The sequence below is a fragment of the Paraburkholderia sp. BR10954 genome, assembly GCF_040965775.1.
GTDB classification, from domain to species: Bacteria; Pseudomonadota; Gammaproteobacteria; order Burkholderiales; family Burkholderiaceae; genus Paraburkholderia; species Paraburkholderia youngii.
Map to the genome: position 1 here is coordinate 57313 of NZ_JBFRCK010000024.1, position 56570 is coordinate 113882.

Genomic DNA, 56570 nt, shown 5'->3' on the forward strand with positions numbered 1-56570 from the left:
CTGGTGCCGATCGTCGTGGAAACGAGCGGCCGGGGCGAGCGTTCGTATGATATTTATTCGCGGCTGCTGAAGGAACGCATTGTGTTCCTCGTGGGCGAAGTGAACGACCAGACAGCCAACCTGGTGGTTGCGCAGATGCTGTTTCTCGAAAGCGAGAATCCGGACAAGGACATCTACTTCTACATCAACAGCCCGGGCGGCTCCGTGTCTGCCGGTATGGCGATCTACGATACGATGCAGTTCATCAAGCCGGACGTTTCGACCCTTTGCATGGGGCTCGCGGCAAGCATGGGCGCTTTTCTGCTCGCGGCCGGCGCGAAGGGCAAGCGTTTCGCGCTGCCGAATTCGCGCGTGATGATTCACCAGCCGCTCGGCGGCGCGCGCGGTCAGGCATCGGACATCGAAATCCAGGCGCGCGAAATCCTGTACCTGAAGGATCGACTGAATCATCTGCTCGCGCATCACACCGGTCAGCCCGTCGAGCGCATCGCGCGTGACACCGACCGCGACAATTTCATGTCCGGCGATGACGCGCAGGCGTACGGCCTCGTTGACCAAGTGGCGCACAAGCGTCCTTGATCTGGTACGGTTTTGCCACGCTGTTTTGCCCACTGTTGCGGCAAAACCGTCATCGGGCCGGTGGTGAATGTTCAACTTCCGTCCGGGCGTCTGCGGCAAGCGCCGTTATCCTGCTCACTAGCTCTGCCGCGCCCAAACTGCGTGGCGGGGGCAAACGGCGTATTATGTAATCCGGTGTCCGGAGGCTCACACATCTATGGCGGACAAGAAAGGTTCTAACAGCGAAAAGCTGTTGTATTGCTCGTTCTGCGGCAAGAGCCAGCATGAGGTCAAGAAACTGATCGCTGGCCCGTCGGTATTCATCTGCGATGAATGTATCGATCTATGCAACGAAATCATTCGTGACGAGGCTGCAGGCGCGGGCATCGAGGCGGGCTTGTCAAAGTCCGACCTGCCGACTCCGCAGGAAATCCGCGAAATTCTCGACCAGTACGTGATCGGTCAGGAACGCGCGAAGAAAATCCTCGCGGTCGCGGTCTACAACCACTACAAGCGTCTCAAGCATCTCGACAAGAAGGACGAAATCGAGTTGTCGAAGAGCAACATCCTGCTGATCGGTCCGACCGGCTCCGGCAAGACGCTGCTCGCGCAGACGCTCGCGCGCCTTCTGAACGTGCCTTTCGTGATCGCCGACGCGACCACGCTGACGGAAGCCGGCTATGTCGGTGAAGACGTCGAGAACATCATCCAGAAGCTGCTGCAGAATTGTAATTACGAGGTGGACAAGGCCCAGCGCGGGATTGTCTACATCGACGAGATCGACAAGATCAGCCGCAAGTCCGACAACCCGTCCATCACACGGGACGTGTCGGGCGAGGGCGTGCAGCAGGCTCTGCTGAAGCTGGTCGAAGGCACGATGGCGTCGGTGCCGCCGCAAGGTGGCCGTAAGCATCCGAACCAGGACTTCATTCAGGTCGATACGACCAACATCCTGTTCATCTGCGGTGGCGCGTTCGACGGCCTGGAAAAGGTCATCGTCGACCGTACCGAGAAGACTGGCATCGGTTTTGGCGCCAGCGTGAAGAGCAAACAGGACCGCGATGCCGGTGAAGTGCTGCGCGAAGTGGAACCGGAAGATCTGATCAAGTTCGGCCTGATTCCAGAACTGATCGGCCGTCTGCCGGTGGTTGCCACGCTCGGCAAGCTCGACGAAGCGGCGCTGATGAAGATTCTCGTCGAACCGAAGAATGCGCTGGTCAAGCAGTATCACAAGCTCTTCAGCATGGAGCGCGTCGAACTGGAAATTCGTCCGGCTGCGCTGCAGGCCGTGGCGCGCAAGGCGATCCGCCGCAAGACCGGGGCGCGGGGCCTGCGTTCGATTCTGGAACAGGCGTTGCTCGACGTGATGTACGACCTTCCGCAAATGAAAGGTGTCAGCAAGGTCATCATCGACGACAATGTTATCGACGGCGACGGCAAACCGCTGCTGATCTACGAAGACGCGCCGAAGGTCGCGGGTTCGAACTGATCGGCTTTCGAGTTTTGCAAAAAAGCCGTTCATGGCGACGTGAACGGCTTTTTCGTTTATCGTGTGGTCAGGCTGGTTGTTCTCAACTATGGAGTCACTGAACCTTCGGAGTCACTGAACTTTTCCCACACGCGGAGGCTTGCAAAATTTTCTGCTGGCCTCACCTATCGAACGAACTGATTCCACTCATGGGGAAATGAAATGTCAGGAACCCAACTCCTCCCGCCGGAACGCATTACGCTGCCGCTGCTCCCGCTGCGCGACGTAGTCGTTTTCCCGCACATGGTGATTCCGCTCTTCGTAGGCCGCCCGAAGTCGATCAAGGCTCTCGAAGCAGCGATGGAAGGCGGCAAGCACATCATGCTCGTCGCCCAGAAAACGGCTGCGAAAGATGAGCCGACCGAAAAGGACATGTACGAAGTAGGGTGTATCGCCAACATCCTGCAGATGCTGAAACTGCCCGACGGTACCGTGAAGGTGCTCGTCGAAGGCTTGCAGCGCGCGAAAACGCTTTCCATCGAAGAACAGGAAACGCAGTTTTCGTGCGAAGTCATGCCGCTCGAACCCGACCACGCCGACAGCGCCGAAACCGAAGCGCTCCGTCGCGCAATCGTGTCGCAGTTCGACCAGTATGTGAAGCTGAACAAGAAGATCCCGCCGGAGATCCTGACCTCCTTGTCGGGTATCGACGAAGCCGGGCGTCTCGCGGACACGATTGCCGCGCATCTGCCGCTCAAGCTCGACCAGAAGCAGCACATCCTCGAGATGTTCCCGGTGATCGAGCGGCTCGAGCATCTGCTCGCGCAACTCGAAGCCGAGATCGACATCCTGCAGGTCGAAAAGCGTATCCGTGGGCGCGTGAAGCGTCAGATGGAGAAGAGCCAGCGCGAGTACTACCTGAACGAACAGGTCAAGGCGATCCAGAAGGAACTCGGCGAAGGCGAAGAAGGTGCGGATCTCGAGGAGCTCGAGAAGCGCATCACGGCTGCCCGCATGCCGAAGGAAGCGAAGAAGAAGGCCGACGCCGAGCTGAAGAAGCTCAAGCTGATGTCGCCGATGTCGGCGGAAGCGACGGTCGTGCGCAACTACATCGACACGCTGATCGGCTTGCCGTGGCGTAAGAAGAGCAAGGTCAACAACGACCTGTCGAATGCGGAACGCGTGCTCGACGAAGACCACTTCGGTCTCGAGAAGGTGAAGGAACGCATCCTCGAGTACCTCGCGGTCCAGCAACGTGTCGACAAAGTCAAGGCGCCGATCCTGTGCCTCGTTGGGCCTCCGGGTGTCGGTAAGACTTCGCTCGGCCAGTCGATCGCGCGCGCGACGAACCGCAAATTCGTGCGCATGGCATTGGGCGGCGTGCGTGACGAAGCCGAGATTCGCGGCCACCGTCGTACGTACATCGGTTCGATGCCGGGCAAGATCCTGCAGAGCCTGACCAAGGTCGGCGTACGCAATCCGCTCTTCCTGCTCGACGAAGTCGACAAGATGGGCCAGGATTTCCGCGGCGATCCGTCGTCGGCGCTGCTCGAAGTGCTCGATCCGGAACAGAACCATACGTTTGCCGATCACTACGTCGAGGTCGATTTCGATCTGTCGGACGTGATGTTCGTCGCGACGTCGAACTCGCTGAACATTCCGCCGCCGCTGCTCGACCGGATGGAAGTGATTCGTCTGTCCGGCTATACGGAAGACGAGAAGGTCAGCATCGCGCAGCGTTATCTGTTGCCGAAGCAGAAGAAGAACAACGGCCTCAAGGATGGTGAGGTCGATGTGACCGAATCCGCGATCCGCGACATCATTCGCTACTACACGCGTGAAGCGGGCGTGCGTTCGCTCGAGCGTGAAGTGTCGAAGATTTGCCGCAAGGTCGTGAAGATGCTTCTGCTGAAGAAGGCGGAAGGCGCGGTGAAGGTCGACGGTAGCAATCTCGACACGTTCCTCGGCGTGCGCAAGTATGACTTCGGTCTGGCCGCAAAGGAAAATCAGGTGGGCCAGGTCACGGGTCTCGCGTGGACGGAAGTGGGCGGCGATCTGCTGACTATCGAAGCCGCAGTGATGCCGGGCAAGGGCAATGTGATCCGCACGGGTTCGCTCGGCGACGTGATGAAGGAATCCGTCGAAGCGGCGCGCTCGGTCGTGCGTTCGCGTTCACGTCGTCTTGGCATCAAGGACGAAGCGTTCGACAAGCAGGATATTCACATCCACGTGCCGGAAGGCGCGACGCCGAAAGATGGTCCTTCGGCTGGTATCGCGATGACGACCGCGCTGGTGTCGGTGTTGACCGGTATTCCGGTGCGCGCCGATGTCGCGATGACGGGCGAAATCACGTTGCGTGGCGAAGTCCTGCCGATCGGCGGCCTGAAGGAGAAACTGCTCGCGGCGCATCGCGGTGGTATCAAGCTGGTGCTGATTCCGGAAGAAAACGTCAAGGACTTGACGGAGATTCCGGACAACGTGAAGAACGCGATCGAAATCGTGCCGGTCCGCTGGATCGACAAGGTGCTCGAACTTGCGCTCGAACGCGTGCCGCAGGCGTTGCCGGAAGAAGAACCGAAGCCTTCGGCGCCGGTTGGTGCCGAGCCGGGCAAGGATGCCGCGACGGACGTCGTCAAGCACTAAGGTCCGAAGCGCATCTGAATGCGCTGACGTCAAAGCATCCAGCAGCGCTGTTGCTCGCTGAAGCAGAAAACCCGCGGTCAAGGCCGCGGGTTTTTTATTGCCCGCACGACCTTGGCGCGGTGTCGCATCACCAGACTGTCCGCTGCAACATACTGTGATGAAAGCGCCCCTCTAAAATCACCCCGATCAGGCTCAACCCCGCTTGACACAAGGGTTTCGGCCGCTTCTAATGGGGCGGCCTGGCGTTAGCGCCGGCCGCGTGGCGGGAGGTGCTGGAAAGCACTGTCACGATTGCCAATAAACATTCACGGGGGTTTTGAATGAACAAGACGGAATTGATCGATCACATCGCACAGCAAGCCGACATTTCGAAGGCTGCGGCCGGCCGTGCGCTCGATGCAGTCATCGCGGGCGTCAAAAGCACGTTGAAGAAGGGCGGATCGGTCACGCTGGTCGGCTTTGGCACGTTCGCGGTCGGCAAGCGCACCGCGCGCACCGGGCGCAATCCGCGCACGGGCGCCGCGATCAAAATCAAGGCAGCAAAAGTTCCTAAATTTAGGCCTGGCAAAGCGTTGAAGGATGCGCTAAACTAACGGGCTTGCTGCTTGAGGAATTGCTTGGCCCGGTTGCATCGTCGATTCATCGGGTGAGCGGCTGCAAGGCAGAAAACACATCAAGCACTGAATCACGAAACGGGTGCTTAGCTCAGTTGGTAGAGCGGCGCCCTTACAAGGCGTAGGTCGGGAGTTCGAGCCTCTCAGCACCCACCAGTTTCAGATTCGGCGGCAGTGTTTTCAGTTGCAAGAGCGCAGTAAAAGGAGTGGTAGTTCAGTCGGTTAGAATACCGGCCTGTCACGCCGGGGGTCGCGGGTTCGAGTCCCGTCCACTCCGCCAGTATCCACGAAAGGCGAACTCCGGTTCGCCTTTTTTGTTGCCCGCTGAGGTAAGATCGGGCGTTCTGTTTTTGGCATCCCTCACGCATGCTCGATTTTTTCCGCAATCACCAACGCCTGATGATGTTCATGCTCATCCTCGTCATTTTGCCGGGGTTGGGTTTTGTGGGTATTCAGGGCTTCCGCGGCTTCTTTGACGAAAGCGCAAACGTCGCGAGTGTCAACGGTCACAAGATCACCCGCGTCGAATACGACGACGCGATGCGCCAGCAGATCGACCGGGGCCGTCAGATGCTCGGTGCACAGTTCGACATGAAGTCGTTCGACACACCGGAGCGCCACCGCCAGATGCTCGACGGCATGATCGAGCAGCGTGTGCTCGCCGACGAAACGCAGCGTCTGCATCTGACCGCATCGGACGACGCGGTGCGCCGTGCGCTGCTGTCAGATCCGGTGATTTCGTCGCTGAAAAATCCCGACGGTTCGATCGACCTCGAGCGTTACAAGCAGTTGCTCGCGATGCAGGGCATGACGCCCGATCAGTACGACGAGCGCATGCGCTACAACCTCGCGATGCAACAGCTGCCCGCGAGCATCGCGGCGAGCGCGTTCACGTCGAAGACGCTTGCGCAGCACCTGACCGAGCTGGCCCAGCAGCAGCGTGAAGTGCAGGGCATCGCGTTCCATCCGCACGATTACGAAGCGAAGATCCAGCCGACCGATGCGCAACTGCAAACGTATTACGACGCGCATCGCAACGACTTCGCGACGCCCGCTACCGCGACGATCCAGTATCTGGTGATGTCGCCGGCCACGCTGGGCGCATCGGTGCAGCCGAGCGACGCGGACCTGAAGAAATACTACGACGACAACATCGCCCACTTCCGCACCGAAGGTGAAGTGCGCGCGAGCCACATCCTGATCGCGGCACCGAAGGACGCGAGCGCGGCCGACAAGGCCAAGGCGAAGCAGAAAGCCGAGGAGTTGCTCGCGCAGCTCAAGGCGCATCCAGACCAGTTCGCGCAGATCGCGCAGCAGAGCTCGCAGGACCCGGGTTCGGCATCGAAGGGCGGCGATCTCGGTTACTTCGGCCGCGGCATGATCGCGGGCGGCCAGGCGTTCGACGACGCGGTGTTCGCGCTGAAGAAGGACGAAATCAGTGGCATCGTGCAGACGGACTTCGGCTTCCACATCATCAAGGTCACTGATGTAAAGCCGGCGGTAACGAAGTCGTTCGACGAAGTGAAAGACCAGATCACCAGGGAGCTGAAGACGCAACTGGCGAGCAAGGCGTTCACCGACGGCTCGGAAGGCTTTACGTCGCTGGTCTATGAAAAGGCCAAGAGCCTGCAGCCGGCCGCGGACAAGTTCAAGCTGCAGATCCAGACCGCGACGGTCACGCCACAGCCGGATGCGAAGCTGCCGCCCGACAGCCCGCTGAACAATCCGAAGTTCCTCGCAGCCGTATTCGCGAACGACTCGGTATCGGCGCACAACAACACGCAGGCCATCGACGTCGGCAACAACACGCTGATCGCCGCGCGCGTGACGGATTACAAGCCCGCCGCCGTGCCCGCCTTCGACGCGGTGAAGGACGCGGTGCGTCAGAAGGTCATCGCCGAGCAGGCGAACGAAGCGGCGCACAAGGACGGCGTTGCGAAGCTGGCCGAGTTCGAGAAATCGAAGGCGACCGCCGGTTTCTCGTCGCCGCTGAAGGTATCGCGCAATGACGCGCAGGGCGTGCCGCCTGCCGCACTGAGCGCGATCTACAAGGTCGATGCGCAAAAGTTGCCGGCCTACGTCGGTGTCGATCTCGGCGATGACGGCTATGCGATCTATCGCGTGAACCAGATCGTGCCGCCCGCGGCCACCGACGCGCAGCATCTCGCCGTCGCTCAGCAGCAGATTGCGCAGGTGGACGCGCAGTCGCAGGCCGAGGCCTATCTGAAGGCGCTGCGCGAGCGCTCGAAGGTGCAGTTCTACGGCACGCTCGACAACGCCGCGCAGACGGCCGACCAGTAAGCCGCAGTAGGCACTACCTGCCGGTCAAAGGAAAAGCCCCGCAAATGCGGGGCTTTTTCTATCTACGCCCAGGACGACCGTTTCACAGACAGCCGCTGATCGCGCCAGTAGCATCGCTTGCGCCGGCGCCGCCTGCGCGGAAGCCGACCCACGTACCCTTGCCGCTATACGACGGACGGACCACCGCTGCCGCGCCGTTGGGCGGTTGCTGGCCCGGGACGTAGACGTCCATGGCCTGATCGTTGGCCAGGATACTTTGCGAAACGACCTGCTGTTGTGAGCTATCCGCCCATTTCTGCGCGATGCAGGTTGCGACGGCGCGAGGCGGCTGCTGGCTTTGACCCACGGACTGAACCCCGGCCGGCGGTTGAGCCGCGCAGGCCGAGATGGCAACAGTCAAAGCGATTAACGGTAAGTATTTCAACGTTATCTCCTCAGGAGTCGCTCAAGATTGAGCCGGGTGGTACGGAACGCCCCATGCGTCAAACGGCTCGGCGATCCGTGCTCCCCCAAGGTTCCGGAAACAAGTCGTTAGCAGGTGTTTCAGTGCGGCGAACTTGTGCGAAGGAGTGGCTTGACAGCGGGCCACACGTTGTTGAGTAGCAGTGGCTGTGCCTGCTGCGTCGGGTGGATCTGATCGGCCTGGAACATATCCGGTTTATCCGCGATGCCGGCGAGCAAAAAAGGCACGAGCGGCAGATGGAATTCCTTCGACAGCTGGCCGTAGAGACCGTGGAACTTTTGCGTATAGTCGGGGCCGTAATTGGGCGGCACGTACATGCCGACGAGCACGACCTTCGCGTGGCCTTGCTGCGCCTGTTCGATGATCGTGCGCAGGTTGGCCTCGGTCGTCGAGAGGGGCACGCCGCGCAACGCGTCGTTGGCGCCCAGCTCGACGATCACGATGCTCGGCTTGAGCCGTTCCATCAGCGCGGGCAGACGCGCGCGCCCGCCGCTCGTCGTGTCGCCGCTGATGCTCGCATTGGCGACGCTATAATCGATGCGCTCTTCGGCCAGACGCTGACGCATCAACGCGACCCAGCCCGTATCGCGGGGCAGCCCGTACTCGGCGGAGATGCTGTCGCCGAGTACGACGATCACCGGCTTCGCGGGTTCGGGCGCATTCGCCGCATGAGCCTGCAACGGTAACCAAACCAGCGCGGCGGCCATCATGGTCGCGCCGAATGCCGCAGTCAGCGCCGCGGCGCGAGCGGCGATGGCGCGCACTTTCAACCTACGCTTCACCATGCCAAACAGAACTGATCCAGTCATTGAAGTGCGGGGTTTGTGCAAGAGGGTTAAGGATGCGACGGGCGAACTCACGATTCTCGATGACATCGATCTTGCCATCGATGCCGGCAGCAGCGTCGCGATCGTCGGTGCATCCGGATCGGGCAAGTCTACGCTGCTCGGGCTGCTCGCGGGATTGGACAGCGCGAGCGCGGGCTCGGTTCGGCTGCTCGGCCGCGAACTCGGCGAGCTCGACGAAGACGGGCGCGCCGCATTGCGCAGCGGCGCGGTCGGCTTCGTGTTCCAGTCGTTTCAATTGATGCCGCATCTGACCGCGCTCGAAAACGTCACGTTGCCGCTCGAACTGCAAGGCGGCATCGGCACACGCGAGGCCTCCGCGCGCGCGCGTGAACTGCTCGAACAGGTAGGGCTCGGGCAGCGCACCGGTCATTATCCGAAGCTGCTGTCGGGCGGCGAGCAGCAGCGCGTTGCGCTCGCTCGCGCGTTCGTCACCCGCCCGAAGATCCTGTTTGCCGACGAACCCACCGGCAGTCTCGACGCGGCCACCGGCCACGCGGTCATCGATCTGATGTTCGAGATGAATCGCGCGCACGGCGCGACGCTCGTGCTCGTGACGCATGACATCGAACTCGCGCGGCGTTGCGACACCACGGTGACGATCGAAGCGGGGCGGCTCGCGTAATGGTCTGCCGGATCGCGGGCATGGGCTCGCGTACCGCCGCGACCATGTGGCCTTCGAAGCAAAAACAAAGCGGGCCGTAGCCCGCTTTGTTTTGTCCAGGGCGCACTATCGCGCACTTCAAGCTTCTACTCAGCGCTTCAACGCAGCCCGCGCCCGCGCGATCAACGCCGACGTCGACGAGTCATGCTTCTTCACGTCGGCACTCGCGGCGCCCAGATCGGCTTCGACCACCTTGCCGAGGATCTTGCCGAGCTCGACGCCCCACTGATCGAACGGGTTGATGTTCCACACCGACGCCTGCACCAGCACCTTGTGTTCATAAAGCGCGATCAGCGCGCCGAGCGTGCGCGCGGTCAACGCGTCGAGCAACAGCGTCGCGGTCGGGCGGTTGCCGGGGAACGTCAGGTGTGGCGCGAGTTCCGGCTTGTCGGGGCCGGCGACCTTCTTTGCTTCCTCGAGCGTGCGACCCAGCATCAACGCTTCGCTTTGCGCGAAGCAGTTCGCGAGCAACTTCGGATGATGGCTCGCGAGCGGATGCTCGGGCGTCAGCACCGCGATGAAATCGATCGGCACGATCGTCGGGCCCTGGTGCAGCATCTGGAAAAACGCGTGCTGACCGTTCGTGCCCGGCTCGCCCCACGTGACCGCGGAAGTCGCATAGTCGACGAATGCGCCGTCGAGACGCGCGGACTTGCCGTTGCTCTCCATCTCAAGCTGCTGCAGATACGAGGGCAGGAAATGCAGCGCCTGCGAATACGGCGCGACCAGATAGCTCTGCGAGCCGAAGAAGTTGCGATACCAGATGCCGATCATGCCGAGCAGCACCGGCAGGTTCTTTTCGAGCGGCGCGGTGCGGAAGTGCTGGTCCATCTCGTTGGCGCCGGCGAGCAACTCGTCGAATTGCTGCGGGCCGATGGCGATCATGATCGATAGACCGACGGCCGACCACAGCGAGTACCGTCCGCCGACCCAGTCCCACATCGAGAACACGTTCTCTTTCGCGATGCCGAACTTGACGACTTCGGCCGTATTCGCCGACACGCCGACGAAGTGCTTCGCGAGCGCGCTTTCCGGGCAGCCTTTCTGGATGAAAAGGTCGCGCAGCGAGCGCGCATTCGTCATCGTTTCCAGCGTCGTGAAGGTCTTCGACACGATGATCGCGAGCGTCTCCTCAGGATCGATCTGCTGCATCACGTTGTACAGATCGGCGCCGTCGACGTTCGACACGAAGTGCGTCGAGATCTCGGGCGTCGCCAGATGATGCAGCGCGTGCACGACCATCTTCGGCCCGAGATCCGAGCCGCCGATGCCGATGTTCACGACATGACGGATGCGCTTGCCGGTGTAGCCGGTCCACGCGCCGCTGCGAACCTGTTCGGCGAACGCGGCCATTTTCTTGCGCTCGGCCTGCACGTCGGCGAAGAACGGCGTCTTCGGGTCGGTTGCGCGCAATGCCGTGTGAAGCGCGGCGCGGCCTTCGGTCGGGTTGACGACTTCGCCCGCGAACATCGCGTCGCGGCGCTTTTCGACGCCGGCTTCGCGCGCGAGTTGGACGAGCAGTTGCAGGGTTTCGTCGGTGATGCGGTGCTTCGAGAAATCGGCTGCGAGACCGCCGCCCGCGAACGTGAAGCGTTCGGCGCGGGTGGGAGCGGGATCGTTCTCGGGGGCGAACCAGTCGCGCAGATGCGCATCGCGAATCGTGTCGTAATGCGTCTGCAGCGAGGACCAGGAGGGGAGCGAGTTCTGGGTCATAGCGTCCGTCTAACCAAGGGGCACGAAGGAAGGCGCGCGCACGAAGCGCGGCCGAGAATGATGCGGCGATTCAGTCAGAGCGATGCCACGCGGGCCGGTTCGCGAGCGGGTGCCGACGATACTTCGCGAAGCGGGTGAACTTCGCGAAAACGCGAGGCGGCGCACGCGCCCGCTGCAGTATCGCCGCGACCCGCAGTCGATCCGACGCGCGGCGCAGGCAACCAGTATAGCGGGGATGCGCGAGGGGCAGCAGTGCGTTGCGCGCGCTCGCAATGATTGGGATGGCGATGTTTCACCGGTGTGACCGCGCGCCGCGAACAACCTGCGCACGACACGTCCGTCAAGCAGGCGTCGCCGAATAGAACAACCTGTTCAACAAGGTACGCACCATCGGTGCCAGCTCGCCGGCCGTCAATCCCGCGGGACCTTGGCCCTGCGCGGTCAGCGTATCGGCGGCGAGACCGTGCAGATAGACGCCCGCGAGCGCCGCCTCGAAGCGCGGCAGGTGCTGCGCGAGCAGCGCGCCGATGATGCCGCCGAGCACGTCGCCGGTGCCGCCCGTAGCGAGCGCGGCGTTGCCGGTTGGGTTCAGCGCGAGGCGGCCGTCGGGCGCGGCAATGATCGTGCCGACGCCCTTCAGCACGACGACGCTCGCGAAACGCGCCGCGAGCGCACGGGCGGCCGCGAGACGGTCGCGCTGCACGCTCGCCGCGTCGCTGTCGAGCAGGCGCGCCGCTTCGAGCGGATGCGGCGTCAGGATGCACGGATCGCCTTGCACGCCGCGCGCGGTGAGTTCGGCGGCGAGCGCAGGGTCTTTGGCGATCAGATTCAGCGCGTCGGCATCGAACAGCTTCGGCACGTCGAGTTTCAGCACGTCGTGCAGGACGCGCGTCGCGCGTTCGCCATGCCCCATGCCGCAGCCGACCGCGAGTGCGTCCATCGAATCGAGCGGCAGCGTGTCGATCGGATGCAGCATCAGTTCGGGGTGCGGCGGATCGTAGGGCGGGGCGCCTTCGCCGAGGAGCGCGACGTGGACCTTGCCCGCGCCGCTGTAGAGCGCCGCGCGCGCCGCGAGGATCGGCGCGCCGCACATGCCGGTGTCGCCGCCGACCACCGCGAGGCTGCCGAAGGTGCCCTTGTTGGTCGCGAAGTTGCGCGGGGGCATGAACGGGCCGAAGAGGTCGGAGGCGCTGAGCTGGATCGCGGCGCGGGGGGCGCCTGTGGCGGCGTCCTGGCCACCGCCGCCGCCGTTGATCCCTGCGGCGAGCCCGATCGGTGCGACCGTCAGCCGCCCGGTGAGGTCGCGGCCCTGCGCGGTGAAAAGCCCAGGTTTCGCGCCGATGAACGTGATCGTGTGGGTGGCATGGACCGCCGCCGCGCCATTGCCGCCGATCACCGCGCCGGTGTCGCTGTCGAGCCCGCTGGGCACATCGAGCGCGAGCACGGCGCCTTGGGTCGGGCGCGTCTTCGTGCGCTGCGACAGCTGCCGCGCGAGCGTTGCGAATACGCCGTCGAGCGGCCGCGCGAGACCGATGCCGAACATGCCGTCGACGAGCCAGCCATAGCCGTCGAGCGAGGCGGGCGGCGCCGCGTCGATCGGCACGCCGGCGGCGCGTGCGGCGTCGAGTGCCCAGCGCGCGTCGGCGGGCTTTACTTCGACCGGCATGCAGACTTCGACGGCGATGCCGGCCTTGTGCAGTTCCGTCGCGACGACCAGCGCGTCGCCGCCGTTGTTGCCGGGACCGGCGACCAGCCATGCGCGCTGCTGCGATTTCGTCACCGAGGTGTCCGCGGCGATCCGTTCGAGCAGCCAGCGCGCGGCCGCGTGACCCGCGCGCGCCATCAGCGTGTGCTCGGGCAGGGCCGCGGCGGCCTGGGATTCGGCGATCCGCAAGTCGGTCAGCGTCAGCAGCGGCAGCGCACGCGGCTGCGGGTCGCTGAGTGGGGCGGTTAGCGGATCGAAAAGGGTGAGCAGCGAGTTTTCGGCGTCTGTCATGGCGAACCTGGCGGTGCGCCCGCGGCGCGGCGGGCAGACTGGGGAATCGCTATGGTAGTGCCGATAGGCGCGCGGCGTGCGGCTGATTCGGTGCTGGCGGTGGGAGTGGCGCGATGAACGCGGGGTGTCGACAGCGGGCTGTCAGCCCGCCATACCCGCCGGCAAGAGCGCGAAACCTTACTGGAACCGCTCCGGCCGCAACGCCGCGAGCGTGTCTTGCGGCAACGTCGGCGTCTGTCCCGACATCAGTTCAGCAACGAGCTTGCCCGCGCCGCAGGCGAGGCCCCAGCCCGCGGGCCCATGCCCGACGTTGACGAAAAGCCGCGGATGCAGCGCGTTGCCGATCACCGGCAAGCCGTCCGGCGACAGCAGTTTCACGCCTTCCCACGGCAGCGCCGCCGAAATGCGCGCGGCGCCCGGAATCCAGTCGTGCGTCGCCTGGCCGAGCATCGCGAGCGCCTCCTTGGTCAGCGCTTCGCCGAGCGGCTTGTCGATCTGGCTGGCGCTTTGCAGCACCGCGCCGCCCGCGATCCGCAACCGATGGTTCATGCGGCTGATGCCGATGCGCTTGACCGCATCGACGATCGCGATATGCGGCGCGCATTCCTCGTGCGCGATAGGCGCGACCAGCGAATGCAGCCGCAGCGGATGCAGCGGCAGCTTGAGTCCCGCGCGGTCGAGCAGCGCGAGGCTGCCATAACCGGCCGCGACCACGACCGCGTCGGCTTGGACCACGTCGATTTCGCGCGAGCGGGGCGCGCCGTCGCGCGGCGCCAGTTCGACCGCCGCGCGCTGATTTTCGAGCCGGATGCCGGTCACCTCGCAGTTCGGCATGAACTGCACGCCGCCCCGGGCATCGAGCACCTGTTTGACGAGCTTGGTGAAAAGCGGACAGTTCGCGGTGCGCTCGTGCTCGAACAACACGCCACCGGCGAATTCAGGATCTGTGGGCACCGCATGCTCGAACGCCGCGCATTCGGCCGGGCTCATCACATGATGCGGCACCTCGAACTGGCCCAGCAGATCGAGCGCAGCGGCGCTCAGCTCCCATTCGTGCGCGCTGCGCACGAGGTACAGGAGACCGCTCGCCTGTTCGAATTCGAGGCCGAAGCGGGCTTCGACGTCGGCCATCGCCTCGCGCGACGATTCGATCAGCGGCCGCAACAGCGCGTACTGGCGCGCGAACGCCGCGGGTTCCTGCCATGCTCCGAGCTGTTTGCTGAACTGCCGCGCGGCGCCGTTGAAGCCGGTCTTACTGATCACGCCATTTTTCGCGTTGTAGCGGCTCGCCATGAAGGTCGGGCCGAACCAGACGTCGAGCGGCGTCGGCAGCACGGTGCCGCCTTGTCCGTAAGTGGCGCCTTGCGCGACGGTCGCGTGACGCTCGACGACGCATACCCGGTGGCCGGCCGCGCGCAGCTGATAAGCGGTGGCGACGCCCGCTACCCCGCCGCCAATGACGATGACATCCATGCTCTGATTCGATGTGCCGACGGGCGGCTCGCGCGCGTTCCCGTTGGCTGTGACATGCGGCGCGCAGCCGGGTGAAGCCCGGGCCGCGTGCGCCGATCTGGTGAAACGCGAATGATAGCAGTCAAAGCACCCGCGCGGCGACGCGACGGGCACTCCGGCGGCGCCTCGCGCAGGCAAACGCGGCCCGCCGGCGCAACACCCGGGAGCCCGCTGGAAGCCCGTTCCCGGGGTATAATCTCGGACTTCCTTTCCGCCTCACGTCGCCTGCATGCGCGGCTCTCCGGCATCAATGAGCGACGCAACGTCAAGTCCCATGGCCCACTTCTCGTGTTTCCCCGGCGCTTCGGCCCTTTCCGATTTCCGTCAAACCCGCCTGCTCGAAACGCTTACGCGCATCGACCCGAATATCACCGGCGTGCGCGGGCAGTATCTGCACTTCGTCAATGCCCAGACCGAACTGTCCGCTGAAGACAGCGCGAAGATCGAGGCGCTGATGCACTACGGCGATCCATTCGAAGAAGGCAAGGAACGTGGCACGGTCGAGACCTTCCTCGTGGTGCCGCGCTTCGGCACCGTGTCGCCGTGGGCCAGCAAGGCGACCGACATCGCGCATCATTGCGGGCTCACGCACGTGCGCCGCATCGAGCGCGGCGTCGAATATTCGGTGACGCTGAAAAGCGGCCTGCTCGGCGGCAAGAAGACGCTGTCCGACGAAGCGCGCGCGGCCGTCGCCGCCGCGCTGCACGACCGCATGACCGAGAGCGTCGCACCGTCGCGCGACCATGCGCTGCATCTGTTCGACGAACTGCCGGCCAAGCCGCTGCAAACGGTCGACGTGCTCGCGAGCGGCCGCGCCGCGCTGGAAACCGCCAATGTGGAACTGGGCCTCGCGCTCGCCGACGACGAAATCGACTACCTGGTCGACGCATTCACGAAACTCGAGCGCAATCCGACCGACGTCGAACTGATGATGTTCGCGCAGGCCAACAGCGAGCACTGCCGCCACAAGATCTTCAACGCGGACTGGACGATCGACGGCGAGAAGCAGGACATGTCGCTGTTCAACATGATCCGCAACACCGAGAAGCTGAACCCGCAGGGCACCATCGTCGCGTATTCGGATAACTCGGCGATCATGGTCGGCGGCATGGCCGAGCGCTGGTTCCCGCGCACGCCAGCCGAACTCGGCGCGAGCGAATTGCCCGAGCACTACGGTCGCAGCGTCGAGCTTACGCACACGCTGATGAAGGTCGAAACGCACAACCACCCGACCGCGATCTCGCCGTTCCCGGGCGCCGCGACCGGCGCGGGCGGCGAAATCCGCGACGAAGGCGCGACCGGCCGCGGCGCGCGTCCGAAGGCGGGCCTCACGGGCTTCACCGTATCGAACCTCGAACTGCCGGACGGCGTCGAGGCGTGGGAAAACGCGCGCGACTCCGCACAGCCGCTCGCGCAGCGCAATCCCGCCGACCAGCAGGAAGCGTACGGCCGCCCGGACCGCATCGCGTCGCCGTTGCAGATCATGATCGACGGCCCGGTCGGCGGCGCCGCGTTCAACAACGAATTCGGCCGGCCGAACCTCGGCGGCTACTTCCGCACCTACGAGCAGAATGTCGCGGGCCTCGTGCGCGGCTATCACAAGCCGATCATGATCGCGGGCGGCATCGGCAATATCTCCGACCAGCACACGCACAAGCACGATCTGCCGGAAGGCTCGCTACTGATCCAGATCGGTGGTCCGGGCATGCGCATTGGCATGGGCGGCGGCGCCGCGAGCTCGATGGCGACCGGCACCAACACCGCTGAACTCGACTTCGACTCGGTGCAGCGCGGCAACCCGGAAATCGAGCGGCGCGCGCAGGAAGTGATCAACGCGTGCTGGCAGCTCGGCGAGAAGAACCCGATCCTCAGCATTCACGACGTCGGCGCGGGCGGTCTGTCGAACGCCTTCCCCGAAGTGGTGGACGGTGCGGGCAAGGGCGCACGGTTCGAACTACGCAAGATCCAGCTCGAAGAAAGCGGCCTGTCGCCGCGCGAAATCTGGTCGAACGAAGCGCAGGAGCGCTACGTGCTCGCGATCGCGCCGGCCGATCTGCCGGTGTTCGAGGCGATGTGCAAGCGCGAGCGCTGCCCGTTCGCGGTGATCGGCACGGCCACCGCCGAGCGTCAGCTGAAACTGATCGATTCAGAGCAGAACGAAGCCGCGCACCAGCCGGTCGATATGCCGATGGAAGTGCTGCTCGGCAAGCCGCCGCGTATGCACCGCGACGTGACGCGCGTCGAGCGCGCGCTCGGACCGGTCGACGTGACCGGCCTCGCGCTGCAAGAGGTCGCGCAGAGCGTGCTGCGTCATCCGACGGTCGCGAGCAAGTCGTTCCTGATCACGATCGGCGACCGCTCGGTCGGCGGCACGACCGCGCGCGACCAGATGGTCGGCCCGTGGCAGGTGCCGGTGGCCGATGTCGCGATCACGACGATGGATTACGCGGGCTTCAGCGGCGAAGCGATGACGATGTCCGAGCGCACGCCGCTCGCCGTCATCAATGCGCCTGCCTCGGGCCGCATGGCGGTCGGCGAGGCGATTACCAACATCGCGGCCGCGCCGATCGCGTCGCTCGACAAGCTGAAGCTGTCGGCCAACTGGATGGCCGCGTGCGGTGCGCCGGGCGAAGACGCGGCGCTCTACGACACGGTCAAGGCGATCGGCATGGAGCTGTGCCCGGCGCTCGGTATCGGCATTCCGGTCGGCAAGGATTCGCTGTCGATGCGCACGCGCTGGGAAGACCGCGGCGTCGCGAAGGAAGTGGTCGCGCCGGTGTCGCTGATCATCTCCGCATTCGCGCCGGTCGAAGACGTGCGCCGCCATCTGACGCCGCAACTGCGGCGCGTGAGCGAAGTCGGCGAGTCGGTGCTGATCGCGATCGACCTCGGCCGCGGCAAGCAGCGTCTGGGCGGCAGCATCCTTGCGCAGGTCACGCAGCAGGTCGGCGACACGGTGCCGGACGTCGACGATCCGGAAGATCTGAAGCGCTTCTTCAGCGCGATCCAGTCGCTCAATAGCGACGGCAAGCTGCTCGCATACCACGACCGCTCGGACGGCGGCCTGTGGGCGACGGTCTGCGAAATGGCGTTCGCGGGTCACGCGGGTGTGTCGCTGAACGTCGACATGCTGGTACTCGACGCCAACCACGAATCGGATTACGGCGACGCGAAGGACTGGGCGAAGCAGACCAGCGGCCGCCGCGAAGACCGCACGCTGCGCGCGCTGTTCAACGAAGAGCTCGGCGCCGTCGTGCAGGTACGCGCGGCCGATCGCGACGCGGTGCTCGCCGCGCTGCGCGAACATGGCCTGTCGGCGTGCTCGCACGTGATCGGCAAGACCAACGAGCGCGACGTGATCGAGATCTATCGCGACGCGAAGAAGGTCTACGAAGCGCCGCGTGCCGAACTGCATCGCACGTGGAGTGAAGTGAGCTGGCGCATCGCGCGTTTGCGCGACAACCCCGCCTGTGCCGACGCCGAATACGATTCGCTGCTCGACGCGGCCGACCCGGGCATCACGCCGGTGCTGAGTTTCGATCCGGCGGAAGACGTCGCCGCGCCGTTCGTTGGCAAGAGCGCGCGTCCGCGCGTCGCGATCCTGCGCGAGCAGGGCGTGAACTCGCATCTGGAGACGGCCTATGCATTCGATCGCGCCGGCTTCGACGCGCACGACGTGCACATGAGCGACCTGCTCGCGGGCCGCGCGAACCTCGCCGATTTCGCGGGCGCGGTCGCCTGCGGCGGGTTCTCGTACGGCGACACGCTGGGTGCCGGCGAAGGCTGGGCGAAGACGATCCGCTTCAACGCGCAACTGGCCGACATGTTCGCCGCGTTCTTCGGTCGTGAAGACACGTTCGCGCTCGGCATCTGCAACGGCTGCCAGATGATGAGCAGCCTCGCGTCGATGATCCCCGGCGCCGAAGCATGGCCGAAGTTCACGCGCAACAAGTCGGAGAAGTTCGAGGCGCGTTTCTCTCTCGTCGAGGTGCAGGCATCGCCGTCGCTGTTCTTTGCGGGCATGGAAGGCTCGCGCATTCCGGTGGCCGTCGCGCACGGCGAAGGCTTCGCGGACTTCTCGCAGCAAGGCGACAAGTCGAAGGTCGCGGTCGCGATGCGCTACGTCGATCATCGTGGTCAGGCGACCGAGCAGTATCCGTTCAACCCGAACGGTTCGCCCGAGGGCATCACGTCGGTCACGACGGCCGACGGCCGCTTCACGGTGCTGATGCCGCACATGGAGCGCGTGCATCGCGCGGTGCAGATGAGCTGGCATCCGCAGGGCTGGGGCGAGATCGGCACGGACGCGAGCCCGTGGCTGCGTGTGTTCCAGAACGCGCGTCGCTGGCTCGGTTGATGGGTCACGGGGCTGCCGTCGCGCGCGGCGGCCTCTGTTTGCGGTGGCAGTGCGCCGCCGCTGCGCGAAGCTCGCAGCAACAAAAAAAGCCGCCTGTATGGGCGGCTTTTTTGCTTTCAGGCTTTTTCAGAGCCAGGCGGCAGACTGTCCAAAGACGATCCGCCCGCCGCTGACACTCACTGAATCTTCGCGTTCTTGCGCAGATTCTCTTCGAACGCCTGCAGCTTTTCCTGCTGGATCTGCTGCACGATCTGCGCACGCACCTGCTCGAGCGGCGGCGGCGTGACGGCGCGGATGTCGTCGACACGGATGATGTGCCAGCCGAATTGCGTACGCACCGGCGTGTCGGTCATCTGGCCTTTCTGCAGATGGGTGGCCGCGTCCGCGAATTCAGGCACGTAGGCCTTCGGGTCCGACCAGTCGAGGTCGCCGCCGTTCTTGCCCGATCCCGGGTCTTTCGAGTACTGCTTGGCGAGATCTTCGAAGCTTGCGCCGGCCTTGATCTTCGCGATCAGGTCCTTCGCCTGCTGCTCGTTGTCGACGAGGATATGGTGCAGGTGATATTCCTTGCCGCCTGCTTCCTTGACGAGCGCGTTGTAGCGCGCGGTGACTTCGGCGTCGGTCGGCTGGTTGTTCTTCACGAAATCTTCGATCAGCCCGCGCAACACGACGGTTTGCTGTGCGACCGCGATTTGCGCCTTGATGTCCGGACGGTTCGGCAGCCCGCGACGCAGGGCTTCCTGCATCAGGATTTCGCGATTCACGAGCTCTTCGCGCACGGCCTGCTGCAGCTGCGGCGTGTCCTGCTGGCCTTGGTGAACCAGTTGCTGGATCAACGCATCGGCGCGCGACTTCGGAATTGGCGTACCGTTCACCACGGCGATGTTCTGTGCGAATGCAGGTGCGGCCGCGAACGCGGCCAGCAATACCCAGAGGCGGGTTTTCTTCAAGGTCATCGAAAGGTTCCTAGCGGGGCAACAAAGCAAATTCTTCGGGCGTGTAGGCCGTGATGGCAAGGGCATGAATGCCGCGCTGCATGGCATCGGCCAGCGCATCATACACCATGCGATGCCTTGCCACGCGGGGCTTGCCGGCAAACGCGACGGCCACGATCGTGACACTGAAATGCCCGCCGGCGGCGGCACCTGCGTGGCCCGCGTGCTGCGCGCTGTCGTCGGTGATGCGGATCGACTCGACGGGTGCGAGCGCGGCCGCGAGGCGCGCCTCGATGAGCGCGGCGCGCTCGGCGGTGGTGGCGTGCATGAACAGGTCGCTCATGTCATTCCTCCTTCATGTACTTCGACAGCCACAGGCTCTGTCCGACGATGAACACGAGCAGGCACCCGGTCGCGCCGAACAGTTTGAAATTGACCCACTGATCGGTCGTGTAGTGATACGCGACGAACAGGTTCAGAAGACCGAGCAGCACGAAAAACACCGCCCAGATCAGGTTCAGCTTGCCCCAGATCGCGTGCGGCAGGGTGATCTGCTTACCCATCATCGCTTCGATCAGGTTCTTGTTGAAGCCGAGCTGCGACACGATCAGCGCGACCGAAAACGCCCAGTACAGCACAGTCGGCTTCCATTTGATGAAGGTGTCGTTGTGCAGTACGAGCGTCGCACCGCCGAATACCACGACGACGCCGAGGCTCACCCACAGCATCGGGTCGACCTTGCGGTGGCGGAACGCCACCCACGCGATCTGCACCAGCGTGGCGACGATCGCCACTGCCGTCGCCGTGAAAATGCCCCAGATCTTGAAGGCGACGAAGAACAGGATGATCGGGAACAGATCGAACAGGAATTTCATTATCTGGTCGGGAAGTCGGAGAGTGAGTCGAACGGTGAGTCGAACATTGATGCGCGCCAGCCTGGCGTGCAAGGTGCGCGGTGCCCGCCAACGAGCGGGGGTACCGCATTGAAAGGGCGCCGCGCGCGGTTTCGCGCCCCGGCGCCCGAAGCGGGCAAGGCTGCTGCCGCGCCGCGTTACTTGGGCTCGAATTGTAACGCAGCCGAATTGATGCAGTAGCGCAGACCGGTCGGCGCCGGACCGTCCTCGAACACGTGGCCCAGATGCGCACCGCAGTTCTTGCACTGCACCTCGATGCGCAGCATGCCGTGCGAGCGGTCGGTCTTCTCGGCGATCACCTCGCCGTTGATCGGCCGGAAATAGCTCGGCCAGCCGCAGCCGGCGTCGAACTTGGTGTCCGATTCGAACAGCGGCGTGCCGCAGCACACGCAGTCGTAGACGCCGCGTTCCCAGTGATCGTTGTAGCGGCCCGTGAACGGCCGCTCGGTGGCCGCGTGCCGGGTCACCTGGTATTCGATGTCGGACAGATCCTTGCGCCACTCGGCGTCGCTTTTCTGGACGGCTGGGGCGTCATGCTTGAGATCGTCGGGGTTGCTCATGGTCGGGTTCCTGTCTCGGGTTTGTACCGGTGTTTTCTGGCGGGACGGCCGTGGCGATTCAACTGCAAAGGCGCGTCATGACGAACAGCTCACTTCCAGTGAGCTTGCCCAGTCGGGCGGCAGGCCCGCATACGACGCGTATTCGGGCTGCTCGTCGAACGGACGACGCAGCACGGCCGCGAGCCGTTCCACCTCGGAAAAATCCTTCTCCCTCGCACGCTGGATCGCCGTTTCCGCCAGATGGTTGCGAAGTACGAATTTGGGGTTCACACGATTCATTGCAATGGCGCGCGCAGCGTCGTCGCGTGACTCAACGGCCAGCCGCGCGCGATAGTCGTTCGCCCATGCGTCGAAGGCGGCGCGATCGAGGAACAGGTCGCGTACCGGCGCATCGCCGCTCGCATCGTGTTTCGACAGGCGCGCGAGGTTGCGGAACGTCAGCGTGAAATCGGCGCGGTTCGTGTGCATCGCTTCGAACAGCCGGTTCACGAGCGCGTCGTCGCCGTCGCGCGGCTGTTCGAGGCCGAGCTTCGCGCGCATGCGGTTTTCGAGCGCCGGCGCGAAGCGCTCCTTGAAGCCCGCGAGCACGTGCTGCGCTTCTTCGACCGCCTTGTCGGCGCGCACGCTTTCGTCGTGCTTCTCGCCGAACAACGGCAGCAGTCCCTGCGCGAGGCAAAAGAGGTTCCAGTACGCGATTTGCGGCTGCAGCCGGTAGGCATAACGCCCCTGCGTATCGGAGTGGTTGCAGATGTGGCCGGCATCGAAGCCATCCATGAAACCGAACGGGCCGTAGTCGATCGTCAGGCCCAGAATCGACATGTTGTCGGTATTCATCACGCCGTGACAGAAACCGACCGCCTGCCAGTCGACCATCAGATCGGCGGTAGACCGTACCGCTTCGGCGAGCAGCGCCAGATACGGATCGTCGGCCTCCTTGCAATGCGGATAGAAGCGCTCGATGACGTGATCGGCGAGCGCGCGCAACGCGTCGACGCGATCGTTCGCATAGAAATGCTCGAAGTGGCCGAAGCGCACGAAGCTAGGCGCGACGCGCGTGACCACCGCGGCGGTTTCGATCGTCTCGCGCCGCACCGGCTGGTCGGAGCCGATCACGCACAACGCGCGCGTGGTCGGAATGCCGAGATGATGCATCGCCTCGGAGCACAGATATTCGCGGATCGACGAGCGCAGCACCGCGCGGCCGTCGCCCATGCGCGAATAAGGCGTGCGGCCCGCGCCTTTGAGCTGCAGTTCATTGCGCTCGCCGTCGTGTTCGAGCTCGCCCAGCGTGAGCGCGCGGCCGTCGCCGAGCTGGCCGGCCCACACGCCGAACTGATGCCCCGAGTACACCGACGCATAAGGCAGTGCGTCGGCCGGCCAGTCGCGCGTCGCATTGCCGCAGAACAGCTCGAGGAATCCCTGCTCGCGCTCGATGCCCTCGGGCATCCCGAGCCGCGCGGCGGTGTCGGCCGAGAAGCCGACGAGGTAGGGTGCGTCGAGCGGCGCGGCGGGCAGCCGCGTGAAGAAGGTGCCGCCGAGCCGCGCGAACGCGTTGGCTGGGGGTGTGGCGAGTGTGTTGGAAAGATCCGTCAATGCTGCGGATAAGCCTGCAAAGCTTGGGGAAAACGACATGTTGAGCGCCTCTGGATTAGCCGATATTGTAAGTCCGCGCCCGCGGCGCTGCTGGGCGGCCGCCTTCATCGTCCGGACCATGCTGCGTACGACGCCGCCACGATCTTGCACTTCGCGCTGTTCGGCGCGCTATCCGTTTCACGACCACTTATTCAACAAACCCGACTGCAACCCCATCGACACACTAACGAGCCGAGGAGACCCCGCCTTATGACGACGCCGCTGCTGGGCCAGATGATGGACGTGCCGCTCACCGTATCATCGTTGCTCGCGCATGCCGCACGCCATTTCGGCAGCACCGAAATCGTGTCGCGGCGCATCGAAGGCGACCTGCATCGCTACACGTACCGCGATTGCGAGAAGCGCGCGAAGCAACTCGCGCAGGCGCTCATCGCGCTTGGCGTCGAATCGGGCGACCGGGTCGCGACGCTCGCGTGGAACGGCTACCGGCATCTCGAAGCGTATTACGGCACCACCGGCTTCGGCGCCGTGTGTCACACGATCAACCCGCGCCTTTTCCCCGATCAGATCGCCTACATCATCAATCACGCCGACGATGCGTACGTGCTGTTCGACACCACGTTCGCGGCGCTGGTCGACACGCTCGCGCCGCAGTGCCCGCGCGTGCGCGGCTGGATCGCACTGTGCGATGAAGCGCATCGGCCGCCGATGCAAACGTCGGTGCTGTGCTACGAAACGCTGATGGACGGGCAGGACGGCGGCTTCGACTGGCCCGCGCTCGACGAGCAGCAGGCGTCGTACCTCTGCTATACGTCGGGCACGACCGGCAATCCGAAAGGCGCGCTGTACACGCATCGCTCGACGGTGCTGCACGCGTTCGGCGCGGCGTTGCCCGACTCGATGAGCCTGTCGGCGCGCGACTCGGTGCTGCCGATCGTGCCGATGTTCCACGTCAACGCGTGGGGCCTCGCGCATGCCGGGCCGCTGACCGGCGCGAAGCTCGTGTTCCCCGGCAAGGATCTCGACGGCAAGTCGCTGTACGAACTGATGGAGAGCGAACGCGTCACGTGTTCGGCCGGCGTGCCGACCGTGTGGCTCGGTTTGCTGAACCACCTGCGCGAAACCGGCGCGAAGTTTTCGTCGCTCGAGCGCACGGTGATCGGCGGCTCCGCCTGTCCGCCCGCGATGCTGCGGGTGCTCGAGGACGACTACGGCGTGCAGGTGATCCATGCATGGGGCATGACGGAGATGTCGCCGCTCGGTACGTTGTCGAAGCTGAACTGGGAGCAGAGCCAGCGGCCGCTCGCCGAGCAGCGCAAGCTGCTCGAAAAGCAGGGCCATGTGATCTATGGCGTCGACATGAAGATCGTCGGCGAGGATGGCCGCGAGCTGCCCTGGGACGGCGTCGCGTTCGGCGATCTGCACGTGCGCGGGCCGTGGGTCATCGACCGGTATTTCCGCAAGGAGGACTCGCCCCTCGTCGACGGCTGGTTTCCGACCGGCAACGTCGCGACGATCGACCCCGACGGCTTCCTGCACATCACCGACCGCTCGAAGGACGTGATCAAGTCGGGCGGCGAATGGATCAGTTCGATCGAACTCGAGAATGTCGCGATCGCGCATCCGGCGGTCGCGGAAGCCGCGTGCATCGCGTGCGCGCATCCGAAGTGGACCGAGCGGCCGCTGCTCCTCGTCGTCAAACGCGCGGGGCACGACGTCACGCGCGACGAACTGCTGGCGTTCTACGACGGCAAAGTGGCGAAGTGGTGGATTCCCGACGATGTCGTGTTCGTCGACGAACTGCCGCACACGGCGACCGGCAAGCTGCAGAAGCTGAAGTTGCGCGACCTGTTCCGCGACCACGTGCTGCCGTCCGCGCTGGAAGACAGCCGCGACTGTCCGCTGACGCCCGGGGCCCAGGGGAAACCCCGTTCGATAATAAATTGAACGTTCGTGCTTTTTAGGTGTATTCTGCGCGCTGACACCGGGACCGTCGCTCGGGAAAGTCTGACAATAATCAGGCTCGATGAACCGGACAGGCGGCGCATCATGCGCCGCCTCAATGAATGGATGGATCGCACGGAGGCACGCAGATGGCAGTGGACTACACAACTCATGACGGCGTGGCCGTTCTCACGCTGAACAATCCGCCCGTCAATGGGCTCGGTCTGTCGACGCGGGCGGGGATCGTCGAAGGGCTCGATCGCGCGCAGAACGACTCGGCCATCAAGGCCATCGTGCTGACGGGCGCGGGCAAGGCCTTCTCGGGCGGCGCCGACATCACCGAATTCAATACGCCGAAGGCGACCCAGGAACCGACGCTCGCCACCGTCATCAAGGCCGTCGAAGGCAGCGCGAAGCCGGTCGTCGCGGCGATTCACAGCGTCGCGATGGGTGGCGGCCTCGAGCTCGCGCTCGGCACGCATTACCGCGTCGCCGCGGCCGGCGCGCAGATCGCGCTGCCCGAAGTGAAGCTCGGCATCCTGCCGGGCGCGGGCGGCACCCAGCGTCTGCCGCGCGCGATCGGTCTGGAAGCATCCCTGAACATGATCGTGTCGGGCGCGCCGGTGCTGTCGGAAAAGCTCGCCGATTCGGGGCTGTTCGACCAACTCGTCGCGAATCCCGCCGAACTGGCCGAAGCCGCGCTCGCGTTCGCGCGCAAGGTCGGCGCGCAAGCTGGCCCGCATCCGAAGGTGCGAGACCGCAAGATCGAACATCCGAACGCGGCCGGTTTCATCCAGTTCGCGCGCAATAGCGTCGCGGCCATCGCGAAGAACTTCCCGGCGCCGCATAAGTGCATCGACGCGGTCGAAGCTGGCGTGAAGGATGGCTTCGACAAGGGCCTCGCATTCGAGCGCGAATGCTTCATCGCGCTCGTGCAGACGCCGGAGAGCCATGCGCTGCGTCACGCGTTCTTCGGCGAGCGCGCCGCGAGCAAGATTCCCGACGTGCCGTCCGATACGCCCGTGCGCGAGATCAATCAGGTGGCCGTGATCGGCGCCGGCACGATGGGCGGCGGCATCGCGATGAACTTCCTCAATGCGGGCATCCCGGTCACGCTGCTGGAAACGAAGCAGGAAGCGCTCGACCGCGGTCTCGCAACGATCCGCAAGAACTACGAGGCGACCGTCAAGAAAGGCAAGCTGAAGGCCGAGGTGATGGAGCAGCGTCTCGCGCTGCTGAGCCCGACGCTGTCCTACGACGACCTGAAGCACGCCGACATGATCGTCGAAGCCGTGTTCGAAGAGCTCGCCGTGAAGGAGCAGGTGTTCCGCCGGCTTGACGAAGTCGCGAAGCCGGGCGCGATCCTCGCGTCGAACACGTCGACGCTCGACGTCGACAAAATCGCCGCGTTCACGAAGCGACCGCAGGATGTGGTCGGCATGCACTTTTTCAGCCCGGCCAACGTGATGGAGCTGCTCGAAGTCGTGCGCGGCAAAGAGACCGCGAAAGACGTGCTCGCCACCGTGATGAAGCTCGCGAAAAAGATCAGGAAGACCGCGGTGGTGTCGGGCGTGTGCGACGGCTTTATCGGCAACCGGATGATCGAGCAGTACCTGCGTCAGGCGCTCTTCATGCTCGAAGAGGGCGCATTGCCCGCGCAGGTCGACAAGGCCATCGAGAAATTCGGCTTCGCGATGGGCCCGTTTCGCATGAGCGACCTCGCCGGCAACGACATCGGCTGGGCGATCCGCAAGCGCCGCTATATCGAGCGTCCCGACATGCACTACTCGAAGATCGCAGATCGTCTGTGCGAAATGGGCCGCTTCGGCCAGAAGACCGGCGGCGGCTGGTACGACTACAAGGCGGGCGATCGCAACGCGTATCCGTCCGGCGTGGTCAACGAAATGATCGTCGAGTACTCGAATGAAATCCACTCGGAGCGCCGCAAGATCAGCGACGAGGAGATCGTCGAGCGTCTGGTGTTCGCGCTCGTCAACGAAGGCGCGAAGATTCTCGAAGAAGGCATCGCGTCGAAGGCGTCGGATATCGACATGGTCTATCTGACCGGCTACGGCTTCCCGCTCTATCGCGGCGGCCCGATGCTATACGCGGATACGGTCGGGCTCTACAACGTCGAGCGCGCGATTCGCCGCTATGCGGCGCGGCCGAACGGCGACGCGTGGAAGCTCGCGCCGAGCATCGCGAAGCTGGCGGCCGAAGGTCGCGGCTTCAACGGCTGAGCACGGCCCACTTCAGCACACGAATCGAGCGCTGCGGGTGACGCCCGCAGCGGCTCGCATCAAACGACAGAGTCGGCGCGGTGATGCGCTTTTGAACGCACGGCAGGGAGCCGGCGCGCCACTTCGATATTGCAATTGGAGACACCCATGACTGACGCCGTAATCGTATCCACCGCCCGCACGGGCCTCGCCAAATCGTGGCGGGGCGGTTTCAACATGACGCACGGCGCGACGCTCGGCGGCCACGTGACGCAGGCCGCGGTCGAGCGCGCGAAGCTCGACCCGGCGCGCGTCGAGGACGTGATCATGGGTTGCGCGAATCCGGAAGGCGCGACGGGCGGCAACATCGCGCGTCAGATCGCGTTGCGCGCGGGCCTGCCGGTCAGCGTGCCGGGCATGACCGTGAACCGTTTCTGCTCGTCGGGATTGCAGACGATCGCGCTCGCGTCGCAACGCGTGATCGCCGGTGAGGGCGACGTGTACGTCGCGGGTGGCGTCGAGTCGATCTCGTGCGTACAGAACGAGATGAACCAGCACATGATGACCGACGGCTGGCTCACCGAGCACAAGCCGGAAATCTACTGGTCGATGCTGCAGACCGCCGAGAACGTCGCGAAGCGCTACTCGATCTCGAAGGAGCGCCAGGACGAATACGGCGTGCGCTCGCAGCAGCGCGCGGCGGCCGCGCTCGAAGCCGGCAGGTTCAACGACGAGATCGTGCCGCTGACGGTGCTCGCCGGTGTCGCCGACAAGGCGAGCGGCCGTCTCTACACGAAGGAAGTGACCGTCAGCGGCGACGAAGGCATCCGCGCCGACACGACGCTCGAAGGCGTGTCGAAGATTCGCACCGCGCTGCCGGGCGGCGCGATCACCGCGGGCAACGCGAGCCAGTTTTCGGACGGCGCATCGGCTTGCGTCGTGATGAACGCGACGCTGGCCGAACGCGAAGGGCTGCAGCCGCTCGGCATTTTCCGCGGCTTCGCGGTGGCTGGCTGCGAGCCCGACGAAATGGGCATCGGCCCGGTGTTCGCGGTGCCGAAGCTGTTGCAGAAGGCCGGCCTCAAGGTCGAGGACATCGGCCTGTGGGAGCTGAACGAAGCGTTCGCGGTGCAGGTGCTCTATTGCGCGGACCAGCTCGGTATTCCGCACGACCGCCTGAACGTGAACGGCGGTGCGATCGCGGTGGGCCATCCGTATGGCGTATCGGGTGCGCGGCTCGTCGGCCATGCGCTGATCGAAGGCAAGCGGCGCGGCGTGAAGTTCGTCGTCGTGACGATGTGCATCGGCGGCGGGCAGGGCGCCGCGGGTCTGTTCGAGATCGCGTAAGTCGGGCGCGAACGCGCCTCAAGAAGACGGGCGCCGCGGTGCGACGACGGACAATGTCGGACCCGCGGCGCCTTGTTTTTATCCGCCGTGTTCGTGTCTACTGCGACGCCATGCCCGGCAGGGTCAACATGCCCTGATCGGTGAAGCGTGTCGTGCCGGTCAGGCCGCCCGCGAGTTTGCCTTGCAGCCGGTACGGAACCTGCCCGGACTGCGCGATGCCCGCAAGCCCGAGCGCCTGGCGAACCGCGGCGAACGCGGGCACGGTCAGCGGCACGCTGACGACGGTTTCGCCGAAGCGCGGCACGGTGCCGCTCTGGTCGCTGACACCGCTCGCGAACGGCTTGCCGTTCAGTTCGAGATCGACCGCGATGCCGTTGAAGCTCACTGCGGAATCGTTCGGGTTCTGCACGCGCAGCTTCAGGTTGAAGCGCATCTCGAGGCCTTCGCCGGCCAGCGGCTCGATGCCGGCGACGTTGACGCGCAACGCATCGCCGCCGAGCAGGCCGGCGCATGCGCCAAGCGTCAGCGTGATCGCGCAGGCGAGGTGGAAATAGCGTACGAAGGTGGCGAAACGGCTGAAACGCCGCGTGCGTGGGAAGGACATGACCGGCACCTCGAAGCAGGAAGCGGTTGGTCACGCATTCTAACTGGCGGCGAGGCGTCGATTTTGGCGATCGAGTCGGAGTTCAGGCAGTACGCCGCCACGATCTCGCGACGACACCAGCGAGACGCCGGACGGTTCGACGCACGAGTTCGCGAAGTTCCGCTGCATTGCCGGGCGAAGCTCGCGCGATCAGCACCGCAGCGCCCGCGCGCGACGCGCGGATCGACATGACGCCGCGTTGGCCGGTGATGAAATGCTCACCATCGCGCACGATGATCGACGTACGGGGTACGGCGCTGCCGAGCCACGCGAGCGCGTGATCGCGAAATTCGAGTTCGAGATCGCCTTCGACGGCCACGATCGTGGCCCCGGCGTTCAGATCGAGCATCGCGGCCTGGTCGCGCGCGAGGCGTAATGGAGCAGGGCGAGCCGGGATGACAGCGCAGGTCGGAACGGGCATCACGCTTTCCTTCGATTCGTTTTCATGCGGTACAGCTTATTGAGTCCACTAACGTGCGAACAGCGACATCCATCGACGATCGGAACCGATACAGCGAAAGCTTTCGCCGTGCTGTATCGGTCCCAATCGTGCCGTTGTGTATCTGTTGTTCCGCGCGGACTGTCCGCACGATCGGCGTATGAGCAAACTGACCTTCGAACCGCGCGACGCGTTCGCTGCCCCTTCAGCGGACCGCCAGCCTCTTTATCGGCAACTGGCCGATCAATATCGCCGCGCGATCGGCAACGGCGTGCTGCGCCCAGGCGACCGCATGCCGTCGATGCGTGCGTTCATGCAGCGGCATGGCGTGAGCCTCGCGACCGCGACCGAGAGCTACCGTGTGCTCGAGCGCGACGCGTTGATCGATGCGCGGCCGCGCTCAGGCTATTTCGTGCGGGTGCCCGCCACGGTGCTGCCCAATGCCTCCGAACCGGATCTGACGATGCCGCCGGGCGAGGCGCAGTTCGTCGGCATCCATGCGACGATTTCGGCGATCGTGTCGAAGTACCAGCGCTATCCGCAGGCGCTCAATCTCGGTGGCGCAACCGCGGCGCCCGATCTCTATCCGACCGATGCACTACAGCAGGCAGCCATGCGCGCGTTGCGCCGCGAGCCCAAGCTGCTGACCTCGGCCGGCCCTGACTTCGGCGATCCGGCTTTGCGCGCGATCATCGCGCGGCGTGCGCTCGAAGGCGGCATCGAGATCGGCGCGGATGAGATCATCATGACGCACGGCGGCATCGAGGCCGTGAACCTCGCGTTGCGCGCGGTGACGCAGCCCGGGGACACCGTCGCGGTCGAATCGCCGTGTTTTTTGGCCTGCTGCAGGTACTGGAGAGCCTCGGACTGCGCGCGCTCGAAATTCCGGCGAGCCCGAGCACGGGCCTTTCCGTCGAAGCGCTGAACTTCGCTTTGCAAAATCATCGCGACATCAAGGCCGTGGTCGTGGTGCCGAACCTGCAGAATCCGCTCGGCAGCGTGATGCCCGACTCCAACAAGGCAAGTGTCGTCGAGCTGTGCGCGCGTGCCGGCGTCGCGCTGATCGAAGACGATCCGTATCGCGATCTCGTCGATGGAGAACCGTCTCCCCGCTCACTGAAGGCCTGGGACACCGACGGCACCGTGATCCATTGCACGTCGTTCAACAAGACACTTGCGCCGGGCATGCGGGTGGGCTGGATCAATGGCGGGCGCTGGCATCCACGCGTGGGCATGCTGAAGTTCGCGCAGTCGCGACATAACGATCAGCTTGCGCAGGTCGTGCTCGCCGGGTTTCTGGGGACGGGCGCCTACGCCCGGCATTTGCGGCGCTTACGCGAGAGCCTGCGGCTTCAGCGCGAGCGCATGGCAGCGGGGATCGCCGCGGCGTTTCCCGATGGCACGCGCTTCACGTCGCCGCGCGGCGGCATGTTCTTTTGGGTCGAGTTGCCGCACGGGTTGTCGTCGGCCGCGTTTTTCGAGGCGGCGTTGGATGATGGCATCCGCGTCATGCCTGGGACCGTGTTTTCGAACACCGGGCGCTTCGATCGTTTCATCCGTCTGAGTTGCCCGAGCGCGGAGCTCGATCTGGTCGATGAAGCGGTACGCCGATTGGGGCGGTTGGCGACGCGCATGACGGAGCGCAATGAGGCGGATGGAGCCACGCGATAGCCGGTAGAATTTCCCATTTAGCGCCAATGCGTACACCTCGCGGAGTGCCGGGACGCGGCGAATCGATTTCCGAGGTTGCCGGCCACGAACTCCAGACACCGCCATGACCGATCCAACCACTTCCGCCCCAACGGGCAACCCATCGTTGCCGGAAAGCCCCTTCATCGACCGTCTCGGCGCGCAGTTGCTGCGCGCCGCCGATGGCGTCAGCGAAGTCGTGCTGCCGTTGCAACCCGATCATATGAACACATGGGACGTCGCGCACGGCGGGGTCACGATGACGCTCGCCGACGTCGCGCTCGCGATGGCCGCGCGCAGTCTCGCGGGCGACGGCGTCGGCGTCGTCACCGTCGAGATGAAGGTCAACTTCATGCAGCCGGGGCGCGGCGAGTTGCGCGCGACCGGCCGCGTGCTGCATCGCTCGACCACGATGGCCTATTGCGAAGGCGAGATCCGCGACAGCGAAGGTCACTTCGTCGCCAAGGCGCTCGGCACCTTCAAGTACATGCGCCGCCTCGCGGTGGGCCGCGACGTCAGGCGTCAGCGTCTGCGCAGCGACCCGGCGGCCAGGCCCGGTCCGAGCGACTGAGCCCTCATCGCAATCAACTTCCGACCTGGATTCGACGAATGCAGGTCAATCCCCGACAATCCAAGGAGACGACTTCATGGCCCAGATCAATCGCCAGGTGCTGCTGGTTTCGCGCCCGCACGGCGAAGCCACGCCCGATAACTTCAAGCTCGTCGAAACGCCGCTGGCGCCGCTCGCCGACGGCGAAGTACGAGTGCGCAACCACTATCTGTCGCTCGATCCGTATATGCGCGGACGCATGAACGACAGCAAGTCGTACGCGCCGCCGCAGCCGCTGAACGAGGTGATGATCGGCGGCACGGTCGGCGAGGTCGTCGAGACGAGGAATCCGAAGTTCGCGGTCGGCGACAAGGTCGTCGCGATGTTCGGCTGGCAGGAGTACGGCACCTCGAACGGCGCGGGCATGCAGAAGGTCGACGACACGCACGTGCCGCTGTCCGCGTATCTCGGCCCGGTCGGCATGCCGGGCGTCACCGCGTGGTACGGGCTGAACCGCATCATCGCGCCGAAGGCGGGCGAGACGGTGGTCGTCAGTGCGGCGAGCGGCGCGGTGGGCAGCGTGGTCGGCCAGCTCGCGAAGGTGGCCGGCGCGCGCGCGGTCGGCATCGCGGGCGGCGCGGACAAGTGCCGCTACGTGGTCGACACGCTCGGCTTCGACGCCTGCGTCGACTACAAGGCCGGCAACCTGTACCAGGACCTGAAAACCGCGACGCCCGATGGTGTGGACGGCTGCTTCGAGAACGTCGGCGGCGAGGGGCTCGACGCGACGCTCGCGCGCATGAACGCGTTCGGGCGCATCGCGCTGTGCGGCTTCATCGCGGGCTATGACGGCCAGCCGCTGCCGCTCAGGCATCCGTCGCTGATGCTGACGCAGCGGCTGCTCGTGCAGGGCTTCATCGTCAGCGAACATATGGACGTGTGGCCGGAGGCGCTCAAGCAGCTCGGCACGCTCGTCGCGCAGAAGAAGCTGCACTATCGCGAGACGATCGCGCAAGGGCTCGACGCCGCGCCCGAGGCATTCATCGGCTTGCTGAAGGGCCGCAACTTCGGCAAGCAACTGGTCAAGCTGATCTGAGTACGACCTCATCACGCAACGGCCAGCCGCCACTCAAACAGGGAGTCACTAGATGTTCGAATTCGCAGGCAAGGTGGCGGTGATCACCGGCGCGGGCAGCGGCTTCGGCCGCGCGTTCGCGCACAAGGGCGCGGCGCTCGGCATGAAGCTCGTGCTCGCCGACGTCAACGCCGAGCAGCTCGCGCAGACCGTCGACGCATTGCGCGAAGGCGGCGCCGAAGCGATCGCCGTGCCGACCGACGTATCGAGCGCCGCGCAGGTCGAGGCGCTCGCGCGAGCCGCGCTCGCCGCGTTCGGCAAGGTCCACCTGCTGTTCAACAACGCGGGCGTCGGCACCGGCGGCTTCCTGTGGGAAAGCTCGGCCAACGACTGGTCGTGGGTGTTCGGCGTCAACGTGATGGGCGTCGCGCACGGCGTGCGCGTGTTCGCGCCGCTCATGCTCGCGCAGAACGAGCCCGCGCATATCGTCAACACGGCGTCGGTCGCGGGGCTGCTGGCGCCGCCGGCGATGGGCATCTACAACGCGTCCAAGCATGCGGTGGTGGCGCTGACCGAGACGCTGTATCACGACCTGAAGCTCGCGCAGGCCGGCACGGGCGGCGAGGTCGGCTGTTCGCTGCTGTGTCCCGCCTTCGTGCCGACCGGCATCGCGGACGCCGAGCGCGCGCGTCCGGACGAACTGCGCAACGCAAGCCGGCCGACGCGCTCGCAGATCGCTGCGGCCAAGCAGTTGCAGCGTGCGGTGCAGTCGGGCAAGCTCAGCGCCGACGATGTCGCCGACTTGGCGTTCGAGGCGATCGCCGCGCGGCGTTTCTATATCATCACGCACCCGGGCATCATGGCGACGGTCAAGCTGCGTCACGAGGATATCGAACAGTTGCGCGAGCCGTCCGATCCGATGTCGCTGAAACCCGAGGTGAAGAACGCGGAGTAGCGGCCGGCTGCGTGGCCGCTACACCGGGTCCTCACAACAATTGGCGCACCGCGCGCCGCGCTGCGCTGTGCGCATCACGTTGCTGAAACCATGCCGCTGAATCCAACGATCGAGCAGGTGCTCGACATGATCGCGCGGGCCAAACGCCCGCAGTATCACCAGATGAGCGCGCAAGCGGCGCGCGCGTCGTACGAGAAAAGCGCGCCGATCCTCGAGATCCCGCGCGCGCCGATGTTTTCCGTCGAAGACCTGCGGGTGCCGACGCGCGACGGCGCGACGATCCGCGCGCGCCTGTACTTCCCGGTCGAGCCGAACTGGGCCGAGCCGCTGCCGGCGTTCGTGTACTACCACGGCGGCGGCTTCACGGTCGGCAGCGTCGACACGCACGATGCGCTGTGCCGGATGTTCGCGCGCGACGGCCAGTGCGCGGTGCTATCGGTCGATTACCGGCTCGCGCCCGAGCACAAGTTTCCGACCGCGGTCGACGATGCCTTCGATGCCCTTAGCTGGCTGCACGCGCACGCGGCCGAGTTCGGCATCGACGACACCCGGCTCGCGCTCGGCGGCGATAGCGCGGGCGGCACGCTCGCGACGGTCTGCGCGGTGCTTGCGCGCGATGCCGGGATCGCGCTCGCGTTGCAATTGCTGATCTACCCGGGGACAACCGGCCATCAGCAGACCGACTCGCACTCACGCCTCGCCGACGGCTTCCTGCTGTCGGGCGACACGATCCAGTGGTTTTTCGAGCACTACCTGCGCGATAGCGGTGATCGCGACGACTGGCGTTTCGCGCCGCTCGACGGCGCGCGCGGCGCGCCGGATTTTCGCGGCGTCGCGCCCGCGTGGATCGCGACCGCCGAATACGATCCGCTCAGCGACGAGGGCGATGCGTATGCGGAAAAACTACGCGCGCTCGGCAATCCGGTGACGCTCAAGCGCTACGCCGGCATGATCCACGAGTTCTTCAAGATGGGCGGCTTCGTGCCCGAAGTCGGAGAGGCGCATGCGGATGCCGCGGCGGCGTTGCGCGCGGCATTCGACATCGGGTGAGGGTAGGTGTCGCCAAGCGGTGAGCGGCCGGCGGCGAATGCGCCGGCAAGGCGCCGATCAAACGATCACGCCACGCTCATCCGGTCGCGCTCGACGTTGAACGCGAAGCTGCGCTCGAAATCGCCGGGCCGCACGATGCGGTGCGAGCCGTTGTCGTCGCTGCGCTCGGCGACCGCGACGCCGATCACGTCGCCATAGGCGGCGACGCGCAGCGCGGTGGTGCTGCGCGTGCCGTATTCCGGCGATTCGATGAATGCCGCCGACAGCACGCGCTCGCGTTCGAGCGGAATACCGGTCGACGGCAATTCGTCGTCGCGCGCGAGCCGCGGATCGCGCATCAGGTCGATCAGGCGTTCGAGCGGCGGCATTGCATTGCGCGCGAGTAGCGTGCCGAGCTCGCCGCGCTTTCTGACCAGCTTCGGCCACGCGGTGTCGAGCACCGCGTTCGAGATGCCGTGCGTGCCGGGCGCGAGCAGCGCGGGGCCACTATTTGCGTCGACGGCGCCGCGATTGCAGTACCACGCGAGCTCACGGCGCGTCCAGTCGCCGACCAACAGGTTGAAGCCGTTGTAGATGTCGCCGCTTTGCGCGACGTGCTCCAGATAGGCGAGCGGCGTTTCGTGCGGATGGCCGTCGGTGTCCCGCGCGGCGCTCGTGAGCCAATTGCTGACGAGCGTGCCGCGGGTCGGCGCATCGGCGCGCATTTCGCCCGGCGCGCGGTAATTGGTCAGCGCGGCGAAGCGGCCGTCGCGCGACAGCCCGAGCCACGTGCCGCCGCCCACGAGATCGCGGCCCGCCAGCACGCCCGGCGCGTCGCGCCACCAGCCGATCGGCTCGGCCGTGCGGCGGAAGAACTCATCGCGATTCGCGGCGAGCGTGAACAGCGGACCATCGACCGCATCGGGTCGCCAGTCGAAAACGATCAGGCACATCGGGGAGCATCTCCCGTTCAGAGCATGGGGCGGCCGCCTGATGCCGCAAAGGCAGACGGCAAAGAAAGCGACAAAAATCAGACGAGAATAAAGCAGCCAATAAAAAACGGCGCCCGATTGCGCCGCTTCTTACCTGCCCAACGATCAGACCTCGGCCGGCAGCCCGTAGGGCAGCGCCAGGAAGCGCAGCGCGGGGCCGTCGGCCGCGCCGACATGCACGCTGCCGCTGTCGAGCGCCGTGAGCTTGATCTCGACCAGCAGATCGACGCCGCCGCCGTGTGCCGATGCCGCGTTGACGATCATCCCGCACGGCTGGCCAGGATCGTCCGAGTGGAACAGCTCGGCGCCGGGGCGCACCGTATCAAGCTCGCCGGCGACGTTGGCGAGCGACGTGCGCCGCTTGATCGTGCCGCGATACTGGCTGCGCGCGACCACTTCCTGACCCGGATAGCAGCCTTTGCGGAAATTGACCGCGCCGAGCACGTCGAAGTTGACCATTTGCGGCACGAACTGCTCGACGACCGGCTGCGTGATGCGCGGCTCGCCCGCGCGGATGTCGAGCCAGTCCCAAACGGCCGGCGACACGCGCTTCAACTTGCCGTCCAGCGACGGCAGCAGCGCTTCGACCTGCGCCTTCGGTCCGATCCACAGATAGCGCAGCCGCTCCAACGCGTCCGGCACGCGGATCAGCGTGCCCGCGGTGCCGTCGACCTGCACGTGCACGCCGTCGGGCAGCGCGTCGAACACGCCGGACAGCGCGCCGCGCACGTCGCCCGCGAGGCCGACCACCGCGAGTTCACCGCTCGCGTCCACGAGCTTGGCTTTTGCTCGCAGCACGAACATCGACAGGCGCTTTTGCACAGCGGCCTGCACGTCTTTCGATACCAGCAGGCGGATCGTGTCGCCGCTGCGCCAGCTTAGGAACGACGCGAGCAGCCGGCCCTTGGCCGAGCAGTAGCCGGCGAGGCGCGCGTTCGCGGCATCGAGATGCTGGACGTCGTTGGTCAGCTGGGCGTGCAGGAAGCTGGCCGCGTCGTCGCCGGTCGTGTCGATCACGCCGAACTGCGACAGCGGCATGTACGCGCCGTGCTCCAGCACGGCAGCGAATTCTTCGGCCGACGGGCGCGGCAGGATGGGCAAGGCGGCGGGTGCCGCCGCGGTGGGAGCGAGACCGGAAGCGTTACCAGGGGCGTTCACGAGCGGTGTGTTCATGGATTCCGGGAACAGTCAATTCTGACTTTGGCTAAGGCAAACAGTTATTATATTCAGTCCAACCCAGTCACGTTTCGCATGACCCTTTTCAAGAAATGTTTCGCAGCCGGCGCGCTCGTCGTTGTGCTGGCCGCGGCGGCCATCGCCGCTGGATACTTCTGGGCCACCCGCCCGCTCGAATTGACCCCGGCGCAACTCGACGTCACCGTCAAACCGCACAGCAGCCTGCGCAGCGTCGCGCTGCAGCTCAATCGCGGCGGCGTGCCGGTCGAACCCGAGCTGTTCATCGCGATGACGCGGCTGCTCGGCCTGCAAAGCGACCTGAAGTCCGGCAATTACGAGTTCAAGAGCGGCATCACCCCCTACGAGGTGCTGCAGAAAATCGCTCGCGGCGACGTCAACGAATACGTGGCGACGATCATCGAAGGCTGGACCTTCAAGCGCATGCGCGCCGAGCTCGACGCGAATCCCGCGCTGAAACACGACACGCTCGGCATGAGCGACGCCGATCTGTTGAGCGCAATCGGCGCGCCCGAGGCGTCGATCGGCAACGGCGAAGGGCTGTTTTTCCCGGACACCTACCTGTTCGACAAGGACACTAGCGACCTCGACATCTACCGCCGCGCGTACCGGCTGATGCGCGTGCGTCTCGACGAAGCGTGGCTCGCGCGCGCGCCGAACCTGCCGTACAAGACGCCGTACGACGCGCTGACGATGGCGTCGATCATCGAAAAGGAAACCGGCAAGGCGTCCGACCGGGCACTCGTCGCCGCCGTGTTCGCCAACCGTCTGCGCGCGGGCATGCCGCTACAGACCGACCCGACGGTGATCTACGGGATGGGCGACAGCTACGCCGGCCGCATCAGGAAGAAAGACCTGCAGACCGACACTCCCTACAATACCTACACCCGGATGGGCCTACCGCCGACGCCGATCTCGCTGCCGAGCGTCGCGTCGCTGCAGGCGGCGATGAACCCGGCGCCAAGCAGCGCGCTGTACTTCGTGTCGCGCGGCGACGGCAGCAGCATCTTTTCTGACACCCTCGGCGAACACAACAAAGCCGTGGACAAATACATTCGAGGGCAATGATGGCGCGCGGCAAATTCATAACGTTTGAAGGCATCGACGGCGCGGGCAAGACCACCCATCTGGGCTGGTTCCGCGAACGCCTCGAGGCGAAGCTCGCGCCGAGCGGCCGCTCAGTGGTGATGACGCGCGAGCCCGGCGGCACGCCGCTCGGCGAGCAAATCCGCGAGATCGTGCTGCATCAGAAGATGGACCTCGAAACCGAGGCGCTGTTGATGTTCGCGCTGCGCCGCCAGCATCTGGCCGAGGTGATCGAGCCGGCGCTCACGCGCGGCGACTGGGTGCTGTCCGACCGTTTCACCGACGCCACCTTCGCGTACCAGGGCGGCGGCCGCGGCCTGCCGCGCGACAAGCTGGAGACGCTCGAGCGCTGGGTGCAGGGTGGTTTCCAGCCGGATTTGACCGTGCTGTTCGACCTGCCGCCCGCCGTCGCCAACGAGCGGCGCAGCGCGGCGCGCAACCCGGATCGTTTCGAGAGCGAGTCGGCGGCGTTTTTCGAGCGCACGCGCGCCGAATACATGCGCCGCGCCGAAGAAGCGCCGCTTCGATTCGCTATCATCGACTCTTCGCAGAGCATCGTGCGAATTCAGAAGCAGCTTGAAGAGTTGATCGCAACTCTTTGATTTCAAGATGATATAGCTGATTCTTATAACCACCTGACAAGCTGATTCGCCAGCTGAAGTAACGCGTGCAACCAATTGATTCAAAAAGACAAACGATGATCTATCCGTGGCAAGCCGATGACTGGAACCGCCTGCAGCAGCTGCGCGGCCACTGGCCGCACGCGTTGTTGCTGCACGGCCAGGCGGGGATCGGCAAGCTGCGCTTCGCGCAGGACCTCGCGCAGGGCCTGCTGTGCGAGGCGCCGCTGCCGAACGGCGAGCCGTGCGGCGCGTGCGCGGCCTGCAACTGGTTCGTGCAGGGCAATCATCCGGACTACCGCATCGTCGTGCCGGAGGCGCTCGCCGCCGAAGCCGGTCTCGCGAACGCCGCGAACGGCGCCGACGACAAGGCCGAAAAAGCCGATGGCGACGAAGGCAAGAAGACCCGCACGCCGAGCAAGGAAATCAAGATCGAACAGATCCGCGGTCTGCTCGACTTCGTCGGCGTCGGTTCGCACCGCGGCGGCGCGCGCGTGGTCGTGCTGTATCCGGCCGAGGCGCTCAACGTCGCGGCCGCCAACGCGTTGCTGAAGACGCTCGAAGAGCCGCCCGCGGGCGTCGTGTTCCTGATGGTGTCGGCGCGCATCGACCGTTTGCTGCCGACCATCATCAGCCGCTGCCGTCAGTGGCCGATGAGCGTGCCAGCGCCGGACACCGCCGCGCCGTGGGTCCCCCCCCCACGCCTCGAATACGCCGCCCCCCTGCGCCCCGCAGCGGGCGGCGCGCCGCTCGCCGCGCTCGCGCTCGCCAGCGACGAGAACCGTCCGCTGCGCGACTGGACGCTCAAGCAGCTCGCGGCCGGCGCCGGCTGCGACGCATTCGCCTGTGGCGAGGCGCTGCAGAAGCTGCCGGTGCCGCTCGTGCTCGGCTGGCTGCAGCGCTGGATGTACGATCTGCTCGCGCAGCGCACCGCTGGCGCGCCGCGCTATTTCCCGCAGGCGTCGGCCGCGCTCGCGCGCTGCGCCGCGCAGGCCGACGCCAATGCATTCGCACGCTTTCTGCGCACCGTCACGCGCCAGCGCGCGGTCGAAAACCATCCGCTCAACCCGCGGCTCGTGTTCGAGGAACTGTTCATCGGCTATCGCGCGCTGTTTGCGTGAGCCCGCAGCCAGACAGCCTTCCGTCTCATTCCATTCAAGCCAAGCCACCATGAGCCTTTCCTACCGCGACGCCACGCTCGACGATCTGCCCGCGATCGTCGCCATCTACAATTCGACGATTCCGTCGCGTCAGGTCACTGCGGACCTCGAACCGATCAGCATCGAGAGCCGGCATGCATGGTTTCATGCGCACGGCCCGCAGAAGCGGCCGCTGTGGGTGGTCGAAGATCCGCAGCAGGCGGGCCGCGTGATCGCGTGGCTGAGCTTTTCCGATTTTTATGGGCGTCCGGCCTACCAGCGCACCGCCGAAGTCAGCATCTATCTCGACGAAAGCGCGCGCGGCCAGGGTCTCGGCAAGCAGTTGCTGGCGGCGGCGCTCGACGCGGCACCGGGTCTTGGCATCGACACGGTGCTCGGCTTCGTGTTCGGTCACAATGAAGCGAGCGTACGGCTGTTCCGCGGCTTCGGCTTCGACGCATGGGGCACGCTGCCGCGCGTCGCGGTGCTGGACGGCGTCGAGCGTGATCTGGTGATTCTTGGCAAGCGAGTTGCGCACGCGAGTTGAGCACGCTACCTAAGCAAGCTACGTGAGCACGCTACCTGAGCACGCTACCTGAGCACGCTATCTGAGCCGTCCCAAGTGGCCCCGGCCACGCCGTCGCCCGGCCGCAAAGCCCTTTTTTCGCAGGACCTGACCATGTTTGTCGATTCACACTGCCACATCAACTTCGAAGGACTCGCGGACCGTCTGCCGCAAGTGCTCGAAAACATGCGCAGCCATTCGGTGTCGCACGCGCTGTGCGTGTCAGTGGACCTCGAAACGCTGCCGTCGGTGCTGGATATCGCCAGCCGCCATGACAACGTGTACGCGTCGGTCGGCGTGCATCCCGATCACGAGCACATGCGCGAGCCGAGCGTGGCCGAACTGGTCGAACTGGCCGAGCACCCGAAGGTCGTCGCGATCGGCGAAACCGGGCTCGACTACTACCGCCTCGAAGGCCGCTCGATCGCCGACATGGAGTGGCAGCGCGAGCGCTTTCGCACGCACATCCGCGCCGCGCACGCGACCGGCAAGCCCCTCATCATCCACACCCGTTCATCGTCGGAAGATACGTTGCGCATCATGGCCGAGGAGCGCGCGGGCGTGCCGGGCGGCGTGATGCATTGCTTCACCGAACCGTGGGCCATCGCCGAGCAGGCGCTTGCGCAGAATTTTTACATTTCGCTGTCGGGCATCGTCACGTTCAAGAACGCGACCGATGTGCAGGAGGTCGCGCGCCGCGTGCCGCTCGAGCGTCTGCTGATCGAAACCGATTCGCCGTATCTGGCGCCGGTGCCGTATCGCGGCAAGCCGAATGAACCTGCGTACGTCAGTTATGTCGGACGCTTCATCGCGCAGCAACGCGAGATGCCGGACGAGGCGCTGGCCGCCGCAACCACGCAAAACTTCTTCAGGCTGTTCGGAATCGCCGCGCCGGCCGGTGTCTGAAAAAGCCTAGTAACATCAAAGAGATAGGAAGCTTTCCTAAAGTACCATATGAAAAATATTTCGACGTCGTCCGCTGCTTTCCAACCGCTGTCCGCCGGGCCGGGCGCCCGGGCTCTCGCGCCGGCACGCCGTCTTGCGTGCGCCGCCGCGCTCGCCTGCGCGGCGCTGGTCGCGGTGCCCGCGCATGCAGCGCCGATCGACACGCTCATCAAGGCGGTCAAGTTCGACGACGTCAGCGGCGTCAACAAGCTGCTCGCGAAGGGCATGGACCCGAACAGCGTCGACAATCAGGGCATGCCGCTGCTCGTGATCGCCGCGCGCGAGAAATCCGACAAGGTCGCGGCCGCGTTGCTCGCGAATCCGAAAACCGACATCGAGATTCAGGACAAGGCCGGCGAGAATGCGCTGATGATGGCGTCGCTGGTCGGCGACCTGAACCTCGTGAATCTGCTGATCGCGAAGGACGCCGAGGTCAACAAGAAGGGCTGGGCGCCGCTGCACTACGCGGCCGCCAACGGCCACGACGACATCGTCAAGGTTCTGCTCGACCACTCGGCCTACGTCGACACGGGCTCGCCGAACGGCACCACGCCGCTGATGATGGCCGCGCGCGGCGGCCACGTGTCGACGGTCAAGCTGCTGCTCGACAACGGCGCGGACCTGTCGGTGAAAAACCAGATCGGCATGACCGCGCTCGATTTCGCCAAGACCTACAAGGAGCCGGACGTCGTCGAAGGACTCACGGCCCGCATGCAGCAGACCCAGCAGCAGAAACAATGACGCTGTCGGCAGGCGGTGCGGCGGGCCCGGGAGGCTCTGCCGTTTTGCTGCGGTTTTGTCCGAGCCGCGCGGCAGCGGGCCTGCTGCCGCCGTGTAAAACAGTGCAGAATGACGACTTCGGCGCGCCGCGTAGCGCGCCGCCCGGACGCGGCAGAAAGACCGCGTGATAAACAACCCTGGAAAAGGAACACCATGCTGCGGGCATTGATTTTCGCCAGCGCGCTTGCCTTGCCGCTTTCGGCAGCCGCGTTTACGGGAGGCGACCTCAACAAGCTGTGCACCAAGACGGACATCGCTTCGCGTAGCGCCTGCGCGGCCTACATAGAAGGCGCGGCCGACGGCATCTTCAACACGATCGACGCGATCGGCGGCACCACCGGTCCGCGCGTCGGCCAGTACTTCTGCCTGCCGCCGGATGCGCGCTCGGCGCAGTTGACCGACGCCGTGCGCAAGTACATCGCCGAGAATCCTAACGCCGCGGGCTACAACGCTAGCACGGCGATTTCGCTGGGTCTCGGCAAGGCGTTTCCGTGCAAGAGCGGCGGCTGATCGATAACCGCCGCGCATCGAAGAACCCGTTGTAACGCCTGAGGCGCCGTCGAGCGCCTTGGGTGTCGGGGTCGTCGCTCCCGCTGGGGGCGCCCCCGGATGTCAGTAGTCCCGCAGGCGCGCCGCCGCTCATCGAGCCCGGAGGAAGATGCCCGTTATGCCTACTATCGACGACTTCTACCGCGTGGCCGCCGCGCCGCTGCATACGTGGCTCGGCGCGCTGATCGTGACGGCATTCGTGACGATCGTGGCGATCGGCGTTCACCGCCTTGGCGCGCGCGTCGTGATGCGTCTGGCGCGACCGCATGCGCTGACGAGCGTCGTGCTGCGCTATATCGACAAGCCGTCGCTGTTCGTCCTCGTGATCCTCGTGTTCGCGTGGGTCTGGTCCGAGGCGCCCGATACCCTCAACTTCATCGAACCGGTGCGCGACATCACCGGCATCGCGCTGATCGCCGCGCTGACGTGGCTGTCGGTGCGCTCGGCCGCGGCGATCGGCGAAGCGATCATCCGCGCTCATCCGCTCGATAGCGCCGATAACCTGCAGGCGCGCCGCATCCATACGCAGGCGCGTGTGCTCGCGCGCTCGGTGATGATCGTGATCGTGATCATCGGTGTCGGCGGTGCGCTGATGACCTTGCCCAATGTGCGGCAAATCGGCGCGAGCCTGCTGGCTTCGGCCGGTGTGGCCGGTCTGGTCGCCGGTATCGCGGCGCGGCCGGTGCTCGGCAACCTGATCGCCGGTTTGCAGATCGCGCTGTCGCAGCCGATTCGCCTCGACGACGTCGTCGTAATCCAGAACGAGTGGGGGCGCATCGAGGAAATCACCGGTACCTACGTGTCGGTGCGGCTGTGGGACCAGCGCCGCCTGATCGTGCCGCTGCAATGGTTTATCGAAAACCCGTTCACGAACTGGACGCGCAACAGCTCGCAGATCATCGGCACCGTGTTCCTGTTCGTCGATTACCGGATGCCGCTCGCGCCGCTGCGCGAGGAGCTCGCGCGCATCGTCGAGAATGCGCCCGAGTGGGACCGCCGCGTGCAGGTGCTGCAGGTGACGGACTGCACCGAGCGCGCGATGCAGTTGCGCGCGCTCGTCAGCGCGCCCGATTCCGGCCTTGCGTGGGATTTGCGCTGCCGCGTGCGCGAAGGGCTGCTCGATTTCGTGCACCGGCATTACCCGGAATACCTGCCGCGGGCGCGTGCGGAGGTGTCGGCGGAACTCGAGACGAGCGGCGCTGGCCCGATCGACTGGCTGCCGCGCAGCCGCCAGGCGCCCGCCGGCAGCACCGCCGCGCATACGGAAGCCGATCCGGTGGCGAGCCGCCTCAGCCGCACTGGCACCGGCGAGGTCCCGCAGAAGGCGAAGGAGCAGGCTTAGCCACGCGTCGCCGGGCGCCAATCACGAATCGCGCGCCGCGAATGCCGAGCGCGCTCACGCCCAACGATGCCCGGGCACACCGATTGCTCTTTACGGGCGCACCACGCCCGCGCAGTCGGCGCGGCGCAGCGCAAGAAATGGAGGACATGCACTATGGGCCGATTGATCGTCGTGTCGAATCGCGTCGCGACGCCGACGGAGACCAAGGGATCGGCGGGCGGACTGGCCGTCGGCGTATTTGGCGCGCTCAAGGATGCAGGCGGCGTCTGGTTTGGCTGGAGCGGCGACGTGGTCAGCGAGACGGTCGCCAACGCGGGGCCGATGCTCGAGCAGGACGGCGCGGTGACCTTCGCGACCGTCGGCCTCACACGCAAGGACTACGACCAGTACTACCGCGGCTTCTCGAACGCGACGCTGTGGCCGGTATTCCACTACCGCAACGACCTCGCGCGCTACGAGCGCGACGAGTACGCGGGATATCGGCGCGTGAACGCGTGGCTCGCGCACAAGCTGGTCAAGCTGCTCGAACCGGACGACATCATCTGGATTCACGACTACCATCTGATCCCGTTCGCCGAGGCGCTGCGCAGCGAGGGCGTGACGAACCGCATCGGCTTCTTCCTGCACATCCCGTTTCCCGCGCCGCAGATCCTGCTCAACATTCCGCCGCACGAGGAGCTCGTCAAGTCGCTGTCGTGCTACGACCTGCTCGGCTTCCAGACCGCCACCGACCAGCAGGCGTTCCACGACTACGTGACCCGTCACGCGCGCGGCACGGTCAGCGCCGACGGCATCGTCGAGGCGTTCGGGCGCAAGCTGCGCACCGGCGTGTACCGGATCGGCGTGTTCCCCGACGAAATCGCCGAGCAGGCCAAGCGCTACGAAAGCCGCCAGCATGTGCTCGAACTGAAGCAGAGCCTCGAAGGGCGCAAGTTGATCATGAGCGTCGACCGGCTCGATTATTCGAAGGGGCTGGTCGAGCGGTTTCGCGCGTTTGAACTGCTGCTCGAACGCTCGCCCGAATGGCGCGGCAACGTCACGCTCGTGCAGATCGCACCGCCGACCCGCTCGGACGTCGCGACGTATCAGAAGATCCGCCAGGATCTCGAATACGAGGCCGGGCGCATCAACGGCCGCTACTCGGGGCTCGATTACACGCCGATCCGCTATCTGAACCAGCAGTACGACCGCTGGAAGCTGATGTCGCTGTTTCGCGAGTCGCAGATCGGTTTCGTCACGCCGTTGCACGACGGCATGAACCTCGTCGCGAAGGAGTACGTGGCCGCGCAGAATCCAGACGATCCCGGCGTGCTCGTGCTGTCGATTTTCGCGGGCGCCGCGGCCGAGCTTTCCGGCGCGGTGCTCGTCAATCCGCACGATGCGATCGGCATGTGCGAAGCCTTGCAGCGCGCACTGCAGATGCCGCTCGACGCGCGCCAGCGGCGTCACGAGATCAACATGGCCGCTCTGCGCGAGAACGATCTCGGTGTATGGCGCGACAGCTTTCTCAGAGATTTGCGCAGCGTGCCCGTGCGCCGATCGGGCGAGGGTGGGGGCCACAAATGACGACGCGGTGATGGCGCGATGAAGTCGCAAGACCGCGCAAAGCCAGCGCGCGGCCCCGTGTCACCGGATGTAAGCCGTATGTAACAACACCGAGCAATTGCAAGACCTGCGGCTTTTCCACCGACACCAGGGAATAATCCTCCGTAGCGACGATGCATGCGGCGCTTAGGGACCGCGTGAATTGATCCGACGTCATGGCGCTGTCATACTCGGCGTCGCCGACGGCATCGCGATTGCGCGGCAGCCACCGGCTCACGGAGACACAATATGAAGATTGCGCAGATCGCCCCGCTGACCGAATCGGTGCCGCCGAAGCTTTACGGCGGCACGGAGCGGGTCGTGTCGTACATCACCGAGGCGCTGGTCGAGCAGGGCCACGACGTGACGCTGTTCGCGAGTGGCGACTCCGTCACGAGCGCGAAGCTCGAACCGGTGTGGCCGCGCGCGCTGCGGCTCGATCCGGGCATTCGCGACCGCGTCGCGCCGCACATGCTGCTGATGGAACTGGTGCGTCGCCAGGCCGAAGACTTCGACGTGCTGCATTTCCATCTCGACTATTACTCGTTCTCGGTATTCAAGCGGCAGGAAACGCCGTTCGTCACGACGATGCACGGGCGGCTCGATCTGCCCGAGCAGCAGCCGGTGTTCGACACCTTCAACTCGGTGCCGGTGATCTCGATCTCGAATGCGCAGCGTCATCCTCTACCCCAGGCGCGCTGGCTCACCACGGTCTATCACGGCCTGCCGGAGCAGCTCTATACGCCGCAACCGGTCGAGCAGAAGTACCTCGCGTTTCTCGGCCGGATTTCGCCGGAAAAACGCGTCGATACGGCGATCCGCATCGCGGGCCGCTGCGGCATGCCGATCCGCATCGCCGCCAAGGTCGATGCGGCCGACCGCGAATACTTCGAGCGCGATATCCGGCCGTTGCTCGACCTGCCGTACGTCGAGTACATCGGTGAGATCGCCGATCATCAGAAGGCAGAGTTTCTGTCGGGCGCGCATGCGCTGCTGTTTCCGATCGACTGGCCGGAGCCGTTCGGCCTCGTGATGATCGAGGCGATGGCGTGCGGCACGCCGGTGATCGCGTTCAATCGCGGCTCGGTGCCGGAAGTGCTCGAAGAGGGCGTGACCGGGTTCATCGTCGAGGACGAGATCGGCGCGGTGGCGGCCGTCAACCGGCTGCACAAGGTGCCGCGCGCGGGCGTGCGGCGCCGCTTCGAGGAGCGCTTCACGTCGCACCGGATGGCGCGTCAGTATGTGGAGGCGTATCAGTCGGTGATTCGCGCGCAGAAACGCTCGCGGTTCAAGGTGATCGATTCGTCGGGCGCTTGAAGCGGGATCGTTCGCAACTGTTGAAGCGAAGAACGGCGGTGCGCGATGCGCGGCGCCGTTTTTTTCGCGCCTGAGTTTTCTGGCGTATGAGCGCCGGCGTCGACACCGCACAACAAAAAAGGCCGCGCGATGGCCCACACAGGGTCCCTCGCGCGGCCTTCGTCGCGATGCGATCTGGATGCAAAGCCTGCGCGTGTCTCGGGATGCACGCGCGCAGGTGTTCAGCGAAGCGTACCGGGCAACGCGCTCAGATCTTCAGCCGCGAGACCTTCGTGCCTTGCAGCGACACGTCGCCCATCAGACCCGCGTTGGTCAACACGAAAACCTGCACCGGCGCGGTGGCCGTAGTCGTGTCGACGGCGCCGTTCGCGCCGATCTTCACGAGCGCGACCGATGCATCGACGCCGGCCGACCAGCCGTCCGCGTTGCGGAATTTGTCGAGCGAATCCTGCGTCATGAACAGGAAGATCAGTGCCTTCGACTGCGCGCCCGCGGTCAGGCCCAACGAGCCCGACACGGTGCTGTAGTAGCCGACCGCCGCGCCGCCCACTCGCAATGCGCCTTCGCCATACTGACCGCCGACGATGAAGCCCGCCTGTATCACCGACGGGAACACCAGCACGCCGCGCGCCTTCGACACCAGCTCGCGCGAGCCCGGCACGGTCGTGAACAGCCTGGACAGCGTGCCGTCGACGCTGGCGTCGATCGACTGCCGTTTCGAGGCGTTGACATGAGCATTGTCCGGAGTGTTGCCCGTCGTCGTGCACCCGGCGAGTGCAAGGCCTCCGAAAGCTAGCGCAGCGGTCGTCTTCAACATGAAGTGTCGTCTTTGCATCGTTTTTCTCCGTGGTGGATCCGGGGCGCAACCGTGTTGATGTCGCCTGGTTGCCTCTGAGTTATAACACAGCCCGGTCTAAAAGGCGCGTTGCGTGGCAACGCGAAAAGCCTTATGGAACAAGGGTTTGAGGCTAATCGCAAGGTGCTTTTCAGTAATTTTGACCGGCCCGCCGGGCGGCGTCGAAGTACGCGTCGAGCGAAGCTCGTAGGAGGCGAAGCAGACGAGCACCCGAGGCGCGGCGATTTTGGTGACGCTTCGCCGCAGCCCCGCGATGCGCCTGTTTTTACCGATTTTCGCGTGGCGCGGCGGCCCATCGACATGGAAATGAAAGTGTTGTTTCGACGCAGCAAATGGCAGCGGAGTACCAGCGGCGCGGCCGCCGCTCACCCGTGATTCACCGGACTCTTGACCGCGGGCGGGCGCCGCAGCGCGCGGCGCACCACGCCGATGATCGCGCCGATCGCGAACAGGATCGCCGCCGGCACGATCCAATAGCCGACGAACGCGTGCCACAGATACGCGAACAGCGTCGAGCGGCGCACGCGGTATTCGTTGATCGCCTCCTGCTGACGCGGCGCGTTGGCGGCCAGCACGTCGGCCGGGCAGCCGGCGGCTTTTGCGTCGTCGGGGTTGCCATGGCAATGCGCGGGCGCGCCGGCGGCGCGCTGCGCCTGAGTGAAATTCCAGGTGGTCAGCGCGCGCTCGAGATCGACCGCGTTGTACGACATTTCCTCGCGGATCTCGTTGACCGCGACGATCGCCACGGGCACAGCCCAAAATATGATGACCAGCAACCACCGCCTTAACCAGCGGTTTTTGTGCTTCGATACCATCCTTGCCTCCGATCGATGCTCAGTAGCACCAACGACAAGATGGCGGCCCCGTTTTGATTGGTTCTATATGTGAGGGAGGGCCGTCTCCGCAGCCATCATAGAAGAAAACGGCGCGTTGCGCCGGTGGGCTACGAAGAAGGGGGCGAGCGGAGCGCCGCGTGGTGGAACGATGCGCCGGCGCCGCGTCGACAGGCAGGGCGCCGGCTGGAGGAACGGCTACGCGTCTCGCTCAGTTGGCGGGCGCCGACGAGGACAGGCAGGTCTTCATGAACGCCTTGCGGTCGTCGCCTTTCTTGTCGCCCGCCTGCTTGTTGCAGGCCTTCATCTTGTCCTGCTGGCTCATCGGCGCGGCGGCTGCCGGCTTCGCGGAAAGACAGGTTTGCATGAACGCCTTGCGCTCGTCGCCCTTCTTGTCGCCGGCCTGCTTGTTGCAGTCGGCCATCTTGGTCTGCTGGCTGTTCGCCGCGAACGCCGGCGATACGAGTACCGCGCCCAACACCAGCGTAGCGATAGCGGATTGGATTTTCATGGGACACTCCATCGGTGGTGAAAACGTTCTGATCGTTTATGCGCGCGGGCGACGACGGCATCCATGGGCCCATCGGCGCATCCATTATGGCAAATGCCGTCTGCCAGAACGGCTCGAAATGCGTTCCGGTTGACAGCGGTGCGCGCTCGTTTTCCCTGAGTAGCGGGGAGCAACCGGTGATGCGGCGTTTGAAACGATCGAAATCAACGAGTGCGCGAATTTCGTTATGCAATGCAGATTGGTTGTGCCGACTATTCCTTGCTATTTGAATAGAAATTACGGTTCGAGGTATTTGGATCTATTGCTAGCAGGCAATAAGAATTTCCGCATTGCTGCGAATGCAACTGAATAGAAAAGTGGCATGAAATTCGGCAGCCTCCGTTGTGCAGAATCGCGCTCCGATGCATGCCGGTACCGGTGTCAACCTTCATCGTTGCGAGGAGACTTACATGCATTACCTGTTGATGTACGAGTTGGTACCCGACTATCTGGAGCGACGCGGCGAGTACCGCGACGCGCATCTGAAACTCGCTTGGGCTGCCGCCGAACGGGGCGAACTGCTGCTGGCCGGCGCGCTCAGCGAGCCGACGGACGAGGCGGTGCTGCTCTTCACCGGCACCTCGCCGGCAGTCGCACAAGCCTTTGCCAAGGCCGATCCGTACGTGCTATCCGGACTAGTCACGCGCTGGCGCGTGCGCGAATGGACCACCGTCGTCGGCGAGCACGCATCGAAACCAGTGCGCCCGTAGTGTCGCCCGAAGCGACTTCAACGTCTTTGCTCTTGCCTCGAACTCGGCGCATGCGCAGCGGCCGCATGCGCCCCTCGATGTCACCGCGCGTGCGCGTCGCCGTTCTTTCGCCGACGCTCGACACCGCTGACCACATCAATCATCAAATGGCATAGAAATGCGTGCTGAATTGGCAATTGCGTTTTTAAAGCGCATTCTGTTCGGCAATGCTGTATTGTGCTTTGCAATAGACCGATTCGGTGCCAGGTAAGCACGCGGCTTCTGTTACGGCAATACGAGAATCGACGCAGCGAAACGGAAAAGATTGTTTCTATCCGTAACACTTGTCTCAACTGTACTCATGCAAACAACGGGATGGTATGCTTCGTGCAGAAATTTTCCCGTGCACGAGTGAGACCGCGTTTTGTGCTTCGCAATAGGGAAGAGCCGCACCACGCGTGGGCGGACTGCTCCGGCGAGCCGAACGGATAAAACAAATTTGTGCAACCGAGGGCCGCACACGGGTCGTGAACGCTAAGAATCCGTGGCAGGCCCAACGCCGCGGCCAGGCCAGGCCGCGTGGAGAAAATCCAATGTTTTTCGATGAGCTAAACAACGACGAATGGGCGCTGCTCGCGCCGCTCGTCTCCGACGAGCCGGCCGTCCGTCTGAACCGGCGCGGCCGGCCGCGCGCCGAACCGCGCATCGTGACGAATGCGGTGCTGTGGATCATGACCACGGGCGAGCCGTGGTCGAAGCTGCCGGGCCGCTATCCGTCCGGTCCCACGTGCCGTCGCCGCTTCGAAGAGTGGCAACTGAACGGCACTCTGCTGGAGATGGTCCGCCTGCTGTCGCAGAGCGGCCGCACCTTCGCGTACATTCCCCAACCGGCGCCGCCCGTTACGGCCAGACCCGTGGCGCCGGTTGCGCAAACCCCGAGCCCGCGCGAAGACAACAGTCTGCGCGGCGTGTCGTGGAAGAGTCCCGAGTCGTGGCAGGCGCCCGGCGTCGCGAGTGCGTTGAGCCAATGGCGCACGGCCGATCCGATCGGCGACATCACGCGGCAATTGTCGGGGCTCGGGCCCGCGGCAGTGCCGGCCACGCCCGTGGCGACATTCGCGTCGGCCGCGGCGCCAGAGGCGCATGTCGAACCCGCCGCAATCGGCACGGCCGGAACCTTCCCGCCCGACGAGCCGCGCCCGTCGCTGACGATGGCCCTCGCGCCGAGCGGCATGCAGGTCGCCGACTCGCGCGGTTATCTGATCTACGTGGTGGTCGAGGAAGTGCCGAATGCGATGTATCGCGGGTGGGCGGAGATCATCAGGGACGGCAAGCGTGTCGAGCGCTCCGGCCTCGTCGGCCCGCGCTTCGAGGATGCGCAGCACGCGCAGCAATTCGCGCTCGACTGGGCACGTCAGTGGATCGATCGCGAATGCGCAACCGACGCGGCGGCCGCCGCGATGACCGAGGCAAGGGCCGCTGAACCTGCGTCGGCAACCGCATCGAGCAGCCCTGTGCAGCGCTCGGCGAGCCGCTCGTTGGCAGCCCTGCGTCATGTGCCGGAACCGGCGTCGATCGATGGCAGCGCCAATCACGGCGCGCCTTTGCACGGGCAGCTGAAGCCATCACTGAATGCATTGCGCGTGCCGCTGCGCCGCTATCCGTCGGACACCGCGAGCGCGGGCGTGACGAGCACGCCCGCGGTGACGACCGACAGCGGCACCGTGGAGCACTTTTCGGCGACCTACAAAGAACTCATCTCGTACGTGGGGTGAACCCGGCGGACCCCGCGGCCGCCTGGCGCCGCCGCAGGGTCCCGCATCGTTATCGCGGCCGGTCGCGCGTCATTGCCGTCCGTACGTATCGTCGAAGCGCACGATATCGTCTTCACCGAGGTACGAACCGGACTGCACCTCGATCATTTCGAGCGGCATCTTGCCCGGGTTTTCGAGGCGATGCGTGGTGCCGAGCGGAATATAAGCCGACTCGTTTTCAGACACGATAAAGCGCTCGTCGCCGCGCGTGACGAGCGCGGTGCCGCGCACGACGATCCAGTGCTCCGCGCGATGATGATGCATCTGCAATGACAGCCGCGCACCCGGCTTCACGACGATCCGCTTGACCTGGAAGCGTTCGCCGGTGTCGACGGAATCGTAGTTGCCCCACGGGCGATGCACCTTGCGATGATTGGCCGCTTCGAGCCCGCCATCCTCGCGAATCCGGTTGACGATCTTCTTGACCTCCTGCACGCGTGATTTATCGGCAACGAGAATCGCATCGGCGGTCTCGACGACGACGAGATCCTGCGTGCCGACGCAGGCAATCAGTCGTCCTTCGGAATGCGCGAAGGTCGAGTTCGCACCTTCGAACATCACGCGGCCGCGGCTCACATTGCGATCGGCGTCCTTCTCGGAGATGTCCCAGATCGCGTCCCACGAACCGACGTCGGACCAGCCGGCCATCAGCGGCACGACCACGCCCGACGCGATGCTCTGATCGGCGCCGAGCTTTTCCATCACCGCGTAGTCGATCGAATTCGACGGCGACGCGCCGAACGCATCGCGTTGCAGCCGGAAGAAGTCGCCGTCCGCCGTGCTGCCCGCGAAGGCCGCTTCGCATGCTCCGTAAATGGCCGGCTGAAAATGGCGAATCGCTTGGAGCCACGTCGATGCGCGCACGATGAAAATACCGCTGTTCCACCAGTATTCGCGTGATTCGACGTAGTGCCGCGCGAGTTCCAGATGCGGCTTTTCGACGAAGCTGTCGAGGCGGTGCGCGACGAGGCGCGCCGATGCATCGGTCTGTCCAGCATCCTGCGCATCGTCAGAACCGAGCGGCGCGCCGATGCGGATATAGCCATAGCCGGTTTCCGCGCGCGTCGGCACGATGCCCATCGTCACGATCCGGCCGGCGGCCGCATGCTGGACGCCGGCGGCGACCGCCGCGTGAAAGCCTGCGCTGTCGGTGACCGCGTGATCGGCGGGCATCACGACCATGATGCCGTCTTCGTCCTGCGCTGCGACGGACAACGCGGCCACCGTCAACGCGGGCGCGGTGTCACGGCCTACCGGTTCGAGTATCAGCCGGCTCGGCTTGCCGCTCGTGCGCAACTGTTCGGCCGTCGTGAAGCGTTGTTCTTCGTTGGCGACGACCACGAGTTGTCCAGCGAGCGGATAGCCGGCTTCGAGCCCGTCGAGACGGCGGGTCGTCGATTGCAGCAGCGACTCGTCGCCGAGCAGGCCGATCAGCTGCTTCGGATGCTGCTCGCGCGACATCGGCCACAGCCGGGTGCCCGAGCCGCCCGCGAGAATCACGGGATGAACCTTGAGCTTGACGCTGGTTCCGGTTGGGGAGGTGGACGAAGGGGCGGCGGTGGGCCGGGTGCCGGCGGGCGTGACCGGGGCCGGAGCTGTCATGGTGAACTCTCCTCGAGGCTGGATGAATGCGTCGAGTTTTATCACGAAGTCGAGAATCAATAAAAGCGCGTTAAATACAATTCGGATAAAGCGCGCGTCGAATTTATTCGAAATGCCGGAAAAAATGTGCCACCGATCGATTCAAAAATAAAAATTACCTAAAAAAATCGACAAGCATTTTTTTCGCTTAATGATGCGCAAGAATGATGACACTCATGGAGCCGGGCGCCCCCGGCAGAACTGTTGGAAAAGCGCAAGTTTCGGTGGGCAAGGCCTCGGATGGGCGGGTGTGAAACCGCTGTCGAGCCTGATTGCGGCAAAAATTACCTCTCAAAATGCACAAAAAAATGCCGAAATTTTGACCGATACAATTTGAGATTTTTTACGGCCTTGCCGTGCGAATTTTAATACCGCTTTATTGAGGCATGTCCAAGGGTATTCACTCATTCGGCCGCGGTTTTTCCGCGGTGGTCTATTCATGCGCATTCAGTCCAATTCAGCCGCGAGGCAAATGGGAAATAAAAGCGCAATGGTGAAACCCGCATGCAACACCCATTTCAACCAACCGACGGATCGCACTTTGACTGACGAACAGAGGGGCGGCGCATGCTGAGCGTTCTAGCGAGAATCATCGACATAGCCATGGTCGCGCTCGCCGCGATGGTGGCGGCGGCCGTGCACAGCGGCGGAGCGGTATGGCTCGACGATATGCAAAGCGTGTCGCTCGCGTTCGGCTGCCTGCTGGTGGTGGTGTTCTTCCCGGCGCTCGGCATCTATCAGTCGTGGCGCGGCAAGCCGCTCTACGATCTGCTGTCGCGCGTCACGGGCGGCTGGCTGATGGTCGAAGTGACCGGCGTGCTGATCAGCTTCAGCGTGCACCGCGCCGACAGCCTGTCGCGGCTGTGGCTCGTGTACTGGGCGCTCGCGTCGATCGTGCTGCTGGTCGTCACGAAGGTGATCGTCTATTCGATCCTGCGCGGACTGCGACGCGAGGGCTTCAATCAGCGCGCGGTCGCGATCGTCGGCGGCGCGCCTTACGGGCGCTTCCTGATCGAACAGATGAAGGGCCGGCCGGAAGCCGGCTTCACGCCCGTGGTCGTGTTCGACGAGGACGGCACGATCAATCCATATGAAGACCCGGACGCGGCGCACGCGGTCGCGGGCGTGCCGGTCGAGCGCGACTATCAGCGCATGATCGAGCTGGTGCGACAGCGCTCGATCCGCGAGCTGTGGCTCGCGCTGCCGATCTCAAAGGAGAAGGCGATCCATCGCTTCGTGAGGGATCTGCGCAACGACTTCGTGAACATCCGCTTCATCCCCGATGTCGGCAGCCTGACGCTGTTCAATCAGCCGATGGTCGAGCTGCTCGGCGTGCCCGCGATCAACCTCGCCGCCTCGCCGATCACCGATCTGCGCGTGCTGCCCAAGCGCGTGTTCGACAGCCTGTTCGCGCTCGGCGCGTTGCTCGCGCTGTCGCCGCTGATGCTCGTGATCGCGCTGATGGTGAAGCTCAGCTCGCCGGGACCGGTGTTTTTCCGCCAGCGCCGCAAGGGCATCGACGGCCGCGAGTTCGAGATCTTCAAGTTCCGCTCGATGAAGGTCCACAAGGAAGCGGCCGGCCAGATCACCCAGGCGACGCGGCGCGATCCGCGCATCACCGCGGTCGGCGCGTTCCTGCGCCGCACCAGCCTCGACGAGCTGCCGCAGTTCATCAACGTGCTGCGCGGCGAGATGTCGGTGGTAGGTCCTCGTCCGCACGCGCTCGAGCACGACGACATCTACAAGGATCTGGTGAAGGGCTATATGCACCGCTACCGGATCAAGCCCGGCATCACCGGCTGGGCGCAGATCAACGGTTATCGCGGCGAAACCGACCGCATCGAAAAGATGATGGGCCGCGTGAAGCTCGATCTGTACTACATGCAGCACTGGACCTTCTGGCTCGACATCAAGATCGTCGTGCTGACGCTGTGGAAAGGCTTCGCGAGCAGCAACGCCTATTGAACGTGGAGCGCCGGGCCGCGCCGATGCCGCGCATCGCGCGAGCGCATTCCTGAATCAACTTTATTTATCGAGGTGCAATCCATGAACCTGACGATCATCGGTAGCGGCTATGTCGGCCTCGTGACCGGCGCATGTCTGGCCGACATCGGCCACGACGTGTTCTGTCTCGACGTCGATCAACGCAAGATCGACGTGCTCAACAACGGCGGCGTGCCGATCCACGAACCGGGTCTGCAGGAGATCATCGCGCGCAATCGCCGCGCGAAGCGCCTGACGTTTTCCACCAACGTCGAGGCCGCGGTCGCGCACGGCGACATCCAGTTCATCGCGGTCGGCACGCCGGCCGACGAAGATGGTTCCGCCGATCTGCAGTACGTGCTCGCCGCTGCGCGCAACATCGGCCGCCATATGAACGGCTTCAAGGTGATCGTCGACAAATCGACGGTGCCGGTCGGCACCGCATCGCGCGTACGCGAAGTGGTCGCCGCCGAGCTAACCGCGCGCGGCGTCGAGCAGATGTTCTCGGTGGTCTCGAATCCGGAGTTCCTGAAGGAGGGCGCGGCGGTCGAAGACTTCACGCGGCCCGATCGCATCGTGCTCGGCTGCGACGACGACGTGCCCGGCGAAAAGGCACGCGAACTGATGAAGCGCCTGTATGCGCCGTTCAATCGCAATCGCGAACGCACGCTGTATATGGACGTGCGTTCCGCCGAGTTCACCAAGTACGCGGCCAACGCGATGCTGGCGACGCGCATCTCGTACATGAACGAGCTCGCAAATCTGGCCGATCGCGTCGGCGCGGATATCGAGGCGGTGCGCCGCGGCATCGGTTCCGACCCGCGCATCGGCTACGACTTCCTGTACGCGGGCTGCGGCTATGGCGGCTCGTGCTTTCCGAAGGACGTGCAGGCGCTGATCCGCACCGCCGCCGATCACAGCGCAAACCTGCGCATTCTCGAAGCGGTGGAAGCGGTCAACGACGCGCAGAAGCAGATCCTCGCGCAGAAGATCGTCGCGCGTCTCGGCGAGGATCTGTCGGACCGCACGTTCGGCGTGTGGGGTCTCGCGTTCAAGCCGAACACC

General features: G+C 64.9%; 48 protein-coding genes, 2 tRNA genes and 1 pseudogene (2 of these 51 only partly in view). 32 read left to right on the forward strand and 19 right to left on the reverse strand.

Annotation, left to right across the window (positions count from 1 at the left end):
• From clpP to AB4Y34_RS27820, 7 genes are all read left to right on the forward strand, one after another.
• Positions 1–579: the 3' portion of an ATP-dependent Clp endopeptidase proteolytic subunit ClpP gene (gene clpP, locus AB4Y34_RS27790; RefSeq protein WP_013089401.1), read on the forward strand. It extends 75 nt beyond the left edge of the window; only the last 579 of its 654 coding nucleotides appear in the window; its start codon lies beyond the left edge, outside the window; its stop codon occupies positions 577–579.
• 196 nt (positions 580–775) lie between these two features.
• Positions 776–2047: an ATP-dependent Clp protease ATP-binding subunit ClpX gene (gene clpX / locus AB4Y34_RS27795; protein WP_013089402.1), complete on the forward strand. Its 1272-nt coding sequence runs from the start codon at positions 776–778 to the stop codon at positions 2045–2047.
• 201 nt (positions 2048–2248) lie between these two features.
• A complete protein-coding gene (gene lon, locus AB4Y34_RS27800; protein WP_018432018.1) occupies positions 2249–4669 on the forward strand; it encodes an endopeptidase La in 2421 nt (806 codons plus the stop codon).
• A 320-nt stretch (positions 4670–4989) separates the two neighbouring features.
• Positions 4990–5262 (forward strand): HU family DNA-binding protein, encoded by a 273-nt coding sequence (locus AB4Y34_RS27805; protein WP_008923411.1) that lies wholly within the window; start codon positions 4990–4992, stop codon positions 5260–5262.
• A gap of 101 nt (positions 5263–5363) precedes the next feature.
• A tRNA-Val gene (locus tag AB4Y34_RS27810) sits at positions 5364–5439 on the forward strand.
• A gap of 47 nt (positions 5440–5486) precedes the next feature.
• Positions 5487–5563: transfer RNA gene (locus AB4Y34_RS27815), tRNA-Asp, on the forward strand.
• An 86-nt stretch (positions 5564–5649) separates the two neighbouring features.
• Positions 5650–7584 carry a SurA N-terminal domain-containing protein gene (locus AB4Y34_RS27820; protein WP_368717834.1) on the forward strand — a complete coding sequence of 645 codons (1935 nt, stop codon included), beginning with the start codon at positions 5650–5652 and terminating at the stop codon, positions 7582–7584.
• Positions 7585–7666: 82 nt separating this feature from the next.
• Here the strand turns inward: AB4Y34_RS27820 and AB4Y34_RS27825 are convergent, their stop codons facing one another.
• Positions 7667–8008 carry a hypothetical protein gene (locus AB4Y34_RS27825; protein ID WP_368597414.1) on the reverse strand — a complete coding sequence of 114 codons (342 nt, stop codon included), beginning with the start codon at positions 8006–8008 and terminating at the stop codon, positions 7667–7669.
• 119 nt (positions 8009–8127) lie between these two features.
• Complete coding sequence (locus AB4Y34_RS27830) at positions 8128–8832, reverse strand: arylesterase (protein WP_176367321.1); 705 nt, start codon at positions 8830–8832, stop codon at positions 8128–8130.
• Here AB4Y34_RS27830 and AB4Y34_RS27835 point away from each other — a divergent pair.
• Entirely contained in the window at positions 8831–9517 is a 687-nt protein-coding gene (locus AB4Y34_RS27835) for an ABC transporter ATP-binding protein (RefSeq protein ID WP_176108599.1), read from the forward strand. The genes AB4Y34_RS27830 and AB4Y34_RS27835 overlap by 2 nt on opposite strands.
• Positions 9518–9646: 129 nt before the next feature.
• Here the strand turns inward: AB4Y34_RS27835 and pgi are convergent, their stop codons facing one another.
• The 3 genes from pgi to AB4Y34_RS27850 all read right to left on the reverse strand — a co-directional run bounded on the left by pgi (position 9647) and on the right by AB4Y34_RS27850 (position 14738).
• Positions 9647–11269 (reverse strand): glucose-6-phosphate isomerase, encoded by a 1623-nt coding sequence (pgi, locus tag AB4Y34_RS27840; protein WP_368717835.1) that lies wholly within the window; start codon positions 11267–11269, stop codon positions 9647–9649.
• 340 nt (positions 11270–11609) lie between these two features.
• Positions 11610–13265: an NAD(P)H-hydrate dehydratase gene (locus AB4Y34_RS27845; protein WP_368717836.1), complete on the reverse strand. Its 1656-nt coding sequence runs from the start codon at positions 13263–13265 to the stop codon at positions 11610–11612.
• Positions 13266–13442: 177 nt separating this feature from the next.
• Positions 13443–14738: an FAD-dependent oxidoreductase gene (locus AB4Y34_RS27850; RefSeq protein ID WP_368717837.1), complete on the reverse strand. Its 1296-nt coding sequence runs from the start codon at positions 14736–14738 to the stop codon at positions 13443–13445.
• Positions 14739–15051: 313 nt separating this feature from the next.
• Here AB4Y34_RS27850 and purL point away from each other — a divergent pair, with 313 nt between their 5' ends.
• Positions 15052–19134, forward strand: a complete 4083-nt coding sequence (gene purL / locus AB4Y34_RS27855; protein WP_368717838.1) for a phosphoribosylformylglycinamidine synthase — start codon at positions 15052–15054, stop codon at positions 19132–19134.
• 176 nt (positions 19135–19310) lie between these two features.
• Here the strand turns inward: purL and AB4Y34_RS27860 are convergent, their stop codons facing one another.
• From AB4Y34_RS27860 to AB4Y34_RS27880, 5 genes are all read right to left on the reverse strand, one after another.
• On the reverse strand, positions 19311–20090 hold the full coding sequence (locus AB4Y34_RS27860) for a peptidylprolyl isomerase (RefSeq protein ID WP_176377823.1): 780 nt from the start codon (positions 20088–20090) through the stop codon (positions 19311–19313).
• 10 nt (positions 20091–20100) lie between these two features.
• Positions 20101–20412, reverse strand: a complete 312-nt coding sequence (locus tag AB4Y34_RS27865) for a BolA family transcriptional regulator (RefSeq protein WP_013089413.1) — start codon at positions 20410–20412, stop codon at positions 20101–20103.
• Position 20413: 1 nt separating this feature from the next.
• Complete coding sequence (locus AB4Y34_RS27870; RefSeq protein WP_085481354.1) at positions 20414–20944, reverse strand: septation protein A; 531 nt, start codon at positions 20942–20944, stop codon at positions 20414–20416.
• 176 nt (positions 20945–21120) lie between these two features.
• The gene (gene msrB, locus AB4Y34_RS27875) at positions 21121–21543 is read right to left on the reverse strand and encodes a peptide-methionine (R)-S-oxide reductase MsrB (RefSeq protein WP_368717839.1); all 423 of its coding nucleotides are present in this window, start codon (positions 21541–21543) and stop codon (positions 21121–21123) included.
• A 75-nt stretch (positions 21544–21618) separates the two neighbouring features.
• Positions 21619–23175 carry a YdiU family protein gene (locus tag AB4Y34_RS27880; protein WP_176377822.1) on the reverse strand — a complete coding sequence of 519 codons (1557 nt, stop codon included), beginning with the start codon at positions 23173–23175 and terminating at the stop codon, positions 21619–21621.
• A gap of 210 nt (positions 23176–23385) precedes the next feature.
• Here AB4Y34_RS27880 and AB4Y34_RS27885 point away from each other — a divergent pair, with 210 nt between their 5' ends.
• From AB4Y34_RS27885 to AB4Y34_RS27895, 3 genes are all read left to right on the forward strand, one after another.
• Positions 23386–25083, forward strand: coding sequence for a 3-(methylthio)propionyl-CoA ligase (locus tag AB4Y34_RS27885; protein ID WP_368717840.1), 1698 nt, complete (start codon positions 23386–23388; stop codon positions 25081–25083).
• A 146-nt stretch (positions 25084–25229) separates the two neighbouring features.
• Positions 25230–27320 carry a 3-hydroxyacyl-CoA dehydrogenase NAD-binding domain-containing protein gene (locus tag AB4Y34_RS27890; protein WP_368717841.1) on the forward strand — a complete coding sequence of 697 codons (2091 nt, stop codon included), beginning with the start codon at positions 25230–25232 and terminating at the stop codon, positions 27318–27320.
• Positions 27321–27467: 147 nt separating this feature from the next.
• Entirely contained in the window at positions 27468–28646 is a 1179-nt protein-coding gene (locus AB4Y34_RS27895; RefSeq protein WP_368717842.1) for an acetyl-CoA C-acyltransferase, read from the forward strand.
• A 97-nt stretch (positions 28647–28743) separates the two neighbouring features.
• On the opposite strand, the gene AB4Y34_RS27900 is transcribed toward AB4Y34_RS27895, so the two are convergent.
• Complete coding sequence (locus AB4Y34_RS27900; protein WP_368717843.1) at positions 28744–29250, reverse strand: LEA type 2 family protein; 507 nt, start codon at positions 29248–29250, stop codon at positions 28744–28746.
• An 82-nt stretch (positions 29251–29332) separates the two neighbouring features.
• Complete coding sequence (locus tag AB4Y34_RS27905) at positions 29333–29710, reverse strand: hypothetical protein (RefSeq protein WP_176377818.1); 378 nt, start codon at positions 29708–29710, stop codon at positions 29333–29335.
• Positions 29711–29888: 178 nt separating this feature from the next.
• On the opposite strand from AB4Y34_RS27905, the pseudogene AB4Y34_RS27910 reads away from it, so the two are divergent.
• From AB4Y34_RS27910 to AB4Y34_RS27930, 5 genes and pseudogenes are all read left to right on the forward strand, one after another.
• A pseudogene (locus AB4Y34_RS27910) lies at positions 29889–31399 on the forward strand (PLP-dependent aminotransferase family protein).
• 103 nt (positions 31400–31502) lie between these two features.
• The gene (locus AB4Y34_RS27915) at positions 31503–31988 is read left to right on the forward strand and encodes a PaaI family thioesterase (protein ID WP_368717844.1); all 486 of its coding nucleotides are present in this window, start codon (positions 31503–31505) and stop codon (positions 31986–31988) included.
• A gap of 76 nt (positions 31989–32064) precedes the next feature.
• On the forward strand, positions 32065–33063 hold the full coding sequence (locus tag AB4Y34_RS27920; RefSeq protein ID WP_176377816.1) for an NADP-dependent oxidoreductase: 999 nt from the start codon (positions 32065–32067) through the stop codon (positions 33061–33063).
• Positions 33064–33115: 52 nt separating this feature from the next.
• Positions 33116–33997, forward strand: a complete 882-nt coding sequence (locus tag AB4Y34_RS27925) for an SDR family oxidoreductase (RefSeq protein WP_176377815.1) — start codon at positions 33116–33118, stop codon at positions 33995–33997.
• Between the two features lie 90 nt (positions 33998–34087).
• Positions 34088–35047 (forward strand): alpha/beta hydrolase, encoded by a 960-nt coding sequence (locus tag AB4Y34_RS27930; protein ID WP_368717845.1) that lies wholly within the window; start codon positions 34088–34090, stop codon positions 35045–35047.
• A gap of 65 nt (positions 35048–35112) precedes the next feature.
• On the opposite strand, the gene AB4Y34_RS27935 is transcribed toward AB4Y34_RS27930, so the two are convergent.
• Both AB4Y34_RS27935 and AB4Y34_RS27940 read right to left on the reverse strand, forming a co-directional pair.
• Complete coding sequence (locus tag AB4Y34_RS27935; RefSeq protein ID WP_176108583.1) at positions 35113–35979, reverse strand: NRDE family protein; 867 nt, start codon at positions 35977–35979, stop codon at positions 35113–35115.
• A gap of 144 nt (positions 35980–36123) precedes the next feature.
• Positions 36124–37191 carry a folate-binding protein YgfZ gene (locus AB4Y34_RS27940; protein WP_368717846.1) on the reverse strand — a complete coding sequence of 356 codons (1068 nt, stop codon included), beginning with the start codon at positions 37189–37191 and terminating at the stop codon, positions 36124–36126.
• A gap of 78 nt (positions 37192–37269) precedes the next feature.
• On the opposite strand from AB4Y34_RS27940, the gene mltG reads away from it, so the two are divergent.
• From mltG to AB4Y34_RS27990, 10 genes are all read left to right on the forward strand, one after another.
• On the forward strand, positions 37270–38280 hold the full coding sequence (gene mltG / locus AB4Y34_RS27945; RefSeq protein ID WP_176377812.1) for an endolytic transglycosylase MltG: 1011 nt from the start codon (positions 37270–37272) through the stop codon (positions 38278–38280).
• Entirely contained in the window at positions 38280–38900 is a 621-nt protein-coding gene (gene tmk, locus AB4Y34_RS27950) for a dTMP kinase (RefSeq protein ID WP_176377811.1), read from the forward strand. The genes mltG and tmk overlap by 1 nt, the downstream gene beginning before the upstream one ends.
• 95 nt (positions 38901–38995) lie before the next feature.
• Positions 38996–40039: a DNA polymerase III subunit delta' gene (locus tag AB4Y34_RS27955; protein WP_368717847.1), complete on the forward strand. Its 1044-nt coding sequence runs from the start codon at positions 38996–38998 to the stop codon at positions 40037–40039.
• A gap of 49 nt (positions 40040–40088) precedes the next feature.
• Positions 40089–40604 (forward strand): N-acetyltransferase family protein, encoded by a 516-nt coding sequence (locus AB4Y34_RS27960; RefSeq protein ID WP_368717848.1) that lies wholly within the window; start codon positions 40089–40091, stop codon positions 40602–40604.
• Between the two features lie 132 nt (positions 40605–40736).
• Positions 40737–41528, forward strand: coding sequence for a TatD family hydrolase (locus AB4Y34_RS27965; protein WP_368717849.1), 792 nt, complete (start codon positions 40737–40739; stop codon positions 41526–41528).
• A 48-nt stretch (positions 41529–41576) separates the two neighbouring features.
• Positions 41577–42308, forward strand: coding sequence for an ankyrin repeat domain-containing protein (locus AB4Y34_RS27970; protein WP_176119828.1), 732 nt, complete (start codon positions 41577–41579; stop codon positions 42306–42308).
• A 192-nt stretch (positions 42309–42500) separates the two neighbouring features.
• The gene (locus AB4Y34_RS27975; protein WP_176377807.1) at positions 42501–42857 is read left to right on the forward strand and encodes a Rap1a/Tai family immunity protein; all 357 of its coding nucleotides are present in this window, start codon (positions 42501–42503) and stop codon (positions 42855–42857) included.
• A 157-nt stretch (positions 42858–43014) separates the two neighbouring features.
• Entirely contained in the window at positions 43015–44238 is a 1224-nt protein-coding gene (locus tag AB4Y34_RS27980; RefSeq protein WP_368717850.1) for a mechanosensitive ion channel family protein, read from the forward strand.
• A 153-nt stretch (positions 44239–44391) separates the two neighbouring features.
• Positions 44392–45804 carry an alpha,alpha-trehalose-phosphate synthase (UDP-forming) gene (gene otsA / locus AB4Y34_RS27985; protein ID WP_176377805.1) on the forward strand — a complete coding sequence of 471 codons (1413 nt, stop codon included), beginning with the start codon at positions 44392–44394 and terminating at the stop codon, positions 45802–45804.
• Positions 45805–46071: 267 nt separating this feature from the next.
• Complete coding sequence (locus AB4Y34_RS27990; protein ID WP_176119827.1) at positions 46072–47139, forward strand: glycosyltransferase family 4 protein; 1068 nt, start codon at positions 46072–46074, stop codon at positions 47137–47139.
• Positions 47140–47386: 247 nt separating this feature from the next.
• On the opposite strand, the gene AB4Y34_RS27995 is transcribed toward AB4Y34_RS27990, so the two are convergent.
• The 4 genes from AB4Y34_RS27995 to AB4Y34_RS28010 form a co-directional block, all read right to left on the reverse strand.
• Positions 47387–47974: a YSC84-related protein gene (locus AB4Y34_RS27995; RefSeq protein WP_368717851.1), complete on the reverse strand. Its 588-nt coding sequence runs from the start codon at positions 47972–47974 to the stop codon at positions 47387–47389.
• 78 nt (positions 47975–48052) lie between these two features.
• Complete coding sequence (locus AB4Y34_RS28000) at positions 48053–48364, reverse strand: hypothetical protein (RefSeq protein ID WP_368717852.1); 312 nt, start codon at positions 48362–48364, stop codon at positions 48053–48055.
• Complete coding sequence (locus AB4Y34_RS28005; protein ID WP_176377802.1) at positions 48361–48810, reverse strand: hypothetical protein; 450 nt, start codon at positions 48808–48810, stop codon at positions 48361–48363. Before AB4Y34_RS28005 ends, AB4Y34_RS28000 begins: the two co-directional genes overlap by 4 nt.
• A gap of 229 nt (positions 48811–49039) precedes the next feature.
• Positions 49040–49339, reverse strand: coding sequence for a PsiF family protein (locus AB4Y34_RS28010; protein ID WP_018431983.1), 300 nt, complete (start codon positions 49337–49339; stop codon positions 49040–49042).
• Positions 49340–49788: 449 nt separating this feature from the next.
• Here AB4Y34_RS28010 and AB4Y34_RS28015 point away from each other — a divergent pair, with 449 nt between their 5' ends.
• Positions 49789–50088: a YciI-like protein gene (locus AB4Y34_RS28015; RefSeq protein ID WP_368717853.1), complete on the forward strand. Its 300-nt coding sequence runs from the start codon at positions 49789–49791 to the stop codon at positions 50086–50088.
• A 572-nt stretch (positions 50089–50660) separates the two neighbouring features.
• Positions 50661–51842 carry a transposase gene (locus AB4Y34_RS28020; RefSeq protein WP_176377800.1) on the forward strand — a complete coding sequence of 394 codons (1182 nt, stop codon included), beginning with the start codon at positions 50661–50663 and terminating at the stop codon, positions 51840–51842.
• A gap of 69 nt (positions 51843–51911) precedes the next feature.
• Here the strand turns inward: AB4Y34_RS28020 and AB4Y34_RS28025 are convergent, their stop codons facing one another.
• Positions 51912–53483 (reverse strand): mannose-1-phosphate guanylyltransferase/mannose-6-phosphate isomerase, encoded by a 1572-nt coding sequence (locus tag AB4Y34_RS28025; protein ID WP_368717854.1) that lies wholly within the window; start codon positions 53481–53483, stop codon positions 51912–51914.
• Between the two features lie 190 nt (positions 53484–53673).
• Here AB4Y34_RS28025 and AB4Y34_RS28030 point away from each other — a divergent pair, with 190 nt between their 5' ends.
• From AB4Y34_RS28030 to AB4Y34_RS28040, 3 genes are all read left to right on the forward strand, one after another.
• Positions 53674–53859 carry a hypothetical protein gene (locus AB4Y34_RS28030; protein ID WP_368717855.1) on the forward strand — a complete coding sequence of 62 codons (186 nt, stop codon included), beginning with the start codon at positions 53674–53676 and terminating at the stop codon, positions 53857–53859.
• 230 nt (positions 53860–54089) lie between these two features.
• Positions 54090–55487 (forward strand): undecaprenyl-phosphate glucose phosphotransferase, encoded by a 1398-nt coding sequence (locus AB4Y34_RS28035; RefSeq protein WP_368717856.1) that lies wholly within the window; start codon positions 54090–54092, stop codon positions 55485–55487.
• Positions 55488–55568: 81 nt separating this feature from the next.
• Positions 55569–56570, forward strand: the 5' portion of a protein-coding gene (locus AB4Y34_RS28040; protein ID WP_176377798.1) for a UDP-glucose/GDP-mannose dehydrogenase family protein. It continues 444 nt past the right edge of the window; only the first 1002 of its 1446 coding nucleotides appear in the window; its start codon is at positions 55569–55571; its stop codon lies off the right edge, out of view.

Bases quoted from the DNA above. Each gene is read 5' to 3' on its own strand.
- clpX (WP_013089402.1), top strand. From the start codon at position 776: ATGGCGGACAAGAAAGGTTCTAACAGCGAAAAGCTGTTGTATTGCTCG.
- lon (WP_018432018.1), top strand. From the start codon at position 2,249: ATGTCAGGAACCCAACTCCTCCCGCCGGAACGCATTACGCTGCCGCTG.
- AB4Y34_RS27805 (WP_008923411.1), top strand. From the start codon at position 4,990: ATGAACAAGACGGAATTGATCGATCACATCGCACAGCAAGCCGACATT.
- AB4Y34_RS27820 (WP_368717834.1), top strand. From the start codon at position 5,650: ATGCTCGATTTTTTCCGCAATCACCAACGCCTGATGATGTTCATGCTC.
- AB4Y34_RS27835 (WP_176108599.1), top strand. From the start codon at position 8,831: ATGCCAAACAGAACTGATCCAGTCATTGAAGTGCGGGGTTTGTGCAAG.
- AB4Y34_RS27830 (WP_176367321.1), bottom strand. From the start codon at position 8,832: ATGGTGAAGCGTAGGTTGAAAGTGCGCGCCATCGCCGCTCGCGCCGCG.
- pgi (WP_368717835.1), bottom strand. From the start codon at position 11,269: ATGACCCAGAACTCGCTCCCCTCCTGGTCCTCGCTGCAGACGCATTAC.
- AB4Y34_RS27845 (WP_368717836.1), bottom strand. From the start codon at position 13,265: ATGACAGACGCCGAAAACTCGCTGCTCACCCTTTTCGATCCGCTAACC.
- AB4Y34_RS27850 (WP_368717837.1), bottom strand. From the start codon at position 14,738: ATGGATGTCATCGTCATTGGCGGCGGGGTAGCGGGCGTCGCCACCGCT.
- purL (WP_368717838.1), top strand. From the start codon at position 15,052: ATGGCCCACTTCTCGTGTTTCCCCGGCGCTTCGGCCCTTTCCGATTTC.
- AB4Y34_RS27860 (WP_176377823.1), bottom strand. From the start codon at position 20,090: ATGACCTTGAAGAAAACCCGCCTCTGGGTATTGCTGGCCGCGTTCGCG.
- AB4Y34_RS27865 (WP_013089413.1), bottom strand. From the start codon at position 20,412: ATGAGCGACCTGTTCATGCACGCCACCACCGCCGAGCGCGCCGCGCTC.
- AB4Y34_RS27870 (WP_085481354.1), bottom strand. From the start codon at position 20,944: ATGAAATTCCTGTTCGATCTGTTCCCGATCATCCTGTTCTTCGTCGCC.
- msrB (WP_368717839.1), bottom strand. From the start codon at position 21,543: ATGAGCAACCCCGACGATCTCAAGCATGACGCCCCAGCCGTCCAGAAA.
- AB4Y34_RS27880 (WP_176377822.1), bottom strand. From the start codon at position 23,175: ATGTCGTTTTCCCCAAGCTTTGCAGGCTTATCCGCAGCATTGACGGAT.
- AB4Y34_RS27885 (WP_368717840.1), top strand. From the start codon at position 23,386: ATGACGACGCCGCTGCTGGGCCAGATGATGGACGTGCCGCTCACCGTA.
- AB4Y34_RS27890 (WP_368717841.1), top strand. From the start codon at position 25,230: ATGGCAGTGGACTACACAACTCATGACGGCGTGGCCGTTCTCACGCTG.
- AB4Y34_RS27895 (WP_368717842.1), top strand. From the start codon at position 27,468: ATGACTGACGCCGTAATCGTATCCACCGCCCGCACGGGCCTCGCCAAA.
- AB4Y34_RS27900 (WP_368717843.1), bottom strand. From the start codon at position 29,250: ATGTCCTTCCCACGCACGCGGCGTTTCAGCCGTTTCGCCACCTTCGTA.
- AB4Y34_RS27905 (WP_176377818.1), bottom strand. From the start codon at position 29,710: ATGCCCGTTCCGACCTGCGCTGTCATCCCGGCTCGCCCTGCTCCATTA.
- AB4Y34_RS27915 (WP_368717844.1), top strand. From the start codon at position 31,503: ATGACCGATCCAACCACTTCCGCCCCAACGGGCAACCCATCGTTGCCG.
- AB4Y34_RS27920 (WP_176377816.1), top strand. From the start codon at position 32,065: ATGGCCCAGATCAATCGCCAGGTGCTGCTGGTTTCGCGCCCGCACGGC.
- AB4Y34_RS27925 (WP_176377815.1), top strand. From the start codon at position 33,116: ATGTTCGAATTCGCAGGCAAGGTGGCGGTGATCACCGGCGCGGGCAGC.
- AB4Y34_RS27930 (WP_368717845.1), top strand. From the start codon at position 34,088: ATGCCGCTGAATCCAACGATCGAGCAGGTGCTCGACATGATCGCGCGG.
- AB4Y34_RS27935 (WP_176108583.1), bottom strand. From the start codon at position 35,979: ATGTGCCTGATCGTTTTCGACTGGCGACCCGATGCGGTCGATGGTCCG.
- AB4Y34_RS27940 (WP_368717846.1), bottom strand. From the start codon at position 37,191: ATGAACACACCGCTCGTGAACGCCCCTGGTAACGCTTCCGGTCTCGCT.
- mltG (WP_176377812.1), top strand. From the start codon at position 37,270: ATGACCCTTTTCAAGAAATGTTTCGCAGCCGGCGCGCTCGTCGTTGTG.
- tmk (WP_176377811.1), top strand. From the start codon at position 38,280: ATGGCGCGCGGCAAATTCATAACGTTTGAAGGCATCGACGGCGCGGGC.
- AB4Y34_RS27955 (WP_368717847.1), top strand. From the start codon at position 38,996: ATGATCTATCCGTGGCAAGCCGATGACTGGAACCGCCTGCAGCAGCTG.
- AB4Y34_RS27960 (WP_368717848.1), top strand. From the start codon at position 40,089: ATGAGCCTTTCCTACCGCGACGCCACGCTCGACGATCTGCCCGCGATC.
- AB4Y34_RS27965 (WP_368717849.1), top strand. From the start codon at position 40,737: ATGTTTGTCGATTCACACTGCCACATCAACTTCGAAGGACTCGCGGAC.
- AB4Y34_RS27970 (WP_176119828.1), top strand. From the start codon at position 41,577: ATGAAAAATATTTCGACGTCGTCCGCTGCTTTCCAACCGCTGTCCGCC.
- AB4Y34_RS27975 (WP_176377807.1), top strand. From the start codon at position 42,501: ATGCTGCGGGCATTGATTTTCGCCAGCGCGCTTGCCTTGCCGCTTTCG.
- AB4Y34_RS27980 (WP_368717850.1), top strand. From the start codon at position 43,015: ATGCCTACTATCGACGACTTCTACCGCGTGGCCGCCGCGCCGCTGCAT.
- otsA (WP_176377805.1), top strand. From the start codon at position 44,392: ATGGGCCGATTGATCGTCGTGTCGAATCGCGTCGCGACGCCGACGGAG.
- AB4Y34_RS27990 (WP_176119827.1), top strand. From the start codon at position 46,072: ATGAAGATTGCGCAGATCGCCCCGCTGACCGAATCGGTGCCGCCGAAG.
- AB4Y34_RS27995 (WP_368717851.1), bottom strand. From the start codon at position 47,974: ATGCAAAGACGACACTTCATGTTGAAGACGACCGCTGCGCTAGCTTTC.
- AB4Y34_RS28005 (WP_176377802.1), bottom strand. From the start codon at position 48,810: ATGGTATCGAAGCACAAAAACCGCTGGTTAAGGCGGTGGTTGCTGGTC.
- AB4Y34_RS28010 (WP_018431983.1), bottom strand. From the start codon at position 49,339: ATGAAAATCCAATCCGCTATCGCTACGCTGGTGTTGGGCGCGGTACTC.
- AB4Y34_RS28015 (WP_368717853.1), top strand. From the start codon at position 49,789: ATGCATTACCTGTTGATGTACGAGTTGGTACCCGACTATCTGGAGCGA.
- AB4Y34_RS28020 (WP_176377800.1), top strand. From the start codon at position 50,661: ATGTTTTTCGATGAGCTAAACAACGACGAATGGGCGCTGCTCGCGCCG.
- AB4Y34_RS28025 (WP_368717854.1), bottom strand. From the start codon at position 53,483: ATGACAGCTCCGGCCCCGGTCACGCCCGCCGGCACCCGGCCCACCGCC.
- AB4Y34_RS28030 (WP_368717855.1), top strand. From the start codon at position 53,674: ATGATGCGCAAGAATGATGACACTCATGGAGCCGGGCGCCCCCGGCAG.
- AB4Y34_RS28035 (WP_368717856.1), top strand. From the start codon at position 54,090: ATGCTGAGCGTTCTAGCGAGAATCATCGACATAGCCATGGTCGCGCTC.